Origin of the sequence: Streptomyces sp. NPDC004647, from assembly GCF_040609575.1 — a bacterium.
Lineage (GTDB): Bacteria > Actinomycetota > Actinomycetes > Streptomycetales > Streptomycetaceae > Streptomyces.
The window spans coordinates 1-57671 of the sequence record NZ_JBEXKU010000019.1 but is presented as its reverse complement, the minus strand read 5'-3'; the positions used below and the strand labels follow the sequence as shown (position 1 = coordinate 57671).

The 57671-nt window shown below is 69.4% G+C and carries 51 protein-coding genes and 3 pseudogenes (1 of these 54 running past the window's edge); 45 read left to right on the top strand and 9 right to left on the bottom strand.

The genetic code is table 11. The features are described from left to right. From ABZW18_RS11230 to ABZW18_RS11170, 13 genes are all read left to right on the top strand, one after another. Nucleotides 1-425, top strand: partial view of a UbiX family flavin prenyltransferase gene (locus ABZW18_RS11230; protein WP_356185285.1) — the 3' portion only. Its footprint begins 286 nt before the window's first position; 425 of the gene's 711 nt are visible here — the last part of the coding sequence; its start codon lies beyond the left edge, outside the window; its stop codon occupies nucleotides 423-425. Between the two features lie 123 nt (nucleotides 426-548). Continuing rightward, nucleotides 549-1004: an Lrp/AsnC family transcriptional regulator gene (locus ABZW18_RS11225; RefSeq protein WP_356185282.1), complete on the top strand. Its 456-nt coding sequence runs from the start codon at nucleotides 549-551 to the stop codon at nucleotides 1002-1004. Nucleotides 1005-1092: 88 nt separating this feature from the next. Next, a complete protein-coding gene (mqnE, locus tag ABZW18_RS11220) occupies nucleotides 1093-2256 on the top strand; it encodes an aminofutalosine synthase MqnE (RefSeq protein WP_356185400.1) in 1164 nt (387 codons plus the stop codon). Between the two features lie 225 nt (nucleotides 2257-2481). Further along, on the top strand, nucleotides 2482-3033 hold the full coding sequence (locus ABZW18_RS11215; protein WP_356185398.1) for a GNAT family N-acetyltransferase: 552 nt from the start codon (nucleotides 2482-2484) through the stop codon (nucleotides 3031-3033). 159 nt (nucleotides 3034-3192) lie between these two features. Then, nucleotides 3193-3477, top strand: coding sequence for a DUF4229 domain-containing protein (locus ABZW18_RS11210; protein WP_356185280.1), 285 nt, complete (start codon nucleotides 3193-3195; stop codon nucleotides 3475-3477). A 392-nt stretch (nucleotides 3478-3869) separates the two neighbouring features. Next, complete coding sequence (locus ABZW18_RS11205; protein ID WP_356185278.1) at nucleotides 3870-5198, top strand: dicarboxylate/amino acid:cation symporter; 1329 nt, start codon at nucleotides 3870-3872, stop codon at nucleotides 5196-5198. Between the two features lie 300 nt (nucleotides 5199-5498). Next, a complete protein-coding gene (locus tag ABZW18_RS11200) occupies nucleotides 5499-6035 on the top strand; it encodes a hypothetical protein (RefSeq protein WP_356185276.1) in 537 nt (178 codons plus the stop codon). Between the two features lie 112 nt (nucleotides 6036-6147). After that, nucleotides 6148-6645 (top strand): SRPBCC domain-containing protein, encoded by a 498-nt coding sequence (locus ABZW18_RS11195; protein ID WP_356185274.1) that lies wholly within the window; start codon nucleotides 6148-6150, stop codon nucleotides 6643-6645. A gap of 478 nt (nucleotides 6646-7123) precedes the next feature. Continuing rightward, the gene (locus ABZW18_RS11190) at nucleotides 7124-8059 is read left to right on the top strand and encodes a zinc ABC transporter substrate-binding protein (protein WP_356185271.1); all 936 of its coding nucleotides are present in this window, start codon (nucleotides 7124-7126) and stop codon (nucleotides 8057-8059) included. Further along, a complete protein-coding gene (locus tag ABZW18_RS11185) occupies nucleotides 8059-8940 on the top strand; it encodes a metal ABC transporter ATP-binding protein (RefSeq protein WP_356185269.1) in 882 nt (293 codons plus the stop codon). The genes ABZW18_RS11190 and ABZW18_RS11185 overlap by 1 nt, the downstream gene beginning before the upstream one ends. After that, nucleotides 8940-9860 (top strand): metal ABC transporter permease, encoded by a 921-nt coding sequence (locus ABZW18_RS11180; RefSeq protein WP_356185396.1) that lies wholly within the window; start codon nucleotides 8940-8942, stop codon nucleotides 9858-9860. Before ABZW18_RS11185 ends, ABZW18_RS11180 begins: the two co-directional genes overlap by 1 nt. Before the next feature lie 107 nt (nucleotides 9861-9967). Beyond that, nucleotides 9968-10276, top strand: coding sequence for a DUF1490 family protein (locus ABZW18_RS11175; RefSeq protein ID WP_356185266.1), 309 nt, complete (start codon nucleotides 9968-9970; stop codon nucleotides 10274-10276). A gap of 2 nt (nucleotides 10277-10278) precedes the next feature. Beyond that, entirely contained in the window at nucleotides 10279-12462 is a 2184-nt protein-coding gene (locus ABZW18_RS11170) for a cation-translocating P-type ATPase (protein ID WP_356185264.1), read from the top strand. Nucleotides 12463-12565: 103 nt separating this feature from the next. Here the strand turns inward: ABZW18_RS11170 and ABZW18_RS11165 are convergent. Then, a pseudogene (locus ABZW18_RS11165) lies at nucleotides 12566-12685 on the bottom strand (oxidoreductase); the annotation flags it as partial. A gap of 267 nt (nucleotides 12686-12952) precedes the next feature. On the opposite strand from ABZW18_RS11165, the gene ABZW18_RS11160 reads away from it, so the two are divergent. Continuing rightward, nucleotides 12953-13579 carry a TetR/AcrR family transcriptional regulator gene (locus tag ABZW18_RS11160; RefSeq protein ID WP_356185393.1) on the top strand — a complete coding sequence of 209 codons (627 nt, stop codon included), beginning with the start codon at nucleotides 12953-12955 and terminating at the stop codon, nucleotides 13577-13579. 334 nt (nucleotides 13580-13913) lie between these two features. On the opposite strand, the gene ABZW18_RS11155 is transcribed toward ABZW18_RS11160, so the two are convergent. Continuing rightward, nucleotides 13914-14117 carry a cold-shock protein gene (locus tag ABZW18_RS11155; protein WP_019707740.1) on the bottom strand — a complete coding sequence of 68 codons (204 nt, stop codon included), beginning with the start codon at nucleotides 14115-14117 and terminating at the stop codon, nucleotides 13914-13916. Nucleotides 14118-14587: 470 nt separating this feature from the next. On the opposite strand from ABZW18_RS11155, the gene ABZW18_RS11150 reads away from it, so the two are divergent. From ABZW18_RS11150 to ABZW18_RS11120, 7 genes are all read left to right on the top strand, one after another. Then, nucleotides 14588-15463, top strand: coding sequence for a menaquinone biosynthesis protein (locus ABZW18_RS11150; RefSeq protein ID WP_356185390.1), 876 nt, complete (start codon nucleotides 14588-14590; stop codon nucleotides 15461-15463). 114 nt (nucleotides 15464-15577) lie between these two features. Continuing rightward, entirely contained in the window at nucleotides 15578-15820 is a 243-nt protein-coding gene (locus tag ABZW18_RS11145; RefSeq protein WP_356185260.1) for a hypothetical protein, read from the top strand. Nucleotides 15821-16117: 297 nt separating this feature from the next. Continuing rightward, nucleotides 16118-17314, top strand: a complete 1197-nt coding sequence (mqnC, locus tag ABZW18_RS11140) for a cyclic dehypoxanthinyl futalosine synthase (RefSeq protein ID WP_356185256.1) — start codon at nucleotides 16118-16120, stop codon at nucleotides 17312-17314. 16 nt (nucleotides 17315-17330) lie between these two features. Further along, nucleotides 17331-17882 carry a hypothetical protein gene (locus ABZW18_RS11135; RefSeq protein ID WP_356185253.1) on the top strand — a complete coding sequence of 184 codons (552 nt, stop codon included), beginning with the start codon at nucleotides 17331-17333 and terminating at the stop codon, nucleotides 17880-17882. A gap of 186 nt (nucleotides 17883-18068) precedes the next feature. Then, nucleotides 18069-18593 carry a Uma2 family endonuclease gene (locus ABZW18_RS11130; RefSeq protein ID WP_356185250.1) on the top strand — a complete coding sequence of 175 codons (525 nt, stop codon included), beginning with the start codon at nucleotides 18069-18071 and terminating at the stop codon, nucleotides 18591-18593. Between the two features lie 27 nt (nucleotides 18594-18620). Then, nucleotides 18621-19313: a demethylmenaquinone methyltransferase gene (locus ABZW18_RS11125; RefSeq protein WP_356185247.1), complete on the top strand. Its 693-nt coding sequence runs from the start codon at nucleotides 18621-18623 to the stop codon at nucleotides 19311-19313. Further along, nucleotides 19310-20230, top strand: coding sequence for a glutaminase (locus ABZW18_RS11120; protein ID WP_356185244.1), 921 nt, complete (start codon nucleotides 19310-19312; stop codon nucleotides 20228-20230). Before ABZW18_RS11125 ends, ABZW18_RS11120 begins: the two co-directional genes overlap by 4 nt. Nucleotides 20231-20309: 79 nt before the next feature. Here ABZW18_RS11120 and ABZW18_RS11115 read toward each other — a convergent pair whose 3' ends face one another. Next, on the bottom strand, nucleotides 20310-20765 hold the full coding sequence (locus ABZW18_RS11115) for an Lrp/AsnC family transcriptional regulator (protein ID WP_356185241.1): 456 nt from the start codon (nucleotides 20763-20765) through the stop codon (nucleotides 20310-20312). Between the two features lie 227 nt (nucleotides 20766-20992). Here ABZW18_RS11115 and ABZW18_RS11110 point away from each other — a divergent pair, with 227 nt between their 5' ends. From ABZW18_RS11110 to ABZW18_RS11095, 4 genes are all read left to right on the top strand, one after another. Next, nucleotides 20993-21991: an asparaginase gene (locus ABZW18_RS11110; RefSeq protein ID WP_356185238.1), complete on the top strand. Its 999-nt coding sequence runs from the start codon at nucleotides 20993-20995 to the stop codon at nucleotides 21989-21991. A gap of 388 nt (nucleotides 21992-22379) precedes the next feature. Next, nucleotides 22380-23666, top strand: coding sequence for a geranylgeranyl reductase family protein (locus ABZW18_RS11105; protein ID WP_356185236.1), 1287 nt, complete (start codon nucleotides 22380-22382; stop codon nucleotides 23664-23666). Between the two features lie 404 nt (nucleotides 23667-24070). Continuing rightward, nucleotides 24071-24904 carry a helix-turn-helix transcriptional regulator gene (locus ABZW18_RS11100; protein WP_356185233.1) on the top strand — a complete coding sequence of 278 codons (834 nt, stop codon included), beginning with the start codon at nucleotides 24071-24073 and terminating at the stop codon, nucleotides 24902-24904. Then, complete coding sequence (locus ABZW18_RS11095; RefSeq protein ID WP_356185231.1) at nucleotides 24901-25116, top strand: DUF397 domain-containing protein; 216 nt, start codon at nucleotides 24901-24903, stop codon at nucleotides 25114-25116. The genes ABZW18_RS11100 and ABZW18_RS11095 overlap by 4 nt, the downstream gene beginning before the upstream one ends. Nucleotides 25117-25976: 860 nt before the next feature. On the opposite strand, the gene ABZW18_RS11090 is transcribed toward ABZW18_RS11095, so the two are convergent. Continuing rightward, nucleotides 25977-26771, bottom strand: a complete 795-nt coding sequence (locus ABZW18_RS11090) for a C40 family peptidase (RefSeq protein ID WP_356185228.1) — start codon at nucleotides 26769-26771, stop codon at nucleotides 25977-25979. A gap of 785 nt (nucleotides 26772-27556) precedes the next feature. Here ABZW18_RS11090 and ABZW18_RS11085 point away from each other — a divergent pair. The 15 genes from ABZW18_RS11085 to ABZW18_RS11015 all read left to right on the top strand — a co-directional run bounded on the left by ABZW18_RS11085 (nucleotide 27557) and on the right by ABZW18_RS11015 (nucleotide 45550). Beyond that, nucleotides 27557-27916, top strand: coding sequence for an NADH-quinone oxidoreductase subunit A (locus ABZW18_RS11085; protein WP_356185225.1), 360 nt, complete (start codon nucleotides 27557-27559; stop codon nucleotides 27914-27916). An 18-nt stretch (nucleotides 27917-27934) separates the two neighbouring features. Further along, on the top strand, nucleotides 27935-28489 hold the full coding sequence (locus ABZW18_RS11080; RefSeq protein ID WP_356185223.1) for an NADH-quinone oxidoreductase subunit B family protein: 555 nt from the start codon (nucleotides 27935-27937) through the stop codon (nucleotides 28487-28489). A 160-nt stretch (nucleotides 28490-28649) separates the two neighbouring features. Then, on the top strand, nucleotides 28650-29390 hold the full coding sequence (locus tag ABZW18_RS11075; protein ID WP_356185221.1) for an NADH-quinone oxidoreductase subunit C: 741 nt from the start codon (nucleotides 28650-28652) through the stop codon (nucleotides 29388-29390). After that, complete coding sequence (locus tag ABZW18_RS11070; protein WP_356185219.1) at nucleotides 29390-30739, top strand: NADH-quinone oxidoreductase subunit D; 1350 nt, start codon at nucleotides 29390-29392, stop codon at nucleotides 30737-30739. The genes ABZW18_RS11075 and ABZW18_RS11070 overlap by 1 nt, the downstream gene beginning before the upstream one ends. Before the next feature lie 35 nt (nucleotides 30740-30774). Further along, complete coding sequence (gene nuoE / locus ABZW18_RS11065; protein WP_356185387.1) at nucleotides 30775-31608, top strand: NADH-quinone oxidoreductase subunit NuoE; 834 nt, start codon at nucleotides 30775-30777, stop codon at nucleotides 31606-31608. Further along, nucleotides 31608-33014 (top strand): NADH-quinone oxidoreductase subunit NuoF, encoded by a 1407-nt coding sequence (gene nuoF, locus ABZW18_RS11060; protein ID WP_356185216.1) that lies wholly within the window; start codon nucleotides 31608-31610, stop codon nucleotides 33012-33014. Before nuoE ends, nuoF begins: the two co-directional genes overlap by 1 nt. Before the next feature lie 91 nt (nucleotides 33015-33105). Next, entirely contained in the window at nucleotides 33106-35772 is a 2667-nt protein-coding gene (locus ABZW18_RS11055; protein ID WP_356185214.1) for an NADH-quinone oxidoreductase subunit G, read from the top strand. Between the two features lie 5 nt (nucleotides 35773-35777). Then, nucleotides 35778-37166 (top strand): NADH-quinone oxidoreductase subunit NuoH, encoded by a 1389-nt coding sequence (nuoH, locus tag ABZW18_RS11050; RefSeq protein ID WP_356185385.1) that lies wholly within the window; start codon nucleotides 35778-35780, stop codon nucleotides 37164-37166. Continuing rightward, nucleotides 37159-37851 (top strand): NADH-quinone oxidoreductase subunit NuoI, encoded by a 693-nt coding sequence (gene nuoI, locus ABZW18_RS11045; RefSeq protein ID WP_356185212.1) that lies wholly within the window; start codon nucleotides 37159-37161, stop codon nucleotides 37849-37851. Before nuoH ends, nuoI begins: the two co-directional genes overlap by 8 nt. Then, nucleotides 37848-38663 carry an NADH-quinone oxidoreductase subunit J gene (locus ABZW18_RS11040; RefSeq protein WP_356185209.1) on the top strand — a complete coding sequence of 272 codons (816 nt, stop codon included), beginning with the start codon at nucleotides 37848-37850 and terminating at the stop codon, nucleotides 38661-38663. The genes nuoI and ABZW18_RS11040 overlap by 4 nt, the downstream gene beginning before the upstream one ends. Nucleotides 38664-38742: 79 nt before the next feature. After that, complete coding sequence (nuoK, locus tag ABZW18_RS11035; protein WP_356185206.1) at nucleotides 38743-39042, top strand: NADH-quinone oxidoreductase subunit NuoK; 300 nt, start codon at nucleotides 38743-38745, stop codon at nucleotides 39040-39042. 12 nt (nucleotides 39043-39054) lie between these two features. After that, the gene (gene nuoL, locus ABZW18_RS11030) at nucleotides 39055-40995 is read left to right on the top strand and encodes an NADH-quinone oxidoreductase subunit L (RefSeq protein ID WP_356185203.1); all 1941 of its coding nucleotides are present in this window, start codon (nucleotides 39055-39057) and stop codon (nucleotides 40993-40995) included. A gap of 1 nt (nucleotide 40996) precedes the next feature. Beyond that, nucleotides 40997-42631, top strand: coding sequence for an NADH-quinone oxidoreductase subunit M (locus ABZW18_RS11025; RefSeq protein WP_356185200.1), 1635 nt, complete (start codon nucleotides 40997-40999; stop codon nucleotides 42629-42631). Between the two features lie 5 nt (nucleotides 42632-42636). Beyond that, entirely contained in the window at nucleotides 42637-44289 is a 1653-nt protein-coding gene (nuoN, locus tag ABZW18_RS11020) for an NADH-quinone oxidoreductase subunit NuoN (protein WP_356185197.1), read from the top strand. Between the two features lie 424 nt (nucleotides 44290-44713). Beyond that, a complete protein-coding gene (locus ABZW18_RS11015; protein WP_356185194.1) occupies nucleotides 44714-45550 on the top strand; it encodes a glycerophosphodiester phosphodiesterase in 837 nt (278 codons plus the stop codon). 131 nt (nucleotides 45551-45681) lie between these two features. On the opposite strand, the gene ABZW18_RS11010 is transcribed toward ABZW18_RS11015, so the two are convergent. The 3 genes and pseudogenes from ABZW18_RS11010 to fahA form a co-directional block, all read right to left on the bottom strand. Next, the gene (locus ABZW18_RS11010) at nucleotides 45682-46302 is read right to left on the bottom strand and encodes a Uma2 family endonuclease (RefSeq protein WP_356185383.1); all 621 of its coding nucleotides are present in this window, start codon (nucleotides 46300-46302) and stop codon (nucleotides 45682-45684) included. A gap of 289 nt (nucleotides 46303-46591) precedes the next feature. Beyond that, nucleotides 46592-47209 (bottom strand): annotated as a pseudogene (locus ABZW18_RS11005) (GntR family transcriptional regulator); the annotation flags it as partial. Between the two features lie 555 nt (nucleotides 47210-47764). Further along, entirely contained in the window at nucleotides 47765-48979 is a 1215-nt protein-coding gene (fahA, locus tag ABZW18_RS11000; protein WP_356185192.1) for a fumarylacetoacetase, read from the bottom strand. Between the two features lie 249 nt (nucleotides 48980-49228). Between fahA and ABZW18_RS10995 the strand changes: the two genes are divergently transcribed. From ABZW18_RS10995 to ABZW18_RS10980, 4 genes are all read left to right on the top strand, one after another. After that, nucleotides 49229-50476, top strand: coding sequence for an ATP-grasp domain-containing protein (locus ABZW18_RS10995; protein ID WP_356185190.1), 1248 nt, complete (start codon nucleotides 49229-49231; stop codon nucleotides 50474-50476). A 15-nt stretch (nucleotides 50477-50491) separates the two neighbouring features. After that, nucleotides 50492-51784 carry an FAD-dependent oxidoreductase gene (locus ABZW18_RS10990; protein WP_356185187.1) on the top strand — a complete coding sequence of 431 codons (1293 nt, stop codon included), beginning with the start codon at nucleotides 50492-50494 and terminating at the stop codon, nucleotides 51782-51784. Between the two features lie 535 nt (nucleotides 51785-52319). Then, nucleotides 52320-53330 carry a polyprenyl synthetase family protein gene (locus ABZW18_RS10985; RefSeq protein WP_356185185.1) on the top strand — a complete coding sequence of 337 codons (1011 nt, stop codon included), beginning with the start codon at nucleotides 52320-52322 and terminating at the stop codon, nucleotides 53328-53330. A 497-nt stretch (nucleotides 53331-53827) separates the two neighbouring features. Beyond that, entirely contained in the window at nucleotides 53828-55108 is a 1281-nt protein-coding gene (locus ABZW18_RS10980) for a DUF2092 domain-containing protein (protein WP_356185182.1), read from the top strand. A gap of 86 nt (nucleotides 55109-55194) precedes the next feature. On the opposite strand, the gene ABZW18_RS10975 is transcribed toward ABZW18_RS10980, so the two are convergent. Further along, a complete protein-coding gene (locus ABZW18_RS10975; RefSeq protein WP_356185179.1) occupies nucleotides 55195-56574 on the bottom strand; it encodes a M28 family metallopeptidase in 1380 nt (459 codons plus the stop codon). Between the two features lie 624 nt (nucleotides 56575-57198). Beyond that, nucleotides 57199-57375, bottom strand: coding sequence for a hypothetical protein (locus ABZW18_RS10970; RefSeq protein ID WP_356185176.1), 177 nt, complete (start codon nucleotides 57373-57375; stop codon nucleotides 57199-57201). Nucleotides 57376-57454: 79 nt separating this feature from the next. Here ABZW18_RS10970 and ABZW18_RS10965 point away from each other — a divergent pair. Next, nucleotides 57455-57562 (top strand): annotated as a pseudogene (locus tag ABZW18_RS10965) (transcriptional regulator); the annotation flags it as partial. Nucleotides 57563-57671: the final 109 nt, after the last annotated feature.

The following is a 57671-nucleotide window of genomic DNA, read 5'->3' as shown; positions in this document are numbered from 1 at the left end:
CCGACCTGTCGGACGTACGGCACTGGGCGGCCGGGGACCTGGCGGCGGGCCCGTCCTCCGGCTCGTACCCGGTGAAGGGCATGCTGATCGTCCCCGCCAGCACGGCGTGCGTGGCCGGGGTGGCGCTGGGTCTGTCGAAGGACCTGCTGCAGCGGACGGCGAGCGTCACGCTCAAGGAACGGCGCAGGCTGGTGGTCGTGGTGCGGGAGACTCCGCTGAACGGGCAGACGCTGAAGCATTTGGTGGCACTGGACGAGGCGGGCGCGGTGGTGCTGCCCGCCTCACCGGCGTTCTACGCGGGTGCGACGCACATCCAGGACCTGGTGGACTTCGTCGCGGGGCGGGTGCTGGACGCCGCGGAGGTGCCGCACAAGCTGTACCAGCGGTGGGAGGGAGCGGTCGGAGGCTCCCGGCGGGAGAGATAGCTGTGCGTGCGGGGCCGCTGGGGGCTTGTGATCACATGGAAGATTGCAGGCGAGCGCCCTCTGCGTGCCTTAGATTCTTTATGAAGATCCTCGATTGGCTGAATAATGGAAGGCTCCAGGTACATGGACGCGGTGGACAGGCAGCTCATCCAGGCTCTCCGTGAAAACGGCAGGGCCTCGTACGCGGAGCTCGGGCGGCTCGTCGGGCTCTCCGGTCCCAGCGTCACCGACCGGATCAACCGTCTGGAGGCCGCCGGTGTGATCACCGGCTACCGCGCGACCGTCGACTCCGCCTCGCTCGGCCTGGGTGTCACGGCTCTCATCGGGATCTCGCTTTCCGACGCGACCGACCACGAGGACGTGGCGCGCCGGCTGCGCGACCTGGCCGAGATCGAGGACTGCTGGTTCATCGCGGGCGACGACTCGTACATGCTCAAGGTGCGGGTCGGCAACGTGGACGGCCTGGAGCGCACCATCCGGCGGCTGTCCAGCACCAAGGGCGTCTCCCGGACCCGTACCACGGTCGTGCTCTCCACCAAGTGGGAGAACCGGGTCGGCGAGCTGCCGGAAGAGGCCTGATGGGGGCGGATCGGGGCGGAAGACCGGGGGAGTACGCTCAACGGGCCCGATTGGTAGACGTATGGGAGGCGGCCGCATGACTGCATCTATGGATGTGGGCCTCAAGCGCGAGCTGGAGGAGAAGGTCCACGCCGGGGAGCGGCTGACCCGTGAGGACGGCATCGCGCTCTACGAGACCGATGACCTCGCCTGGTTGGGCGGTCTCGCCCACGAGGTGCGGACGCGGAAGAACGGCGACCTCGTCCACTTCAACGTCAACCGTCACCTCAACATGACGAACGTGTGCACCGCGTCCTGTGCCTACTGCTCCTTCCAGCGCAAGCCCGGCGAGAAGGACGCGTACACGATGCGCATCGAGGAGGCCGTCCGCCTCGCCTCGGAGATGGAGAACGAGAACCTCACCGAGCTGCACATCGTCAACGGCCTTCACCCGACGCTGCCCTGGCGCTACTACCCGCGCTCGCTCAAAGCCCTCAAGGAAGCCCTCCCGCAGGTCTCCCTCAAGGCCTTCACCGCCACCGAGATCCACCACTTCGAGACCATCTCCAAGCTGTCCGCCTCCGAGATCCTCGACGAGCTGATCGACGCCGGTCTGGAGTCGCTGACCGGCGGCGGAGCCGAGATCTTCGACTGGGAGGTCCGGCAGCACATCGTCGACCATCGCACCCACTGGGAGGACTGGTCGCGGATCCACCGCCTCGCGCACGAGAAGGGCCTCAAGACCCCGTCCACGATGCTGTACGGGCACATCGAGGAGCCGCGCCACCGGGTGGACCACGTGCTGCGGCTGCGCGAACTCCAGGACGAGACCGGGGGCTTCCAGGTCTTCATCCCGCTGCGCTACCAGCACGACTTCGTGGACATGAAGGACGGCAAGGTCCGCAACCGGCTCCAGGCGCGTACGACCATGGCGACCGGAGCGGAGGCGCTGAAGACCTTCGCGGTCTCCCGGCTGCTCTTCGACAACGTCCCGCACGTCAAGGTCTTCTGGGTGATGCACGGCGTGCAGACCGCGCAGCTCGCGCTCCAGCACGGTGCGGACGACATGGACGGCTCGGTCGTCGAGTACAAGATCACGCATGACGCGGACAACTTCGGTACGCCGGACAAGCTCAACCGCGAGGACATTCTCGATCTGATCCGCGACGCCGGGTTCCGGCCGGTCGAGCGCAACACCCGCTACGAGATCATCCGGGAGTACCCGGGCCCGGACCCGGACCGCCGGGAGTCGCCGCAGCCGATGCGGGTCTGAGCCCAGAGCTGACGCCTCGGGGTCCAGACGCTTCGGGGTCCGGACGCTTCGGCGCCCGGGGCCCGGGGGCTTGATGGCCCGACGCCCTGGTCCCGACGCCCGGGCCGGTCCGAGCGGCCCCGCGGCGCGGTATCCCGAGCGGCTCCGAGGCGGTGAACAGCCGCTTGTACGCTTGTTCGCATGTCGCAGATGTCGCCGACGCAGCCTCCGCAGCCGATGCCGCCGATGCAGCCCACGCAGCCGGAGCAGTCCCCGCAGCTGACCTTTGAACTGGACCCTGCGATCACCCCGGAGCTTCGGGACGGCATCTCCGCCCTCTGGGCGGATGTCTCGAACGCGGGTGGCGCCGTCGGATTCGTACCACCGGTCACCGTGGACGACGTCCGGACCGAGCTGGTCAAGCACCTTGCGGCGATGGCCGACGGCAGGACCAGGCTCCTTGTCGGCCGGGAACGGGACGGTACGGTCGCGGCGACCGCGTTCTTCACCTTCAACACCCACCGGCTGATGCGCCATTGGTGCTGGGTCTACACGGTGATGGTCCACCCCTCGCACCAGGGCAACGGGCACGGCCGGGATCTGATGGCCGCCGTCGAGGAGGCGGCCCGCGGGATGGACGGCATCGACGGGCTCCGCCTCACCTGCCGCGGCGGGCTGGGCCTGGATCGCTTCTACGGCTCGTGCGGCTACCAGGAGGTCGGCCGTGTACCCGGCGCGATCAAAGTCGCGGACGGTGATTTCCGTGACGACATCACCATGTGGCTCCCGCTCATTTGATCCAAAACGGGACGTGCTTCACTTGATGCGGCCCGGACTTGATGCGCCCGGTCTCGGCGCCATACAGGAAACCGTAGAAAAGCCGCAGAAGCAGCGAAAGCCGCAAACACCGTGAAAGCTGTAGAAGTCGTAGAAGCCGCAGAGAAGAAGGACCCGTCCGTGAGCAGCAAGCAGCACGCAACTCTCCGCTACACCGCGATGCGCCTCGGCATCTTCGCCGGCTGCCTCCTCCTCGTATGGGGCCTCACCTACCTGGGCGTCCTCCCGGCCGGGCTCGGCGCCTCCAACCTCATGTGGGTGCTGCTGCTCGCACTGGTCCTGTCCGCGCCGCTCAGCTTCATCCTGCTGCGCAGGCAGCGCGACGCGATGTCCGAGCAGATCGCTCCGCGCCTGGAGCGCGCCAAGGGCCGGCTGTCGGCCAACCAGGCTCAGGAAGACGCGTAACGCTGGTCACACCGCCGTGATGCCCTCGCGGCACCGGCACCGACACCCCGCCATGGAGCAGCCCCTCCACGGCGGGGTGTTGCCGTTCCAGGGCTCGACGGCGGGGCGGCCGGGCCTCCGTACCTCAAAGCAGACCTTTGATGTTGTCAAAGTTTAAGTGTTAACGTGTCCGACATGACGACAGCAGCTGCGCACCGCTACGCCACGGGCATTCCGCTCGTGGCGCGCCTGCACGTCGATCTCTGCCGCTGTATGTCCGCGGCCTGTTGCCGCAGCTGAGCGACAAGCATCGGCGCTGCCCCCGGTACCAGCATCCCGGCACACTTCCCCCGGAGCTTCGGACCCCGTAGGGCCGCCGCACCCCGTCCCCCGTTGTTCTTCACTGCCGGAGTGTGTCCGTGTCAACCCAAACCCCTGCGAAGAAGTCATCCGGCTTCGCGATACCGAAGGTGCCGTTCTGGGCCCAGATCCTTCTGGGCCTCGTTCTTGGCGTGCTGCTCGGCTGGGCCGCCCGCAGCGGTGACATCGGCTGGCTCGTCACCACGCTCGACAAGATCGGCTCGATCTTCGTCCAGCTGCTGAAGCTGGCCGTCGCCCCGCTGGTCTTCTTCGCGATCCTGGTGTCGATCACCAACCTGCGGAAGGTCAACAACGCCGCCCGGCTGGCCACCCGCACCCTGCTGTGGTTCATGATCACATCACTGATCGCGGTCGCCATCGGCCTCGCGATCGGCCTGCTCACCAACCCCGGTGCGGGCACCGGTCTCAGCCCGAAGGACGGCGCGAAGCCCGAAGAAGCGGGCTCCTGGCTGGACTTCCTGACCGGGATCGTCCCGACCGACATCATCACGCCGTTCACCGAACTCAACGTTCTGCAGATCGTCTTCATGGCCGCCGTGGCGGGTATCGCAGCCCTCCAGCTCGGCGAGAAGGCCCAGCCGATCCTGACGCTCAGTCAGTCCGTACTGGAACTGCTGCAGAAGGCCCTGTGGTGGGTCATCCGGCTCGCCCCGCTCGGCACCCTCGGCCTGATCGGCTACGCCATCGCCACGTACGGCTGGGAGCTCATCGGCAAGTACGCGACCTTCACCGCGGACGTCTACATCGGCTGCGCACTGGTGATGTTCGGTGTCTACCCGCTGCTGCTCTCGACGGTCGCCAAGGTCAACCCGCTGCAGTTCTTCCGCGGCGCCTGGCCCGCCATCCAGCTGGCCTTCGTCTCCCGCTCCTCGGTCGGCACGATGCCGGTGACCCAGAAGGTGACCGAGCGCCTCGGAGTGCCCAAGGAGTACGCCTCCTTCGCGGTGCCGTTCGGCGCCACGACCAAGATGGACGGCTGCGCGGCGATCTACCCGGCACTTGCCGCGATCTTCATCGCCGAGATCTTCGGCGTGAGCCTCGGCATCGGCGACTACCTCCTGATCGCCTTCGTCTCGGTCATCGGCTCGGCGGCCACCGCGGGCCTGACCGGCGCGACGGTGATGCTCACGCTCACGCTGTCCACCCTGGGTCTCCCGCTGGAGGGCGTCGGCCTGCTGCTGGCGATCGACCCGGTCCTGGACATGATGCGCACCGCGACAAATGTTGCCGGACAGGCTCTGATCCCGGTACTGGTCTCCGCCAAGGAGCAGATCCTCGACCGCGATGCGTACGACAGCGCCGACACCGCGGGCCTGGACAGGGCGGACCGCGAACCGCAGCCGGTCCCGGCCACCGCGTAGCTCCGGAGCCACCAGGCGCAGAGTCCCCGATCACCACTGGTGTCGGGGACTCTGCGCTGTCGTGGGTAGATCGGTGAGACCTGTGCCGTGACCCAACGGTGTCGCGGACGCCTCCGCTCGGGCGGCCTTACCCCTCGCTGCGAACTATTGGCGGGGCGGCCCGTGGGTGGTTCACTGCCCGCAGCCCTCGCTATCTCAGGGTCGGCCACTTGGCCTGCTTGGCCGGTACGAATTGTTCCGCATGGCGAAGGGTATGGACCCGTCTATCCGGGGCGAGGGGGCGCGGTGGATGGAGCAGTCTTGACCGCCGCTGTGGGGGGCGGGGCAGGCGTCTTGGGGGCATTCATAGGTTTCGTCTCGACGAGGCACGTCGAAGCTTTCAGGATCCGCGCGGCCTTGATGGAGAAGGCGGAGGAAAGAAGACTTGCCGCCATCGAAAGATTCCTCATCGCAGTCCACTTTTGGATGGACGGCTTGCTTCATGCCGAGGAACGAGGCTGGGACAACCGGCCCGACGACTTCCACGCGCGCGTATTGGCCAGGGACGAGGCGTGCCGTCGGCTCATGCTGCTGGCCTCTGAGGAGATGTACCAGTGGATTTCCGAGGAATACTGCTCGCGTGAATATGAGCTCAAGAAGATCTATGTGTATCAAGTCAGAGGAGGAATGGAGATCACCGAGGAAGCGCGCCAAGCAAGGCGCGAGTTCTCCAGGATGCTTCGGGAGGAGCTCATTCCTATCCTGAGACCGGAGGTGGCCGCGCTTCGTGATCCAATGGGCGGGGCTAGCGGATCTTGGAATAGTCGCTCAGTACAACCTCGCAAGGGCGCGGGCTGACGTTCCCCGAGCAAGACCCTGCCGGCGGGATGCTGCGCAGGTACGTCGACGACCAACCCTGTGACCTGCGACCCGGCGGTCAAATGATGTCCGGAGCACTAGGATGGGTGCGGTGGTCAACCTCGACGCCTTCGGTCGGAGGGAGGTCGTGATGGCGCACGATGGCGGGCTGAGGCTGCGTATGCAGCGTGTCCTCCGCGCACCGCGCTCGGTCGTATTCCGAGCCTTGACCGAACCGCAGAAACTGGCCAAGTGGTGGGGCCCTGATGGCTTCACCATCCCGAGTGTGGAAAGCGACCTTCGGCCAGGAGGTGGTTACCGGATCGCGATGCAGCCTCCGGAAGGCGATCTGTTCTATCTGGTGGGGGAATTCCTTGAGGTCGACCCTCCGGAACGCCTCTCCTACACCTTCCGGTGGGAGGATCCCGATCCCGAGGACCGGGAGACGGTGGTGGCGCTGTCGCTTCGTGATATCGGCGAGACGTCGGCCGAACTGGTCTTCACCCAGGGAGACTTCGCCACTGAGCGCCGCCGCGCTCTTCACGACGAAGGCTGGACTCAGGGTCTCAACAAGCTGGAAGAGCTGATGTCGTCGGCTGCTTCGGCCTGAGACCCTTGCCGCGGGACGCGGCCCTGCCGATGGCGACACCTGTCTTCGAACCACCCCTGACCAGCGAGATCACGGTTTGCGGCTGGAGTACCTCCCATCGCCACGGCTCCTGGGTCTCCTTGCTCTTCCTCAAGGGACGGCACTTCACCCGTCGCCTGCACCGGGGTCAAGCAGCGACCTGCACGGGGTCAAGCAGCGAACAGCATCACTGATTCGTAAGCCGGCGGATGCTCGCTGTGCCGCTCGTCCTGGTCATCACCCAGCACCGGTGCACGATGCGAGCGGCGTACCCACTCCGTCGTCTCCCGGCTCAGTTCAGGTCGTGGGTGTGCCAGGGACCCCTGTGGAACCCGCCCCGTGGGCGCCTTCGTGGCAACAGGTGGCCGGGCATTGGCCGGCTCCAGTGGATGGCGGGAAGAGACGGGCTCATAATGAAGTGATAACCGTTTCGGTTTCCGCTGTGATCGGGAGGCCCGCGATGCAGGTGCCCACAGCCCGCGGCCCGATGGTGCTTGTCGCTACGGCACTGGCCTTGGTCTGCGGCTGCGGCGGCTCCTCGGACACGGAGTCCCGCGACGGCTCTGGGACGAATGAGCCTGCGCCCGTCATTCCAGTGGTTGCCTCGACAAACGTCTACGGGGACATCGTCGAGCAGATCGGCGGCGGCAAGGTCGAGGTCGTCTCGATCATCAGCGACCCGGCGCAGGACCCCCACTCATTCGAGGCCAGCACGCAGAACCGGCTCGCCTTGGCCAAGGCGAAGGTCGTCGTCGAGAACGGCGGCGGCTATGACGACTTCGTCGGCAGGATGCTTCGCAGCGCGAAGAATTCCTCGCCTGCCGTCATCGACGCCGTGCAGGTCTCGGGAATTGCACCGAAGACGGGCGCCGAGCTCAACGAGCACGTCTGGTACGACTTCCCCGCGATGGGGAAGCTGGCCGACCGGGTCGCAGACGCGCTGGCAAGGAGCACCCCGGCCGGCACCGACGTCTTCCGGAACAACGCGGAGACGTTCAAAGAGAAGCTGACGGTGCTCGAGAGCAAGGAAAAACGGATCAAGGCGGACCACCCGGACGCCGCCGTGGCGGTCACCGAGCCGGTGCCGCTGTATCTGACCGAGGCGAGCGGACTGCGGAACATGACGCCTGCCGACTTCAGCGAAGCCGTCGAGGAGGGTGACGACGTCGCTGCGAGGAGCCTGCAGCAGACGGTCGCGCTGTTCACCGATAAGCAGGTCAAGGCGCTGGTCTACAACGAGCAGACCTCCGGCCCCCAGACGGAGAAGGTCAAGCGGGCAGCCGAGGACAACGGGATCCCGGTGGTCCCGGTGACCGAAACCCTTCCCCGGGGCGAGGACTACATCGGCTGGATGACGGCCAACGTCGACGCACTCAAGAGCGCATTGGACAGGTAATGGACCGCACGGAGGCCATCACACCGCTGTCGGAGCCGGAGCGAACCGCAGGCGGCAGCGCCGACCCGGCGCCGGTGATCAGTCTGCGGGACGCCGCACTCGCGTACGGCGACCGTGTGCTGTGGCGCGACCTGGACCTCGATATCCGGCCCGGGGAATTCCTCGCCGTGCTGGGCCCGAACGGGTCGGGCAAGACCAGCCTGCTGCGCGTACTCCTGGGCCGACAGCAGCTCACCGCGGGGTCGCTCGCCGTCCTCGGCCGGGCTCCACGACGCGGCGGTCGGCACATCGGATACGTCCCGCAGCAGACGTCCCAGCCCGCACAAACCATGCTGCGCGCCCGTGACCTGGTGCGACTCGGTTTGGACGGGCATCGCTGGGGACTGCCGCTCGCGCGGCCGGCGATCCGCCGCCGCGTGGACGACATCCTGGCTTCGGTCGGAGCGACGCCGTACGCGGACGTTCCCGTCGGACGGCTTTCCGGTGGTGAGCAGCAGCGGGTGCGCATCGCACAAGCGCTCGCCACCGAGCCGCGGATCCTGCTTTGCGATGAACCCCTGCTCTCCCTCGACCCGCAGCACCAGCGCACCGTCACCAGCCTGGTGGAACAGCGGCGCCGCTCCGCCGACACCGCCGTCGTCTTCGTCACGCACGAGATCAACCCCGTCCTCGGCCTGGTGGACCGCGTCCTGTATCTGGCCCGGGGCGGGTACCGGATCGGGCCACCGGACGACGTGATGACTTCCACCACCCTGTCGGAGCTGTACGGCACCCAGGTCGACGTGGTCCGCGTCAGGGGCCGCATCGTCGTGGCCGGTGCACCCGATGGCGCCCCCGCCCACGGTCACGCAGACAGGCCGAACGGGGGCCGACGGTCGTGATGGGGCTCGGGCTGCACGCCGCCGGCGGGGAAGACACCAGCGTCTGGCACCAGATCTTCAACTTCGACAACTACGGCGAACTGCTCGGACTGGTCCAGAACTCGCTCCTGGCCGGGGCGCTCCTCGGCCTGGTCGGCGGGCTGGCCGGGGTATTCGTGATCATGCGCGACCTGCCGTTCGCGGTGCACGGGATCAGTGAACTCTCGTTCGCCGGTGCCTCGGCGGCGCTGCTGCTCGAACTGAACATCGTGGCCGGGTCCATCGCCGGTTCGCTGCTGGCAGCCGGAGCCATCGGCGTCCTGGGCGTCCGCGCCCGCGACCGCAATTCGGTCATCGGCATCATCATGCCGTTCGGGCTCGGCCTCGGCGTGCTGTTCCTGTCCCTCTACAAGGGACGAGCGGCGAACAAGTTCGGCATCCTGACCGGTCAGATCATCGCCGTCGACACCCCGCAGATGGCGTGGCTGCTCGGCACGTCCGTCGTGGTGCTCATCGCTCTCGCCATCATCTGGAAACCGCTGACCTTCGCCAGCGTCGACCCGGAAGTGGCCGAAGCACGCGGGATTCCCGTACGTGCGCTGTCCCTCGCCTTCATGCTGGTCCTCGGCCTCGCGGTCGCGCTGTGCGTACAGATCGTCGGAGCGCTGCTGGTGCTCGCGCTCCTTGTCACGCCGGCGGCCGCCGCTGCGCGGATCACAGCGTCTCCCGTGTGGCTACCCGTGCTGAGCGTCGTCTTCGCCCTGGTCGCGATGGAAGGGGGGATTCTCCTCGCCCTCGGAAGCACCATCCCCATCAGCCCCTACGTCACGACCATCTCGTTCGTGATCTACCTCCTGTGCCGGCTGGCGACGATGAGGCGGACCGACCGGACTCCCCGAAGCACGCTCGCCGCACAACCCGAGGCCGAGGCGCGGACATGACCGGCCGCCTCCCCGCCCTCTGTTCGCCCCGCGGCGCTGTCCGGGCGCACACTGGAAGAGAGGTCCGTCGCGTCGCGCCTGCTCGGTAGAGACGGAAGGAGAACCTCATGCATCCCGTCGCAATAGCTGGTGCCGCGGCTGGACGCCTCGCTCACTACGCAGTCTCCGGAGTGGTGGGCGGTCTGATCATCCGAGGCGCCGCCAGGCGGCTGCCTGAGGTGAAGCCGGTCGCCCGCAAGGCGCTTGTCGGGGGTCTCGCGAACGGAATCGTCGCCGGCCGGTGGCTGGCCTCGGCAGCCGAAGAGGCCCGGCTGAAAGCCGGAGACGTAGTCGCCGAGGCCAGGACCTCTCTCGGCGAGGAGGCACCCCCGCCCTCCGCGGTCACCATCGAAGGCAACCACGGACACGAGCACTGATCATGTCCGATGTCGCCGTCTGCTCCGTGGCCACAGGCCGGGCCCGTCTGATGGTTCCCTGGGTACGCGCGCGTCCCGGCAGTGCCGGACTGGTCGACGAGCGCCTGACCGGCATGAGCGGTTTCCGTGCGCTGCGGATCTTCCCCCGCACCGGCAGCGTGGTGATCTGGATGGCGCCGGACCGTCTGGACATCGACCGTCTGATCGCCGCACTCGAAGAGGCTCCACCGGCCTCCGCGCCCGCCAAGGCCACCCGCTCCACACCGGATTCCTCCACCGGCGAGGTTGCGCGGCTGGTCGTCGGAGGCGCGGTGCTCGCGCTCGTCGCCCTGCGCCGTCTGCTGGGCCGCCCCCGGATCACCGTCGGCTCCTCGGGCCTGCTGGGTGCGATCACGCTCTTCACCGGTCTGCCGTTCTTCCGGGGTGCGCTGCGCTCGCTGCGTGGTCGCAGCAGCCCTGGTACGGACACCCTGGTCACGGCGGCGACGGTCATCTCGCTGGTGCTGCGCGAGAACATCGTGGCCCTTACGGTCCTGTGGCTGCTGAACATCGGCGAGTTCCTCCAGACCCTGACCCTGCGCCGTACCCGGCGCGCCATCGAGGAACTGCTCACCATCGGTGAGCAGCGCGTCTGGGTGGTCCGAGAGGGCGTCGAGGTCGAGGTGGCCCTTGAAGATGTCGAGCCGGCGGACGTGGTCGCCGTGTACGAGCACCACAGAATTCCCGTCGATGGACAGGTCGTCTCCGGCGAGGGCTTGGTGGACCAGGCCGCGATCACCGGTGAGGCCCTGCCGGTCTACGCACGGGCGGGGACACATGTCTACGCCGGGACCATCGTCACCTCCGGCTCGCTCACCGTCCTTGCCACCTCGGTCGGCGCGGAGACCACCGTGGGCCGGATCATCAGCCGGGTCGAAGAGGCCCAGGCGGACCGGGCACCGATCCAGACCGTGGCCACCCGCTTCACCCAGCGATTCGTCCCCGTCTCCTTCGCGCTGGCCGCCCTGACCTACGTCGTGACACGCGACGCGCGCCGTGCGATGACGATGCTGCTGATCGCCTGCCCATGCGCGGCCGGCCTGGCCACACCCACCGCCATCAGCGCCGCCATCGGCAACGGAGCACGCCGCGGCACCCTCATCAAAGGCGGCACCCACCTGGAGGGCATCGGCCGGGTCACGGCCGTCGTCTTCGACAAGACCGGCACCCTCACCTTCGGCAGGCCACTGGTCACCAGCGTGGTCACCCTCAGCGACAACTTCACCGCCGACGATGTGCTGAGTCTGGCCGCTTCCGGGGAACTGCATGCCCGCCACCCGCTCGCTCAGGCAATCGTCGCCCGCACCGAGGAACAGCACCTTCACGTGCCCATCCATCAAGCCTGCGAGGTCGTTCTCGGCATGGGCATGCGCGCAGAACTGGACGGCACCCGCCTGTTGGTCGGCAGCCCCGCCCTGCTGCGCCGGCACGGCGTCGAGCTCACCGAGGAGGCCCAGGGCTGGACGGAACGGCTGCGAAGCGGCGGTGAGACCGTCATCTGCCTGGCGCACGATGAAGACTTGATCGGCATGCTCGGCGTCTCCGACGCCCTGCGTGCCGAGGCCGAGACCGTCATCCGGCAGCTCAGAGAGCTTGGCGTTTCCCGCCTGGTGCTGCTCACCGGTGACGCGCCCGAGACCGCGCAGGTTGTCGCCGACGCCCTCGGCATCGCCGAGGTGCATTCACATGCCCTGCCAGAGGGCAAACTCCAGCTGATCCGGGACCTGCAGGCCGAGGGACATACGGTCGCGATGGTGGGCGACGGCACCAATGACGCGCCGGCCCTGGCCCTCGCCGACGTCGGCATCAGCATGGGCGAGCGCTCCTCTCACGTGGCTCTGGAGACCGCCGACATCGCCTTGCCGGGTGACGACTTGCGACAGGTCGCCGCCGTCGTCGAACTCAGCCGTCACACCCTGCGCGTCGTCCGGCAGAACTACGGCCTCGCCATCGGCGTGAACTTGCTGGGCCTGGTCGCCGGCGCAGGGGGGTCCATGAACCCGGTTCTTGCCGCCCTGCTGCACAACACCAGCAGCATCGCGGTCGTCGCCAACTCGGCCCGACTGGTCAACCACACGCCGCATCTGCCCAAAACAGCGGACGACGTACTGAAGGCCGCCCCGCTGGAGGACCGCCGGGTGCGCTGACGCCCGGCTGAGGTCCGCTGAAGCTCACGTTCAGCGGTTGGTCTCAGCGGACCGCCCCCAGGCCGATTTCAGGTGCGCCTGCCCACGTGAAGGTCTCGGAACGTCACTGCGCGGTGGAGCGCGTGACGACATCGATGGTGAACGTGTGAGTGCCGAGGGCGCCGGCCACGCCGAGGAAGAGCAGGGCGAAGTGCTCCTGCCCGCGGGCGGTCTCAATACCGCCGCCTCGTCCAGGCCCGCGACGGGAAGGCCGGTTTGCGGTCGTCCACCGAGCCGGGCGGCAAGCCCAGCCGACCAGGGCGTACGGCGGTACACGTGCCGTCAGGGGGAGTCCTCCGCCGCACCATCGGACGTAGACGGCCGACCGCCCGCGGACCCCGCCGCGGAACGGCGATCGGCGGCGCCCGTCCGCCCGCGACGTTAAACTTACTGGCGAGTAGGGGAGACTCGGGCGGGAGGGGCGACGGTCGTGTGTGCCAAGAGCAAGCGAATGCCGCGGGCGGTGCGGGAGCAGCAGATGCTCGACGCGGCGGTGGAGACATTCGCGCAGCGCGGGTACGGGGCCGCGTCGATGGATGAGATAGCGGTTGTGGCGGGGGTGTCGAAACCGCTGGTCTATCTGTATCTCAACTCCAAGGAGGAGCTGTTCAGCGCCTGCATTCGGCGGGAGGCGGAGGCGCTGGTGGCCGCGGTGCGGGGCGCGGTCGAGCCGGGCGCCCGGTCCGCAGCCCAGCAACTGTGGTGCGGGCTGCGGGGCTTCTTCGCACACACCGCCGCGAACCCCGACGGCTGGGCGGTACTCAACAACCAGGCCCGTACGCAGGGCGAGCCCTTCGCCCGCGAGATCGCCGTCATGCGGGAGGAGATCATCGAGTTGGTGACCAGGCTCATCGCGGCGGCGTCGCGCGAGGCGGGGTACGACCCCGAACTGGCCGGGCGGGAGGTCGCTGGGCTGGCGCACGCGCTGGTGGGCGCAGCCGAGTCACTGGCGGGTTGGGCCAATGCCCCCGGCGGCGACAGCCCCACGTCCAAGGAGGCCGCGGCCACCCTGATGAACTTCGCGTGGGCCGGTCTGGAGAACCTCATGAACGGCCGGCACTGGTCACCGGCACTCTGACTGCCGATTTCGTCGGTCGGTACGGCCGAAGTAGTGACTGCGGCGGGGCTGCGGCTGGGCTGTTGGCCGGCTGGGGCTCCAGCTGTGACGGTGGTTGCGGGCGGCCGCTTGGGCCGTACGGGTGGGAGCCTCCGGCGGGTGACGCCGCGGCCGGCCGCCGCCAGGCCGCTCGAGGTCGGCCGTCGCCTGCGCGCCTGCCCTTGATCCACAGGCTCTCGTACCCGACGAGACGGGCGGGACAGGCAGGAGCCCCGCTCCCCGCCGAGGCGGGGAGCGGGGCTCCTTGGGCACTACGCTTCGACCGCGATCGGTCGAACCCTGAAGATCCGGAGGATCAGACCGGGGTGACGTTCTCCGCCTGCGGACCCTTCGGGCCCTGGGTGACGTCGAAGTTCACGGTCTGGTTCTCCTCGAGAGAGCGGAAGCCAGACGCGTTGATCGCGGAATAGTGGACGAAGACATCGGGGCCGCCGCCGTCCTGGGCGATGAAACCAAAGCCCTTTTCGGCGTTGAACCACTTGACGGTTCCGGTAGCCATAAAGCCCTCCTTGGGCCAAAGGGTTGCCCTGCTCCAGAACCTGCAAGAAGTCTGAAAACTACAAAAGCCTGCGGCGTCACATGCTCCGCAGGCTCTGTACTGCAAGGGAAACCAAACTGCAACTTGCGGCGAGCCTAGCACGCAGTCTTCGGCTCGTGGAAGAGGTGAAGATCACCCGGGTGAGTGGTTTCGCCCGTTCGGCGCAACGCGGCGCGGAGCGCCCGCAAACGGGCCCCGGGGCCGGTCACAGCTGTCCCCAGGGCTAGCCTCACGATGTGGACAATTCTGACCGCACCGCCGCCGGCCCAGTCAGCACCGAAAGCACCCTCAGTGCCTCCGGTCCCGTCAGCACCGGAAGCGCTGACAGCGCTGCCGGTACCGGCAGAATCCCCAGCGCCGCCGGTCCCCCCAGTTCCTCCAGGAACTCCAGTACTTCGAGTGACGCCGACCACCTGGGCACCGCTCGCCCCCTGGGCGCCACCGCCACTGCGGAGGGCCACCGCCGTCGCACCCGGCCCCGGGTCGGCCACATCCAGTTCCTGAACTGCCTGCCCCTCTACTGGGGCCTCGCCCGCACGGGCGCCCTGCTGGATCTGGAGCTGAGCAAGGACACCCCCGAGAAGCTCAGCGAGCAGCTGGTCCGCGGCGATCTCGACATCGCCCCGATCACCCTCGTGGAGTTCCTCCGCAACGCCGACGAGCTCGTGGCCTTCCCCGATCTCGCCGTCGGCTGCGACGGCCCCGTCATGTCCTGCGTGATCGTGTCGCAGGTCCCGCTCGACCAGCTGCACCGGGCACGGGTGGCGCTGGGCTCCACATCCCGTACGTCCGTACGGCTCGCGCAGCTGCTCCTCGCCGAGCAGCACGGCATCGAGCCCGACTACTACACCTGCCCGCCGGACCTCGGCCTGATGATGCAGGAGGCGCAGGCCGCCGTGCTGATCGGGGACGCCGCGCTGCGGGCCTCGCTGCACGACGCGCCCCGTCTCGGCCTCCAGGTCCATGACCTCGGGCAGATGTGGAAGGACTGGACAGGGCTGCCGTTCGTCTTCGCCGTCTGGGCCGCCCGCCGCGACTACCTCGCGCGCGAACCGCGGATCGTACGGAAGGTGCACGAGGCCTTCCTCACCTCCCGTGACGTGTCGCTGGAGGAGGTCGGCAAGGTCGCCGAGCAGGCCGCCCGCTGGGAGGCCTTCGACGCGGAGCTGCTGGAGCGCTACTTCACCACCCTCGACTTCCGGCTGGGTACGGAACAGCTGTCGGGCATCGCCGAGTTCGCCCGCCGCACCGGCCCGACGACCGGCTTCGCGCCGGACGTACGCGTTCAGTTGCTGTCCGGCGAGTAACTCTGCTGCAGTCCGGCGAGTACCTCTGCCGGTGCGCGCACCCGAGTACGCGTATGTACGCGTGCCCGCGCGCGTGCGTACGTGCCGTGAGGGTCGGGCACCAAGGGCAGCCAGGTGGCCCGTACCTCGTACGACGCCCTGGGGCTGGGGTGCCGCGCCAAGGGAGAGCTGGTGACCGCGACGGAGAAGAAGCTGACGCTGCGGGAGACCAGCGACAACTCCGGGGCAGCACCGCTGTGTACGGGCGCACCGGCGACCCTGACTCTCACGTTCGAGGAGATGGGCGTGCTCGCCTACAAGTCGGACGACGAGGCGGGCGGAAGTCCGAGCGCCCGGCTGACGAAGTCAGGTGGCTGACGGGCGGTCGGGTATCCAACCATCCGACCCGTCTGCCGCCCGGTCGCCCCGGTCGCCCGGTCGACCGGACGAACAGATGCCGCACTGGACGGAAGCGTTCACCGGTCAGGCCGGTTCCGGGAACAGACGTGTGTACCGGTCAGGCCCGCTCCGTGAACGGACCCGTACCGAAGAGGCCCGTTCCGCGAACAGGCCCGTTCACCGGACAGGTGTGCTCACGGCCGCCACCGGGCCCATCGGACGCCTGGCGTACGCTGGATCGGTCCGCAAAACGACCCTTCCGGAAGGGACGCCCCGGTGAGCGAGAGCGCCGACCTTCAGTCCGTCCTCGACCGCGCCGCCGACGGTGGCCGTATCACTCCGGAGGAGGCGCTCGGCCTGTACCGGTCGGCCCCGCTGCACGCGCTCGGCGCGGCCGCGGATGCCGTACGGCGCCGCCGCTACGCCGGGACCGAGCACATCGCGACGTACATCATCGAGCGGAACATCAACTACACGAACGTTTGCGTGACGGCGTGCAAGTTCTGCGCCTTCTACGCCCCGCCGAAGAGCGGTGACGGCTGGACCCGCGACCTCGACGACATCCTGCGCCGCTGCGCGGAGACCGTCGAACTCGGTGGCACACAGATCATGTTCCAGGGCGGGCACCACCCGGACTTCGGCGTCGAGTACTACGAGGAGCACTTCGCCGCGATCAAGAAGGCGTACCCGCAGCTGGTGATCCACTCGCTGGGCGCCTCCGAGGTCGAGCACATGGCCCGGATCTCCGGAGTGAGTGTCGAGGACGCCATCCGCCGTATCCACGCCGCGGGGCTCGACTCCTTCGCGGGAGCCGGAGCCGAGCTGCTGCCCGCGCGCCCCCGCAAGGCCATCGCGCCGCTCAAGGAGTCCGGTGAACGCTGGCTGGAGATCATGGAGGCGGCGCACGAGCTGGGTGTCGAGTCCACCTCCACGATGCTCATGGGCACCGGCGAGACGAACGCCGAACGCATCGAGCACCTGCGGATGATCCGCGATGTCCAGGACCGTACGGGCGGTTTCCGCGCCTTCATCCCGTACACCTACCAGCCGGAGAACAACCACCTGAAGGGCCAGACGCAGGCGACGCTCTTCGAGTACCTGCGGATGATCGCCATCGCGCGGCTCTTCTTCGACAACATCGCCCACATCCAGGGCTCCTGGCTCACCACGGGCAAGGAGGTCGGCCAGCTGTCGCTGCACTACGGCGCGGACGACCTCGGCTCGATCATGCTCGAGGAGAACGTGGTGTCCTCGGCCGGTGCCAAGCACCGCTCCAACCGCATGGAGATCATCGACCTGATCCGCGCGGCGGGCCGCGTCCCGGCGCAGCGCGCGACGACGTACGAGCACCTGCTCGTGCATGACGACCCGGCCACCGACCCGGTCGACGACAAGGTCGTCTCGCACCTGTCCTCGACCGCGATCGCCGGCGGCACCGCCCACCCCGAGCTCAAGCTCATCGACGCGAGCTGAGTGCGTCGAGGTTGTTGTGCTGACCATCCACCGGGTTCACGCCGTTCTCCTCACGGAGGACGGCGTGCCGTGCGCCGGGCAGGCGGTTGTCGTCTCCGGTGACCGTTTCGCCGCCATCGGTCCCGCCGAGGAGCTGCTCGCCGAGTACGGGGAGCGGGCCCGGGTCCGCACCTGGGGCGGCGTGCTCACACCGGGACGGTACGAGCCGGACGCCGCCGCTCTGCTGGAGGCCGCGTACTGGCCCGACCCGCGAGAGGCCGACGTACTCGGGACGGAGCCGCTCACCGGGACGGCACTCGATGCCCTGGAGATGACCGACGCCCGTTGGGGTGCGAGCGCCCGGCGCGGGCTGCAACGTCTGCTGACGGCCGGGACCACGGCGATCTCCGGGCCGTTCACCCGGCCCACGGTCCGTACCGCCGTGGAGCGGTCGGGCATCCGGGTGCTGTCCGCCCCGCGTCCGCAGGCGCTGGTCCCCTCCGGGCTCGCCGACTTCGCGGTGTTCGACGAGGAGGGGGTCTGCCTCGTCACGGCCCTGGGCGGCAGACTGCTCCACCGGCGACGCTGACCGCGCGCGGCGCCCCGAGTCAACGGCGTGGCAAGCGTCCACCACATTCGGGTGACGGTACGCGGGACCGCGATCCGTACCCGCGTCCAGACTCGCGTCCATGGGAGCAGTGATGACCGCTGAACGGCCGGTGAAGGCCACCCCGGACACCTGGATGTACCCCCCCAGGGCTGGACGTACGAGCAGGTGAAGGACCTGGAGCTGCCCTTCGAGTGGGAGCTGGTGGACGGAGCGATCGTGGTTCGTGGGATGACGCCGCTCTGGCACAACCTGGTGCGGGACAGGATGTACCACCGACTGGAGAGCGCCAAGCGGGAGCCGTATTCCGTCGCCTCCAAGCAATGCGTGCTCGTGGACGAGAACAACCCCCCGAAGCCGGATGTCATCGTCTACGACAAGCGTGACCTGGACGTCTTCAGCCTCGAGTGCATCCCCGTCGAGAAGGTTGCCCTTGTCATCGAGGTGGTCTCGTCCGGTTCCCGGCAGGACGACCGCATCCGCAAGCCGGGCATGTTCGCCGAGGCCAAGGTGCCGTACTTCTGGCGCGTCGAGCGGGGGCAGGACGATCTTCCCGAGGTGCACGAGCTCTGGTTCCACCACGATCTGGCGATGTACGTCCCGGCGCCCTCGCACCCGATCCCCTCCGGGAAGCTGAAGACGGACGTCCCGTTCCCGTTCGAAGTCGATCTGGCGGGCCTCGTCGAACCCTGAGCACCCCGGTACGGAACAATGGGTCGCGTGACCCGAGCCTCCCTGGACAAGCAGCCGCACGAAGTCGCCGCGATGTTCGACGACGTGGCGGCGAACTACGACCTCACGAACGACGTGCTGTCGCTGGGCCAGGCCCGGCTCTGGCGCAAGGCGGTCGCCCGGGCCGTCGCCGCCCGCCCCGCCGAGCGGATCCTCGACCTCGCCGCCGGTACGGCCACCTCCTCGCAGCCCTTCGTCGCCGCCGGAGCGTACGTCGTCCCCTGCGACTTCTCGCTCGGCATGCTCCGCGAGGGCAAGCGGCGCCACCCCCACATGCCCTTCACCGCGGGCGACGCGACGAAGCTCCCCTTCGCCGACGCGTCCTTCGACGCGGTCACCATCTCCTTCGGGCTGCGCAATGTGCAGGACACGGATCAGGCCCTCGGTGAGCTGCTGCGGGTCACCAAGCCCGGCGGGCGGGTGGTGATCTGCGAGTTCAGCCACCCCACCTGGGCACCGTTCCGCACGCTCTACACCGAGTACCTGATGCGTGCGCTGCCGCCGGTCGCGACCGCGGTCAGCAGCAGCCCGGACGCGTACGTGTACCTCGCCGAGTCGATCCGCGCCTGGCCGGACCAGCCCGCGCTGGCCGCCCGGCTGCAGAAGGCCGGCTGGTCGAAGGTCGCCTGGCGCAATCTGACCGGTGGCGTCGTGGCGCTGCACCGCGCCGTACGGCCGTGACGGACACGGACTACCAGGCCGTACTGGAGGAGGTCGCGGCGGACATCGCACCGCGGATCGGCCAGGGCCGGCCTGCCGGGTACATCCCGGCCCTGGCCGACGTGGACCCGCGGCGCTTCGGGATGGCACTGGCCGATGTGGACGGGCAGGTGTACGGCGTCGGGGACTGGGGAGAGCCGTTCTCCACGCAGAGCATCACCAAGGTCTTCACCCTTGCACTCGCGCTGGCCCACGGCGGCCACAACCTCTGGCAGCACGTGGGACGGGAGCCGTCGGGCAACCCGTTCAACTCGCTGGTGCAGCTGGAGTACGAGAACGGCATTCCGCGCAATCCCTTCATCAACGCGGGCGCCCTGGTCGTCACGGACCGGTTGCTCGGTATGACCGGCGACGCCCGCGGCGCACTGCTGGAATTCCTGCGGGCGGAGAGCGGCAACGAGGCAGTCGACTTCGCCCCGCATGTCGCCGAGTCCGAGGCCGCTCACGGTGAACGCAATGCGGCACTGGCCTACTTCATGGCCAGCTGCGGCAACATGCTCAATCCGGTGCCCGCCGTTCTCGATCACTACTTCTGGCAGTGCTCGATCGAGATGAGCTGCGGCGACCTGGCGCTCGCCGGGCGATTCCTGGCCCGGCACGGGCTGCGCGCGGACGGCTCGCGACTGCTGTCGTCCAGCGAGGCCAAGCAGGTCAACGCGATCATGCTGACCTGCGGTACGTACGACGCGGCGGGCAACTTCGCCTACCGGGTCGGGCTGCCGGGCAAGAGCGGGATCGGCGGCGGGATCATCGCGGTGCTGCCGGGGTACGCCACGCTGTGCGTCTGGAGCCCGGGCCTGGACGAGCACGGCAACTCCGTCGCCGGGGTCGCGGCTCTGGACCGCTTCACCACACTGACCGGCCTGTCCGTCTTCTGAGCGCGGAGCGGCTGCTGAGCCGCGCCGGCCTGCTGGTCTTCTGAACGCGGAGCGGCCGCTGAGTAGCGCCCTGGGCGGGTCATCCGACGACCGGCAGTCCCCGTGCCTCCTTGATCCGCTTCATCACGATCTGCGAGTTCACCTCGGTCACCCCCGGCAGCGCGGTGATCCGCTCGATCCACAGCCGCTCGTACGAGTCGATGTCGGCGACCGCGATCCGCAGCAGGCAGCCGGGGCTGCCGAAGAGCCGGTACGCCTCCACGACGTCCGGCAGCTCCTGGAGCGCCGCCTCGAACGCCTCCACCGTCTCGCGGTCCCGCTGCACCTCCACCGAGACCAGCACCTCGAACCCGCGCCCGACCGATGCCGGATCGACGACGGCCCGATAGCCGTGGATCACCCCGTCCTGCTCCAGATGCCGCACCCGCCGCAGGCATGGCGAGGGTGTCAGCCCGACACGATGGGCGAGCTCCTGGTTCGTCAGCCGGCCGTCCTGCTGCAGCTCACGCAAGATGTCACGATCGATTCGGTCCATACTTGCAATTATCTGCCACAGATAGCAACGAGCATGTGAATATTCGCCATCGGATTGCAGGCATAATTGCCTATTCTTGTTCGTTAGCCCTGCGAGAGCCTACGGAGTCCGCGGCGGTGTGCGGCGGTCGGCGGAGGACCAGCGGAAGCGGCAGCAGCAGAAGAAGCAGCAGCAGTAGCGGAAGCAGAAGCAGTAGCGGATGACCAGGGGAAGAGGGTGAGCAGGACATGCGACGAGTCGTCGTGGTGACCACCGGCGGGACGATAGCCAGCCGCTGGCAGGGCAATGGGTATGCCGCCGACGCGGCCGGACAGGACGTGCTCGCCACGGCTGTCCTGCCCGAGGGCGTCCAGACCCGGGTCGTGGACCTGTTCACCGTCAACAGCCCCCGGCTGACCACCGCCCACCAGCTCGCCCTGCTGCGCGCGGTCCACGAGGTCCTGGAGGACCCGGCGGTCGACGGCGTGGTCGTCACCCATGGCACCGACACCCTCGAGGAGTCGGCCTTCCTGCTGGACCTGCACCACGGTGACCGCCGCCCGGTCGTCCTCACCGGCGCCCAGCGCCCGTTGGAGTCCGTCGACGGCGACGCCTCCAGTAACCTCTACGACGCGCTGCTCACGGCCTCGAGCGTCCAGGACCTCGGCGCCCTCGCCGTGTTCGCGGGCCGGGTGCACGCCGCCCGCGGCACGGTGAAGACCCAGACCGTCGCCATCGACGCCTTCGCCGACCCCTCGAACGACCCGGTCGGCAAAGTCGGCTTCGGCCGCGTCCAGGTGCTGCGGCGCCCCGAGCGTCCCGAGCCCCTCGCTCTTCCGCCCGTGGGCACCCGGCTGCCGCGCGTCGACATGGTCATGCACCACAGCGACGCCGATCCGCTGCTCTTCGAGACGGCGGTGGAGGCGGGGGCGCAGGGGATCGTGCTCGTGGCGACCGGCGCGGGCAACGCAACGCCCGAATTCACCGAGGCGGTGACACGGGCCGTCTCCCGCGGCGTGCTCGTCGCGCTGACGACCCGGGTCCCGGCCGGCCCCATCACCCCCATCTACACGGGTGGCGGCGCCGTGGACCTGATCGAGGCCGGCGCCGTACCGACCGGCACGCTGCGGGCGGGACAGGCCCGGATCGCCGTCCTCTCCGCGCTGATGTCCTCCCCGTACCGGGCGGAGCGCAGCGCCACCCTCCACCGCATCGCGGCACCCGGCACGGTGGCCGTCCCGGTCTGAGGCCGGGGTCCGCGGCCTGCCGTCCGGGCGCTTGCCGTCCGGCGCTTGCCGTCTCGCGCCCGGAGTCAGCCGTCGGGCGCCCGCCGTTTCGCGTCCGGAGTCCGCCGTCCGGCGCCCGATGCCCGGCGTCCGGCGTCTGATGTCGACCCCCGGTGGGGACTTCTTCTGCCAGGCAGCCGTGCTCGGCAGCGCACGGCGCCTGTTGCGTTCCCACGCTCTCGGCACGGCGGGGACCTCGGTGTTGACGTACCCGGTGCTGTCCCCGCCGGGATACGACCGGCCCGGAGAGGCCTCCTGCTGTGCGGTCGCGCCAAGTGCTCGTTCTAGACTGCGGACGTCCCCGCCGTCCCCGCAGAGAGCACCAGCCGAGAGCACCAGGAGTGCCGACGTGACCGACACCGCCCTCAGCGAGCACAGCGCCGACGTGATCGTCGTCGGAGCCGGGCCCGCCGGATCCACCACCGCGTACTACCTCGCGAAGGCCGGTCTCGACGTCCTCCTGCTGGAGAAGACCGCGTTCCCCCGCGAGAAAGTCTGCGGCGACGGCCTCACCCCGCGCGCCACCAAGCAGCTCGTCTCGATGGGCATCGACATCTCCGAAGAGGCCGGCTGGTTGCGGAACAAGGGCCTGCGGATCATCGGTGGCGGTGTCCGCCTCCAGCTCGACTGGCCCGAGCTCGCCTCGTACCCGAACTACGGACTCGTGCGGAAGCGGGACGACTTCGACGAGCAGTTGGCCGGGCAGGCGCAGAAGGCGGGCGCGCGGCTGTACGAGCGCTGCAACGTCGGCGCTCCGGTGCTCGACACCCGTACGGGCCGGATCACGGGCGTTCAGGCCAAGCTCGGTGAGGAGAAGACCCCGGTCACCTTCCACGCGCCCCTCGTGGTCGCGGCGGACGGCAACTCCACCCGTCTGTCGCTGGCGATGGGCCTGCACCGGCGCGAGGACCGTCCGATGGGTGTGGCCGTACGGACGTACTTCACCTCACCCCGGCACGACGACGACTACCTGGAGTCCTGGCTGGAGCTGTGGGACCGGCGCGGCGGGCAGGAACGGCTACTGCCCGGCTACGGCTGGATCTTCGGCATGGGCGACGGCACGTCCAACGTCGGCCTCGGAGTGCTCAACACCTCCGACTCCTTCAAGGAGCTGGACTGGCGCGAGGTCCTCAAGGCCTGGTGCGCGTCGATGCCGGAGGACTGGGGCTACACCCCCGAGAACATGACCGGCCCCATCCGCGGCGCCGCGCTTCCGATGGCGCTCAACCGGCAGCCGCACTACACCAAGGGCCTGCTTCTGGTGGGCGATGCGGGCGGGCTGGTCAATCCGTTCAATGGCGAAGGCATCGCGTATGCGATGGAATCGGGCCAGACTGCCGCGGACGTCATCGTCCAGGCGCATGCCCGCTCGACTCCGGCGCAACGCGAACTGGCCCTCCAGAACTACCCGAAGATCCTCAAGGACACCTACGGCGGGTATTACAACCTCGGCCGCGCCTTCGTGAAGCTGATCGGCAATCCGAAGGTCATGAAGGTCGCGACGCAGCGCGGTCTGACGCATCCGCTGCTGATGAAATTCACGCTGAAGATGCTCGCCAACCTCACGGAGCCGACGGGCGGCGACGCGATGGACCGGATCATCAACGGCCTGAGCAAGGTGGCCCCCAAGGCGTAGCCGCGATTACGCGGACCCGAACCCTCGTTGAGTCAGCCGAAACAACGGATTCGGCTGACTCAACGAGGGTTCGGCGCTCTGGCTTTGCATAAAGAAATGCGGGGCAGGGGACGCCGGTAGCGCCGATTCACCGGCTCGGGTCCCGCTTGCATCGGCGCGATGGCGTCCTGCGCAAGCCTCTCACCGGCCGTTTTCGCTGTTCCCGCCGCTTGCTCCGATTTCGTCGATTTGGGCGTTCTGGGCGCACTAGTGGCTGTCATACGCTTCGTACGCTTTTCGCTGCGTAATTCTCGTCACACGTGGCGCTCAATCAGCCCCCTGGTTACGCCCCGTGTTTCAAGGGTCGCCCTGCGAAGCTACGCTAGGCCGCTGGCTGATTTCGACAAGGGCATTGCCAGGAAGGGGTGTTGAGTGTGACGAATCCCAAGAATCACGATCCGTCGTTACCCAGGGCGTTCTATGGAGCAGAGTTACGGCGCCTCCGTGAGGCTGCCGGAATGTCACAGGACAAGCTCGGCGAGCAGCTGTTCTGTTCGGGCGCCTACATCGGCCAGATCGAAGCGGCTGCCCAGAAGCCGCAACTGGAAGTGGCCGAGCGACTGGACCGAGTGCTGAACACGGACGGTTCTCTCGCCCGGATGTGCCGGGTGGTCAACAGATCACGGCACCCCGAGTACTTCGCGGAAGCCGCCGACCTCGAGTCCGGGGCGGAGACCATCAGCGAGTACGGCCCGATGGTGGTGCCCGGTCTCCTCCAGACGGAGGCGTACGCCCGGGCCCTGACCCGCGCCGCCCATCCGTTCGCACCGCAGGAGGAAGTGGAGGGGCACGTGGCGGCCCGCCTCGACCGGGCCCGCATCCTCGACGACCCAACAGGCCCGGAACTATGGGTGATCCTTCATGAGGCGGCGCTCCAAGTGCAGGTGGGCGGCTGCGCGGCCATCCGGGAACAGCTTGCTCACATCGTGGACTCGGCGTGCTCGAACCGCGCGCTGGTGCAGGTGCTTCCCGACTCGGCGGGGGCACACGCGTTTGTGAACGGGATGGTGTCCCTCATGACGTTCACCGACTCCCCGCCTGTGGCGTACGTCGAGGGTGCCCACATCGGCCAACTGGTGGACGATGCGGAAGTGGTCGCCCGATACCAGAGGTCTTTCGATCTCGTCAGGGCAGCCGCACTGTCGCCGGAGGCATCTCTCACCTTGATCGAAATGGCGGCGGAGGAGCACGCGAGATGAGTAACGCGCACGATGTGAGCACAGCTGTCTGGCGCAAGTCCTCGTACAGCAACGGCGAGGGAGGCAGCTGCGTCGAGGTCGCCGACGGCTTCCCCGGCGTCAGGCCCGTACGGGACAGCAAGGACCCGTACGGGCCGGCACTTGTCTTCGACGAGGGCGCGTGGACCGCATTCGTCTCCGGCGTGAAGGCGGGAGAGTTCCCCACGCTCTGAAGTGATCCCCGTCCGTGGCCGCTCTCCGGGTGTTCGGCGGGTGGTGGGCAGTGGGCGGTGGGCGGTGGGAGCGGGGCGGCGATGGACCGGATCACAACGGGCTGAGCACGGAGGCCGTGTCGGGTCCGTGTTCATGACGATGCGCCGCGGCTGCGCAGGGCGGCGTAGCGCGGGGGCGTGACGCCCAGATGGCGTGTGAAGTGCCGGTTCAGGTGGGGCTGGTCATGGAACCCCACGGCCGTGGCGACGGCGGCCGGGGCAGGCCGGCGAGCAGCAGCCGACGCGCCCGGTCGATGCGCTTGCCCGTCAGGTAGGTATGCGGTGGAAGGCCGTAGGTCTGCTTGAAGCAAGGGATGAGGTGGGTGGGGTGGGCGTGAAGTATCGCGGTCGCCTCCTGGAGAGTGATCCCGGTAGGTACCCGTGAGTCCAGTAGCTCGCGCAGCGACCCGGCAAGTCGACTGGCCTCGCAGCCCGGTGACGTGGGGCCGGAACGCGGTGAGACACGCCGCCGTCGGTCATGCGGGATCCGGACGTCGGACTGAGCTGTTGGCCGTACGGACCGCAGAGGATCCGACCCCTGCGCCTCGGGGCAAGCGGCGTACAGCACACTCCGCATGTCGCCCTGCCGCCGCTGCCCGCACCCGGTGTGGCGCCTCCCTGTACCTCCCGCCGCCTCCCGGCTCCTCTCCTCCTCGGACATGGCGAAGGGCCCGACCAGTCCGGAAAAGTCCGGAAACTGGTCGGGCCCTTCGCCCTATCTGACGACAATCCTGCCAACGGCTGAGCCTCGGGAGGCCGGGCTCTCAGGAACCGCGCCGCCTCGTGCAGGCGTACCTGTCTTGGATCGTGCAGCAGTCGGCTCAGAGAACGCGCGTCGCCGAGGTCGGCGGGTAGTCGCTGAGGTTCTGCTTCACAACGCCCTTGCTGGGATTCGCGGCATCGATGTACTGACCGTCCCCTGTGTAGACAGCCACGTGGTACGCGCTGCCCACGCCGCCCCAGAACAGCAGGTCTCCCGGCTTCAGCGCGTCCAGCGACACCGGAGTTCCGGTGGTCGACTGGTCCTGCGAGACGCGCGGCAGGTCGACGCCCGCGGTCCGGAACGCAGCCTGCGTCAGGCCCGAGCAGTCGTACGCCGAGGGGCCCGTCGCGCCCATGACGTACGCCTTGCCCAGCTGCGCCTCGAGGAAGGACATGACGGCGGCGGCACTGCCCGTGGCAGAGGAGGAGGCGGTGCTCAGTGTGGTGCGCTCCGCGGAGCGGGAAGCGCGCTCCTCCGCCTTCTTGGCCTTGGCCGCCTCCGCCTTGCGCTCGGCCTCGGCCTTGCGCTCAGCCTCCTGCTTGGCCTTCTTCGCCGCCTTGCGGGCGGTGTCGGCGGCCCGGTCCTGCTGTTCCTTGAGCTCGGACCGCTGCTCGTAGTCGAGCGCGGCCTGCTGGGTGGCTGCGGTGGACTTCGCGGCGGCACCGGCGAGCTCCGCGGTCACCGTGGGCAGTTCCACGGTGTCGGAGACGGGCTCGGCGGCGTTTGCGGAGCCGGTGGCCGCGCCGACCACCAGGGTGCTGAGGACGCCGCCGGCAACGCCCGTGCGCAGCATCCAGGTGCTGGCGGTGCGACGGGGTTTCCGGCGGCTGGGTATGTGAGCGGTGTGGGACATGGCTCCACGGGTACCAGGGGGTCGCGGTTGTCTTCAAGAAACGTGTGTTGCGCCACATTTGGCGCGTACGCGTCGAGAATTCCCCTCATCGATCTTGGATAAGGCAATTCCGCGCGGAGGGCTCGGCTCCGGTCATATGCATGGTCAAGGCGTTTCATCGATTCGCCCGAATTGCTCGTTGCCTACCACCACCTACGGTCAGTGGCCAAGGACGGCATTCTCCGGCGGGGAAGCGGCGTGGGATACCTAACAGATTGCCGAGGGTTTGAACGTGGGACGCCGTACGTGAACGAATGCACGTACTTGCGATCTTGAAGGCTTGAATCCGCCCTTTCGGCGCTCTTGTCCGGACCCCTCGCCCGCATCCCTCGCACCCGTGGATCCCGACTGGATCGTCCCCGGATCATGCGTGCACCCCCGCTGATCACCGGCCGGTCACGCGTATCTATCAGTTGTCGACGTCCATCGCGAACTTGCTTCCAGCCCCTCGATTTGCTAGTTCCGCACCTCGCTGACCAGCGGTAACCGCGGAATGCGTCACACTTCGTAACCACTCGAACGCTTCGCGTATGAAGATCGCCGGCCCTCCGCCTACATGATCATTCGTCAGGTGGTGAAGATCACAAACTCGTTGACCGACCCCGTGTCGCAGATCACAGACCAGGAGGCATAGGATGCAGACGACTCGGGCTTGTGAACTGCCTCACATACGCACGATCTTCATGGAGGCAGGGTGCACGTCCAGTCGCGGTCCGCAGTCATCGTCGACTGGAAGGAGCGAGGGCGTGAACGCCTATGCGCCAATCCTCGTGCTGGGCGCCCTCGGGGCAGGCTTCGCGATCTTCTCCGTGGTCATGGCCACCCTCATCGGCCCCAAGCGGTACAACCGGGCCAAGCTCGAGGCGTACGAGTGCGGCATCGAGCCGACCCCGCAGCCGGCCGGCGGCGGGCGCTTCCCGATCAAGTACTACCTGACGGCGATGCTCTTCATCGTCTTCGACATCGAGATCGTCTTCCTCTATCCCTGGGCCGTCACCTTCGACGCACTGGGGCTGTTCGGGCTCGTCGAGATGCTCCTCTTCGTGCTCACCGTCTTCGTCGCCTACGCCTATGTCTGGCGCCGCGGCGGCCTGGATTGGGATTAGGGGGCCAGGAGCCAACTCATGGGAATCGAAGAGAAACTGCCGAGCGGCTTTCTGCTGACGACCGTGGAGCAGGCGGCGGGATGGGTGCGCAAGTCATCCGTCTTCCCGGCCACTTTCGGTCTCGCCTGCTGCGCCATCGAAATGATGACGACCGGGGCAGGACGCTACGACCTGGCCCGCTTCGGCATGGAGGTCTTCCGCGGCTCCCCGCGGCAGGCGGACCTCATGATCGTGGCCGGGCGGGTCAGCCAGAAGATGGCGCCGGTGCTGCGGCAGGTCTACGACCAGATGCCGAACCCGAAGTGGGTCATCTCGATGGGCGTCTGCGCCTCTTCCGGCGGGATGTTCAACAACTACGCGATCGTGCAGGGCGTCGACCACATCGTCCCCGTCGACATCTATCTGCCCGGCTGCCCGCCCCGCCCCGAGATGCTGCTGGACGCCATCCTCAAGCTCCACCAGAAGATCCAGGGCGAGAAGCTCGGGGTCAACCGCGAAGAGGCGGCCCGCGAGGCCGAGGAAGCTGCGCTCAAGGCTCAGCCCCTCATCGAGATGAAGGGGCTGCTGCGGTGAGCGAGGCACTCCGGACGGCCGGATCCCGGACGGCGCCGACGCCCGTATGCGCGCGCCGGGCGGGCGGCGTTGCCCGCGACGGAGCAGCCCGCGACGGAGCGGTCCGCGCCGACGTCGTCAGCAGCCGCAGGCGCGGCGAAGCGAAGGAAGGGGGCGCGCGATGAGCGAGCCGGACGCCAACGGCGTCAACCCCGACAAGGACCTCAACGCCCAGAACCTGCCGGGCCAGCGCGGTGACCACGGTGAGGTCATCGGCACGCGCCGCGGCATGTTCGGTGCGAGCAACGGCGGCGACACCTCCGGTTACGGCGGACTCGTACGGTCCGTACGGCTGCCCGGTGCGGCCACGCGCCCGTACGGCGGGTGGTTCGACGAGGTGGCGGACGAGCTGGAGGGCGCCCTCGAGGAGCAGGGCCTGGCCCCCGGGAACGCCATCGAGAAGACGGTCGTCGACCGTGACGAGCTGACCTTCCACATCGCCCGCGAGCATCTTCCGCGCGTCGCCAAGACGCTGCGCGACGACCCCGCCCTGCGATTCGAGCTCTGCACGGGCGTCAGCGGCGTCCATCTCCTCGGTGACACCGGGCGCGAGCTGCACGCCGTCTACCACCTGCGCTCGATCACCCACAACCGGCTGATCCGCCTCGAAGTGAGCGCCCCGGACGCCGACCCGCACATCCCGTCGATCGTCGAGGTCTACCCGACCAACGACTGGCACGAGCGTGAGACCTACGACTTCTTCGGCATCGTCTTCGACGGCCACCCGGCGCTGACGCGGATCATGATGCCTGACGACTGGCAGGGCTTCCCGCAGCGGAAGGACTACCCGCTCGGCGGTATCCCCGTCGAGTACAAGGGCGCCACCATCCCGGCTCCCGACCAGCGGAGGTCGTACACCTGATGGCTACTCCCCACGCGCAGCGTTCCGAGGAAACGTCCCACGCCACCCCGCGCGAGACGACCGAAGGCACCGTCTACACCGTCACCGGTGGCGACTGGGACGAGGTCGTGGCCGCCGCCTCCAAGGCCGACGACGAGCGGATCGTCGTCAACATGGGCCCGCAGCACCCCTCCACACACGGCGTGCTCCGGCTCATCCTGGAGATCGACGGCGAGACGGTCACCGAGGCCCGCTGCGGTATCGGCTATCTCCACACCGGCATCGAGAAGAACCTCGAGTACCGGACGTGGACGCAGGGCACCACCTTCGTCACGCGCATGGACTACCTGACGTCGTTCTACAACGAGACGGCGTACTGCCTGGCCGTGGAGAAGCTGCTCGGCATCGAGGACCAGATTCCCGACCGGGCGACGATCATCCGCGTGCTGCTGATGGAGCTGAACCGTCTCTCCTCCCACCTGGTGTGCATCGCCACCGGCGGTATGGAGCTCGGCGCCACCACGATCATGATCTACGGCTTCCGGGACCGCGAAATGGTCCTGGACCTCTACGAGCTGATCACCGGCCTGCGGATGAACCACGCGTACATCCGGCCCGGCGGCCTCGCCCAGGATCTGCCCCCGGGCGCGGTGGACGCGGTGCGCGAGTTCATCAAGAAGATGCGCAAGAACCTGCCGGAGTACGACAAGCTCGCCACCGGCAACCCGGTCTTCAAGGGCCGGATGCAGGACGTCGGTTACCTCGATCTGGCCGGCTGCATGGCCCTCGGCGCGACAGGCCCGATCCTGCGCTCCGCCGGACTGCCGCACGACCTCCGCAAGACCCAGCCGTACTGCGGTTACGAGACCTACGACTTCGACGTCCCGACCGCCGACAGCTGTGACTCCTACGGGCGCTTTCTGATCCGTCTGGAGGAGATGCGGCAGTCGCTGCGGATCGTCGAGCAGTGCCTGGACCGGCTGGAGCCGGGACCCGTGATGGTCGGCGACAAGAAGATCGCCTGGCCCGCGCAGCTCGCGCTCGGACCGGACGGGCTGGGCAACTCGCTCGACCACATCAAGAAGATCATGGGCACCTCGATGGAAGCCCTGATCCACCACTTCAAGCTGGTCACCGAGGGCTTCCGGGTCCCGCCCGGCCAGGTGTACGCGGCCGTGGAGTCACCCAAGGGCGAGCTGGGCGTGCATGTGGTCAGCGACGGCGGCACGCGCCCGTTCCGGGTCCACTTCCGCGATCCGTCCTTCACCAACCTGCAGGCCATGGCGGCGATGTGCGAAGGCGGCCAGGTCGCCGACGTCATCGTCGCAGTGGCGTCCATCGACCCCGTGATGGGAGGCGTCGACCGGTGACCGCCACTCCAGCCAGTGAAAACGTGCGGTTGGGTATGCCGCAGATGCCCGCGCCCGACTACCCGGCCGAAGTACGGGCCCGGCTCGAGGCGGACGCGCGCGAGGTGATCGCCCGCTACCCCGACAGCCGCTCCGCGCTGCTGCCGCTGCTGCACCTCACACAGTCCGAGGACGGGTACGTCACCCGTACCGGAGTCCGGTTCTGCGCCGAGATGCTCGGCCTCACCACCGCCGAGGTCACCGCGGTCTCCACCTTCTACTCGATGTACCGGCGCAAGCCGTCCGGCGACTACCAGGTCGGCGTCTGCACGAACACGCTGTGCGCGGTGATGGGCGGCGACGCCATCTTCGAGGAGCTGGGGGAGCACCTGGGCGTCGGAAACGGTGAGACCACCGAGGACGGAAAGGTCACCCTCGAGCACATCGAGTGCAACGCGGCCTGCGACTTCGCGCCCGTGGTGATGGTCAACTGGGAGTTCTTCGACAACCAGACGCCGGAGTCCGCCAAGCAGCTGGTGGACGATCTCCGGGCCGGCCGGGAGGTCGCGCCGACCCGCGGCGCGCCGCTGTGCACCTACCGGGACACCGCGCGCATCCTCGCCGGCTTCCCGGACGCCCGGCCCGGCGCGGTCGAGGCCACCGGCGGCGCCGGTCACGCCTCGCTCGTCGGCCTGCGGCTGGCCAAGGGCGAGGACGCCCCCGGCCGCATTGTCTCGCCCCGCTCCGCGCCCGCCGAACGGACCGAGGACGTGCCGGCCGGCGGGAAAGAGGCCCCCGGGACGCACCCGAGCTCGCACGACGCCCCGCAGGAGACGTCCGCGTCAGACCCCGAGCACCCGGCCGGACCGGTGTCCGAGGAGGGTGAGTGATGACCGTGTCAACCGAACATGGGGGCACCTCCCAGCCGGAGGCCGGGGGAGAGACCAGCGCCGAGAAACTGCTCTCGCCCGTGCTCTCGGCCTTCTGGGACCAGCCTCAGTCCTGGACGCTGCAGACCTATCTCCGGCACGACGGCTACGAGGGACTGCGCAAAGCCCTGGCGATGCCGCCGGACGACGTCATCGCCCTGGTCAAGGACGCCGGTCTGCGGGGCCGCGGCGGCGCGGGCTTCCCCACCGGCATGAAGTGGCAGTTCATTCCGCAGGGCGACGGAAAACCGCACTACCTCGTGGTCAACGCCGATGAATCCGAGCCCGGCACCTGCAAGGACATCCCGCTCCTCTTCGCCAACCCGCACTCGCTCATCGAGGGCATGGTGATCGCCTGCCACGCCATCCGCTCGAACCACGCGTTCATCTATCTGCGGGGCGAGACCGTGCCCGTACTGCGCCGGCTGCACCACGCGGTCGCCGAGGCGTACGAGGCCGGCTATCTCGGCAAGGCCGCGCACCGGCGTAAGAAGCTCGGTCTGGACAGCCTCCCCGACCTCGACATCACCGTGCACGCGGGCGCCGGGGCGTACATCTGCGGTGAGGAGACCGCCCTGCTCGACTCGCTAGAGGGCCGTCGCGGACAGCCGCGGCTGCGGCCCCCGTTCCCCGCGGTCGCCGGTCTCTACGCCTGCCCCACCGTGGTGAACAACGTCGAGTCCATCGCCTCGGTTCCCTCGATCCTGCACAGGGGCAAGGACTGGTTCCGCTCGATGGGCAGCGAGAAGTCCCCCGGCTTCACGCTCTACTCGCTCTCCGGCCACGTCACGACCCCGGGCCAGTACGAGGCCCCGCTCGGCATCACGCTGCGGCAGCTCCTCGACATGAGCGGCGGCATCCGCAAGGGCCACCGGCTGAAGTTCTGGACGCCCGGCGGGTCCTCCACCCCGCTGCTCACCGATGAGCATCTGGACGTCCCGCTCGACTACGAGGGCGTGGGCGCGGCCGGTTCGATGCTCGGCACCAAGGCCCTGCAGTGCTTCGACGAGACGACCTGTGCCGTACGGGCCGTGACCCGCTGGACCGAGTTCTACGCCCATGAGTCCTGTGGCAAGTGCACGCCCTGCCGCGAAGGCACGTACTGGCTGGTCCAGTTGCTGCGCGACATCGAGGCGGGCAAGGGCCGGGCCGAGGACCTCGACAAGCTGAACGACATCGCCGACAACATCAACGGCAAGTCCTTCTGCGCCCTCGGCGACGGCGCCGCGAGCCCGATCTTCTCCTCGCTCAAGTATTTCCGCGCGGAGTACGAGCAGCACGTCACCGGCCGGGGCTGCCCCTTCGACCCGGCGAAATCCACTGTGTGGGCAGACGAGAAGAACCCCCACCGGGAGGTGCACGCATGACTGAGCTGCTCGGGCCGGACGGCGGCTCCGCCGCGGGGCGCCCCACCGCGGGCGTGCCGCAGGCCGACGACTTCCACCTGGAGGTGCACGCATGACCGTCACCACGTCTGCCCCCTCCGGGGGAGGGCACGCGGCCGTGCCGCCGGAGGACCTCGTATCCGTCACCATCGACGGCATCGAGATCTCCGTCCCCAAGGGGACCCTGGTGATCCGCGCGGCCGAGCTGCTCGGCATCGAGATCCCGCGCTTCTGCGACCACCCGCTGCTCGACCCCGCGGGCGCCTGCCGCCAGTGCATCGTCGAGGTCGAGGGCCAGCGCAAGCCCATGGCATCCTGCACGATCACCTGTACGGACGGGATGGTGGTGAGGACTCAACTCACCTCGCCCGTGGCCGAGAAGGCCCAGCGCGGGGTGATGGAGCTGCTGCTCATCAACCACCCGCTCGACTGTCCCGTCTGCGACAAGGGCGGCGAGTGCCCGCTGCAGAACCAGGCGATGAGCGCCGGGCAGTCCGACACCCGCTTCGAGGGCAGGAAGCGGACGTTCGAGAAGCCGGTTCCGATCTCGACGCAGGTGCTGCTGGACCGCGAGCGCTGCATCCTGTGCGCCCGCTGCACCCGCTTCTCCAACCAGATCGCGGGCGACCCGATGATCGAGATGCTGGACCGCGGTGCCCTGCAGCAGGTCGGCACCGGCGAGGGCGACCCCTTCGAGTCGTACTTCTCCGGCAACACCATCCAGATCTGCCCCGTGGGTGCCCTCACCTCGAAGGCCTACCGGTTCCGCTCCCGCCCGTTCGACCTGGTCTCCTCGCCGAGCGTGTGCGAGCACTGCTCGGGCGGATGCGCGACCCGTACGGACCACCGGCGCGGCAAGGTCATGCGCCGCCTCGCCGCCGACGACCCCGAGGTCAATGAGGAGTGGCTGTGCGACAAGGGCCGCTTCGCGTTCCGCTACGCGCAGAGCCGGGACCGGCTGTCCACCCCGCTGCTGCGGAACGCGGCGACCGGTGAACTGGAGCCCGCCGGCTGGCCGGAGGCCCTGGACGCCGCGGCCAGGGGGCTGGCGGCGGCGCAGGGCCGTGCCGGCGTCCTGACCGGCGGCCGGCTCACCGTCGAGGACGCGTACGCCTACGCCAAGTTCGCCCGCGTCGCGCTCGACACCAATGACATCGACTTCCGGGCCCGCGTCCACAGCGGCGAGGAGGCGGACTTCCTCGCCTCGCGCGTCGCCGGGCGCGGCCGGGACCTCGACGGCACCGGGCTGACGTACACCGCGCTGGAGAAGGCCCCGGTGGTGCTGCTCGTCGGATTCGAGTCCGAGGAGGAGGCGCCCGGCGTCTTCCTGCGGCTCCGCAAGGCGAACCGCAAGCACGGCCAGCGAACCTTCGCCCTCGCCACACACGCCACCCGCGGCCTGACCAAGGCGGGCGGCGTCCTGCTTCCCGCCGCGCCGGGCACCGAGACCGAATGGCTGACCGCGCTGGCCCAGGCACCCGACGGGAGCCCGGGAAAGAAGACGGGACAGAGCGCGGGACCGTCGATTCTGCTGGGCTACGGGCAGGAAGCCGCCGAGGCCCTGCGCACCGAAGGCGCGGTGATCATCGTCGGCGAGCGGCTCGCGGCCGTGCCCGGCGCGCTGACCGCCGCCGTACGGGCCGCCACCGCGACCGGCGCCACGCTCGTATGGATCCCGCGCCGGGCAGGCGAGCGCGGCGCTATCGAGGCGGGCGCGCTTCCCGGGCTGCTGCCCGGCGGTCGCCCGGCCACCGACCCGCGCGCCCGCGAGCAGGTCGCCGCCGCCTGGGGCGTCGCCGGACTCCCGCACCGGCACGGCCGCGACACCGGCCAGATCATCGATGCCGCGGCCACCGGGGAGCTGGCCGCCCTACTGGTCGCGGGCGTCGAGGTCGCCGATCTGCCGGACCCGGACCGCACGCTCCGGGCGCTGGACGAGGTCGGCTTCCTGGTCAGCCTGGAGCAGCGGCCGAGCGAGGTCACCGACCGTGCGGACGTGGTCCTTCCGGTCGCCGCCGTCGCCGAGAAGGCGGGCACCTTCCTCAACTGGGAGGGCAGGGCCCGCCCGTTCGAGGCGGCACTCAAGCCGGAACAGTCGACCCGCGGACACCTCATCCCGGACGCGCGCGTGCTGCACATGCTGGCCGACGCACTCTCCGGCACCGCGGGTGCCGGAGGGCGGGGCCGCCTCGGGCTGCCGGACGTACAGGCGATCCGCAGAGAACTGGACCGGCTCGGAGGGTGGGACGGCCCGCCCGCCGTCGAGCCCATGGGGCACCCGCGGCCGGTGCCGCGCCCCGGCGCGGGGGAGGCGGTCCTCGCGGGCCACCGGCTCCTGCTCGACCAGGGCCGTCTCCAGGAGGGCGACGAGGCGCTCGCCGGAACCCGGCACGAGGCCGTGGCCCGCCTCTCCCCGGACACCGCCGCTCAGACGGGAGTCGGCGAGGGCGGAATGCTCGCTGTGACCGGCCCGGCCGGAACCGTAGAACTGCCGCTCCGGATCACGCAGATGCCGGACCGGGTGGTGTGGCTGCCGCTGAACTCCGTCGGACGTGGTGTCGCGGCGGACACCGGGGCGCGCCCCGGTGAACTCGTCCGGATCGGTGCGGGAACCGCCCCGGCGAGCCCGGATACCGTCACGGACCCCGGACCGGGCACGGATCCCGTCACAGATGCCGGACCGGGCACGGACGCCGGGCAGCGGGCGGCGGACACCGACTCACCGGAGGTGCGATCGTGAGCGCAATGACGGCGTGGGAGTCCGGCTCCCTGAGCCGACTCGCGGCCGAGGACCTGTCCATGTTCGGGCGGGACCCCTGGTGGCTGATCGCGCTGAAGGCTGTGTTCTGCTTCGCCTTCCTGATGGTGACGGTGCTCTTCTCGATTGTCTGGGAGCGCAAGGTCGTCGCCTGGATGCAACTGCGCATCGGCCCCAACCGGCATGGCCCCTGGGGCCTCCTGCAGTCCCTCGCGGACGGCATCAAGCTGATGCTCAAGGAGGATGTGGTCGTCAAGCGCGCCGACAAGGCGGTCTACATCCTGGCGCCGATCGTGGCCGCCATCCCCGCCTTCATGGCCATCGCGGTGATCCCCTTCGGCCCGGCCGGGAACGAGATCTCGATCTTCGGCCATCGCACCACGATGCAGCTCACCGACCTCCCGATCGCCATCCTCTACATCCTGGCGATCGCCTCGGTCGGCATCTACGGCATCGTGCTGGCGGGCTGGTCGTCCGGCTCGACGTACCCGCTGCTGGGCGGACTGCGCTCCTGCGCCCAGATGATCTCCTACGAGATCGCGATGGGTCTGTCCTTCGCGGCCGTCTTCCTCTACTCGGGCTCCATGTCCACCTCGACGATCGTCGAGGCCCAGCAGGGCCGCTGGTTCGCGATCCTGCTCCCGGTGTCGTTCCTGATCTACATCGTGGCGATGGTCGGTGAGACCAACCGCGCCCCGTTCGACATGCCGGAGTCCGAGGGCGACCTGGTCGGCGGCTTCAACACCGAGTACTCGTCCATCAAGTTCGCGATGTTCATGCTCGCCGAGTACATCAACATGGTCACCGTCTCGGCCGTCGCGATCACCCTCTTCCTGGGCGGCTGGATGGCGCCGTACCCGATCAGCGCCATCTGGGAGGGGGCGAACCACGGCTGGTGGCCGATGCTCTGGTTCGTCATCAAGGTCCAGCTGCTGCTGTTCTTCTTCATCTGGCTGCGCGGCACGCTCCCACGGGTGCGCTACGACCAGTTCATGAAGCTGGGCTGGAAGGTGCTCATCCCGGTCTCGCTGGTCTGGCTGATGCTGGTCGCGACCGTGCGGGCGCTGCGCAACGAGAACTACGACTTCCAGGAGATCGTGCTGTACGTCGGAGGCGCGGTCGTCACGATTCTGCTGCTCTCCTTCGTCTTCGACATCTTCCGGGACCGGGAGGCGCAGAGGGCGGAGGCCGAGGCAGCGGCGGAGGACGGCCCGCCGCCCGCGTTCGACCCGATGGCGGGCGGCTTCCCCGTACCGCCGCTGCCCGGACAGACGCTGCCGCCCGTACCCCGCCGACGCCCGCGCCATGAGCGGACGCTGGTGGGTCACGGCCCGGCGGAGACCCCCGCGGATGGCAAGGAGGCCGACGGTGCCTGACCGTGATCCCCGACGGACGGAGCCCTCTGGCGGCTCCGCCGCGGGCCCCCGTACCCCCTGGCAGAATCCCGTAGCCGGCTTCGGCGTGACCTTCAAGGCCATGTTCAAGAAGCGGCTCACGGAGCAGTACCCGGAGGAGAAGAAGCCCACCGCGCCGCGTTTCCACGGCCGGCACCAGCTCAACCGGCATCCGGACGGGCTGGAGAAGTGCATCGGCTGCGAGCTGTGCGCATGGGCCTGCCCCGCCGATGCCATCTACGTGGAAGGCGCGGACAACACGGAGGAGGAGCGCTACTCCCCGGGAGAGCGCTACGGCCGCGTCTACCAGATCAACTATCTGCGCTGCATCCTGTGCGGCCTGTGCGTCGAGGCGTGCCCCACCCGGGCACTGACCATGACCAATGAGTACGAACTCGCCGACGCGTCCCGCGAATCGCTCATCTACACCAAGGAGCAGCTGCTCGCGGGCCTGGAGGAGGGCATGGTCGACACACCGCACTCGATCTTCCCCGGCACGGATGAGCAGGACTACTACCGGGGCCTGGTCACCGAGGCCGCGCCCGGTACGGAGCGCCAGGTCGCCGTCTCCCAGGGCGAACGGGCTGAATCCGAACGAGCCGAATCCGGCCGGCCCGAGTCACCGGGTCCGACGGCCGGTTCGCAGGACAAGGGGGTGCAGGCGTGAACCTCGCCGCGTACGCCACCTCCACCGGCGAAGCCGTCCAGTTCTGGGTGCTCGGCATCGTCGCCGTCGTCGGCGCACTGAGCACCGTGCTGATGAAGAAGGCCGTCCATTCGGCGCTGAGCCTCGCCGGGACCATGATCGTCCTGGCGATCTTCTATCTCGCCAACGGCGCCTACTTCCTCGGCGTCGTCCAGATCGTCGTCTACACCGGCGCGGTCATGATGCTCTTCCTCTTCGTCGTCATGCTGGTCGGCGTCACCGCGGCCGACTCGCTCAAGGAGACGCTGAAGGGCCAGCGATGGCTGGCGGCGGGCTGCGGAATCGGCTTCGGCATCCTGCTGATCGCCGGTATCGGGAACGCCTCGGTCACGTCCTTCAACGGCCTCGGACAGGCCAACGCGGGGGGCAACGTCCAGGGCCTGGCCGCGCTGATCTTCACCAAGTACGTCTTCGCCTTCGAGATCACCGGCGCGCTGCTGATCACGGCGGCCGTGGGCGCGATGGTGCTCACCCACCGGGAGCGCACCGAGCGCCCCCCGAGCCAGCGCGAGCAGGCCGAGGCACGTGTACGCACCGGCAAGCAGGTCCCGCCGCTGCCCGCACCCGGGGTGTACGCCCGGCACAACGCAGTGGACATCCCCGGCCTGCTGCCGGACGGCTCGCCGTCGGAGCTCACCGTCAGCCCGACGCTGCGGGCCCGCGGACAGATCCGCGATGTGTCCGGGGAAGCGCTCGCCGACCTGGCCGCTCTGGAGCAGCGCGCCGAGGAGCGGCTCGGCAGGATCGAGCGGGCCGAGGAGGCGAACAAGTGAATCCGGACAGTCATCTCCGTGTGGTCGCCCTGATGTTCAGCGGGTTCAGCCGGTTCGGACGGACCGAGGAGGCGAACAAGTGAATCCGGTCTACTACCTCTATCTGGCCGCTCTGCTGTTCAGCATCGGCGCAGCCGGAGTGCTGATCCGGCGGAACGCGATCGTCGTCTTCATGTGCGTCGAGCTGATGCTGAACGCCTGCAATCTGGCCTTCGTCACCTTCTCGCGGATGCACGGCAACCTCGACGGCCAGATCATCGCCTTCTTCACGATGGTCGTCGCCGCCGCCGAGGTCGTGGTCGGCCTCGCGATCATCGTGACGATCTTCCGTTCCCGCCATTCGGCCTCGGTCGACGACGCCAGCCTGATGAAGCTGTAAGGGGTCGCAACAGTGGAGAACCTCATCGGATTGCTCGTCGCGGCCCCGCTGCTCGGCGCGGCCGTCCTCTTGTGCGGAGGGCGGCGGCTGGACCGTAGCGGCCACTGGGTCGGTACGGGGCTCGCGGCGGTGTCCTTCGTGATGGGCGTGGTGCTCTTCGCCGACATGCTGGGCCGGAGCGGCGAGGAACGCACCATCCATCAGTACCTGTTCAGCTGGATTCCGGTCGAAGGCTTCCAGGCCGATGTGGCCTTCCAGCTCGACCAGCTGTCGATGACCTTCGTGCTGCTGATCACCGGGGTGGGGTCGCTGATCCACCTCTACTCGGTCGGCTACATGGAGCACGACGAGCGTCGCCGCCGCTTCTTCGGCTATCTCAATCTCTTCCTCGCGGCGATGCTGCTCCTGGTCATCGCCGACAACTACCTGCTGCTGTACGTCGGGTGGGAGGGCGTCGGCCTCGCCTCGTACCTGCTCATCGGCTTCTGGCAGTACAAGCCCTCGGCGGCCACGGCGGCGAAGAAGGCGTTCATCGTCAACCGCGTCGGTGACGTCGGTCTGTCCATCGCCATCATGCTGATGTTCACCACGTTCGGGACCTTCGCCTTCGAGCCGGTGTTCGCAAGCGCCCAGGGCGCCTCCGAGGGCACGCTGACGGCCATCGGCCTGATGCTGCTGCTCGCCGCCTGCGGCAAGTCGGCCCAGGTGCCGCTGCAGTCCTGGCTCGGGGACGCGATGGAGGGCCCGACCCCGGTCTCCGCCCTGATCCACGCCGCGACGATGGTGACCGCGGGCGTCTACCTCATCACCCGGTCCGGAGCGATCTTCAACGGTGCGCCGGATGCCCAGTTGGCGGTGGTGACCGTCGGTGCGGTGACGCTCCTCTTCGGTGCGATCGTCGGTTGCGCGAAGGACGACATCAAGAAGGCCCTGGCAGGCTCGACGATGTCGCAGATCGGCTACATGATCCTCGCCGCCGGCCTCGGTCCGATCGGCTATGTCTTCGCGATCATGCACCTCGTCACCCACGGATTCTTCAAGGCCGGGCTCTTCCTCGGCGCCGGATCCGTCATGCACGGCATGAACGACGAGGTGGACATGAGGAAGTACGGGGGGCTGCGGAAGTACATGCCGATCACCTTCGTCACCTTCGGCCTCGGCTATCTGGCGATCATCGGCTTCCCCGGTCTGTCCGGTTTCTTCTCCAAGGACAAGATCATCGAGGCGGCCTTCGCCAAGGGCGGTACGGAGGGCTGGATCCTCGGCGGCGCGGCCCTGCTCGGCGCGGCCATCACCGCGTACTACATGACGCGGGTGATGCTGCTGACCTTCTTCGGCGAGAAGAGGTGGCAGCCGGCTCCCGACCCGGACAAGGCGCCGAGCGTCGAGCCCGGAATGGACGTGCGCCCCGGGGAGATGCCGCACCCGCACGAGTCCCCGAAGTCGATGACCATCCCGATGATCGTGCTCGCCTTCGGATCGGTCTTCGCCGGTGGCCTGTTCAGCATCAACGAGGCCTTTGTGAAGTGGCTGGAGCCGGTCACCGGGCATACACACGGGCATCCGCCGGTCAGCGCGCTGACCGTCACCCTGGCCACGATGGTCGTGCTCGTCGTCGGTGTGGCGCTGGCGTGGGCGCAGTACGGACGGGGGCCCGTACCGGTCACCGCTCCTCGCGGCAGCCTTCTCACCCGGGCCGCCCGCCGGGACCTGCTCCAGGACGACTTCAACCATGTCGCTCTGGTCAAGCCGGGCGAGTACCTCACCCGCGGTCTGGTCTACCTCGACCACACCGTGGTCGACGGTGTGGTGAACGGCACCGCGGCCTCGGTCGGCGGTCTGTCCGGCCGGATGCGCAAGCTGCAGAACGGCTTTGCCCGCTCCTACGCGGTTTCGATGTTCGGCGGTGTGGCGGTCCTGATCGCCGCGACCCTGCTGATGAGGGCGGTCTGACATGTCCTTTCCCCTGCTGACGGTCGCGGCGCTGGTACCGGCGGTCGGTGCGGTCGCCACGGCTGCCGTGCCTGCCGCGCGACGCACCGCCGCCAAGTGGCTGGCGCTGGCCTTCTCGCTGGCCACGCTCGCCCTGGCGGCGGCCGTGTTCGTACGGTTCGAGCCCGGCGGCGCCCGCTACCAGCTCACCGAGTCGCACGCCTGGATCGCGGACTTCGGAGTCCGTTACGAGTTGGGCGTGGACGGCATCGCGGTCGCCCTGATCGGCCTCACCGCGCTGTTGATCCCCTTCATCATCCTCGCGGGCTGGCACGACGCAGACCCCCTGGAGGAGAAGTCCGCATCCGAGGGCGGCCCCGCCGCGGACCGGCGCAAGTGGCGGCCGACGCAGGGTTTCTTCGCGCTGATCCTGCTGGTCGAGGCGATGGTGATCATCTCCTTCGAGGCCACCGACGTCTTCCTCTTCTACATCTTCTTCGAAGCCATGCTGATCCCGATGTACTTCCTCATCGGCGGCTTCGGGGACCGGGCGCACGAGCACGGTGACGAGGCAGCGGCGACACAGCGCTCGTATGCCGCGGTGAAGTTCCTGCTCTACAACCTCGCCGGCGGCCTGATCATGCTCGCCGCCGTCATCGGGCTGTTCGCCGTGACCGCCGACGACCTCGGCAGCGGGACCTTTTCCCTCCAGGAGATCGTCAAGGCGCACGCGACCGGCGAGCTCGACATGGCGACGAACACCGAACGCGCCCTGTTCCTGGGCTTCTTCTTCGCCTTCGCCGTCAAGGCACCGCTCTGGCCGCTGCACACCTGGCTGCCGAACGCGATGGGCGAGTCGACGGCGCCGGTGGCCGTACTGATCACCGCGGTCGTCGACAAGGTCGGCACCTTCGCGATGCTCCGCTTCTGCCTCCAGCTCTTCCCGGAGGCCTCGAAGTGGGCCACCCCGGTGATCCTGGTACTCGCCGTCATCAGCATCATCTACGGCGCACTGCTCGCGGTCGGCCAGCGGGACATCAAGCGGCTGATCGCCTACGCCTCGATCTCGCACTTCGGCTTCATCGTCCTGGGTGTCTTCGCGATGACCAGCCAGGGCCAGAGCGGCGCCACCCTCTACATGGTCAACCACGGGATCTCGACCGCAGCCCTGATGCTGGTCGCGGGCTTCCTGATCTCGCGGCGCGGCTCCCGTCTGATCGCCGACTACGGCGGGGTGCAGAAGGTCGCCCCGATCCTCGCGGGCACCTTCCTCGTCGGCGGTCTGGCCACCCTCTCGCTGCCGGGCCTCGCGCCCTTCATCAGCGAATTCCTGGTCCTGGTGGGCACGTTCAGCCGCTATCCGGCGCTCGGCGTCATCGCGACGGCGGGCATCGTGCTGGCCGCGCTGTACGTCCTGGTGCTCTACCAGCGCACGATGACCGGCCCGGTCAAGGCCGCGGTGCAGGGCATGGCCGATCTCCGGGTGCGCGAGCTGGTGGTCATCGGTCCGCTGATCGCCCTGCTGATCCTCCTCGGTGTCTACCCGCAGCCGTTGACGAAGGTTGTGAATCCGGCGGTGCAGCACACCCTCTCGGATGTCCAGAAGACCGATCCGAAGCCTGATGTTCCGGTACGAGACGTGGAGGCCGCGAAGTGAGCGCCGTGGCAGACGCAGTAACTGTCCACAGCCTGTGGACAACGGCGGCCGAGGCTCCCGCGAAGATCCCCTCGCCGCATATCGAGTACGGGCAGCTGACCCCGACGTTGATCGTGCTCGGCGCCGCGATCGTCGGCGTACTGCTCGAGGGGTTCCTGCCGCGCCGCAGTCGCTACTACGCGCAGCTGCTGCTCTCGGTGGTCAGCCTCGCAGCGGCTTTCGCGGCCGTCGTCGGACTGGCCGCGGGCGGCTACGGAGGCGGCAAGTCGCAGATCGCGGCGATGGGCGCGATCGCCGTCGACGGCCCGGCGCTCTTCCTCCAGGGCACGATCCTGCTGGTCTCGCTGGTCGCCGTGTTCACCTTCGCCGAGCGCCGGCTCGACCCGAAGGCGCACGGCAAGCGGGTCGACTCCTTCGTCGCGCAGGCCGGTGCGGTGCCGGGCGGTACGGCCGAACAGACCGCCGTGAAGGCCGGCTTCACCACCACCGAGGTCTTCCCGATCCTGCTCTTCGCGGTCGGCGGCATGCTCATCTTCCCCGCCGCCAACGACCTGCTGACCCTCTTCATCGCCCTCGAGGTCTTCTCGCTCCCGCTGTATGTGCTGTGCGCCCTGGCCCGCCGCCAGCGCCTGCTTTCGCAGGAGTCCGCGGTGAAGTACTTCCTGCTCGGCGCCTTCTCCTCGGCCTTCCTGCTCTTCGGCATCGCGCTGCTGTACGGCTACGCGGGCACGGTGACGTACTCCGGGATCGCCGATGTCGTCGACGGCAGCGTCCGGCAGGTCGACCCGGCGCTGGCCGGCACGATGGGCAATGACGCGCTGCTGCTGATCGGTGGCGCGATGGTGCTGATGGGCCTGCTCTTCAAGGTCGGCGCAGTCCCCTTCCACATGTGGACACCGGACGTCTACCAGGGCGCTCCGACGCCGGTCACCGGCTTCATGGCGGCGGCCACCAAGGTCGCGGCGTTCGGCGCGCTGCTGCGGCTGCTGTACGTCGTGCTGCCGGGGCTGCGCTGGGACTGGCGGCCGGTGCTGTGGGGGGTCGCGATCCTCACCATGCTGATCGGCGCGATCGTCGCGGTCACCCAGACCGATGTGAAGCGGCTGCTCGCCTACTCCTCGATCGCGCACGCGGGCTTCATCCTCGCGGGCGTCATCGCCGCCACCCCGGACGGCATCTCGTCGGTGCTCTTCTACCTGGCCGCGTACTCCTTCGTCACGATCGGTGCCTTCGCCGTGGTGACGCTGGTGCGCGACGCGGGCGGCGAGGCGACCCACCTGTCCAAGTGGGCGGGTCTCGGCCGCCGTTCACCTCTGGTCGCGGCCGTCTTCGCGATCTTCCTGCTGGCCTTCGCGGGCATTCCGCTGACCTCCGGCTTCTCCGGCAAGTTCGCGGTCTTCAAGGCGGCGGCGGAGGGCGGCGCGGGCGCGCTGGTGATCGTGGGCGTGATCTCCTCGGCGATCGCCGCGTTCTTCTACATCCGGGTGATCGTCCTGATGTTCTTCAGCGAACCGAAGCCGGAGGGCCCGACGGTCGCCGTGCCGAGCCCGCTGACGATCACGGCGATCGGGGTCGGTGTCGCGGTCACCGTGGTGCTGGGTGTCGCGCCGCAGTACTTCCTGGACCTGGCCGGTCAGGCGGGGGTATTCGTGCGGTAGCCCCGTCGACGCCCGTATGACAGCCCCGTACGACACGGTGCCCCGGAGCCGAACAGGCCCCGGGGCACCGTTGGTTATCGCCCTCCTGGCGTGCGGAGGGAGGCATGTGCGCCCTGGACCGACCATCGAGCACGTGGTCACGTTGGGGAACCGCTCGTTACCCCACGAAGTCCGTGCCCGGAGACGGGCGGCGGGGCAAGGGGAGTAAGGGCCTGCCGGTCGGCGAATCGCTTCGCGGCATCGCTGTGTTTGCGCGGGGCCTCGGCCGGGTCTGTGGGCGGTTGGGCGCCGGTGCCTGGTCCCGCCGTCTGACCTGCTGCGGCGCAGCCGGGGGCCGGCCTGCGGTGCGATGTGTCATAAAGGGCATTTCTCCGCACTACGGCCCGTTGGGTAGCCGTTCACCGCCGGGTGGAACGATCTCCGTGTGAATCTTGATCAGCTCCGGCGCCGACGCGGTGCGGCGGCCGCCTCGACCGGCCGGGTCACCCAGGTCGTCGCACACCGCGGCGCGTCCCACGATCACCCCGAGCACACCCTCGCCGCGTACGAGCAGGCCATCGCGGAGGGCGCCGACGCGCTGGAGTGCGATGTGCGGCTGACCGCCGACGAGCGGCTGGTGTGCGTCCATGACCGGCGCGTGGACCGTACGTCCGACGGGCGCGGCGCGGTCTCCGCGATGTCCCTGGACGAGCTTGACCGGCTCGACTTCGGCTCGTGGAAGGGCGGTCACGCGGCACCGGCCCAGGTGCTCGCGTTCGACGAACTGCTCGCCCTGGCCACCTCCGCGCACCGGCCCGTCGGGCTGGCCGTCGAGACCAAGCACCCCACCCGCTGGGCGGGCCGGGTCGAGCGCGAACTGGTCCGCCAGCTGCGGCTGTTCGGTCTTCACCGGGCCGAGGCGGGAGAGCCGCCGCGGGTGCAGTTGATGAGCTTCTCGCGCCTCGCGCTGCGCCGGATGCGAGCTCTCGCGCCCGAGCTGCCGCGCGTGCTGCTCACCGAGAGGCCGCCGCTGCTGGGCCGGGGAAGGCCGCTACCGGGGCGGGCCACAGTGCTGCCGACCGGGGCACGGATCGCCGGGCCCGGCATCGACCTCGTACGCGCCCGGCCGCAGCTGGTGCCCCGGCTGCGGGCCGCGGGACACCAGGTGCACGTGTGGACCGTGGACGAACCGGAGGACGTGGAGCTGTGCCTCGGCCTCGGCGTCGAGGCCGTGATCACCAACCGCCCGCGGCAGGTCCTGGAGCAGATCGGCGCCCGCTGACGAGCGGGCGAGCAGCAGGCAGGCGGGGCGGCCGGACCCTGGCGATGATCGCGTCTTCGTAGTCCCCGGCCCGCGGGTCTGACGCACATCGGTGCGGTCGAGAGCGGTTGGACTTGCCCCCGCGGGTCTACCTACTGCTCAGCGTTCGTCCGGCGGCGAGGAGTGATCGCAGTGAGATCGAGGTCGAGGGTGTAGGGGACGGAGACTTTGAGCCGGTCGCGGAAGATGCCGGTCGCGGTGTACGCGCCGGTCGCGGGCTCCAGCTCGAAGACGTAGACGACGGCACGGCCGCTGTCGTTCTCCACCCGCCAGTAGTGCGGGATCCCGGCCCTCGCGTACTTGAGGGGCTTGGACTCGCGGTCCCTGGACCGCGAGTCGGGGGAGACGACCTCGAGGGCCAGGACGACCGACTCGGCGGGGAGCCGGGTCTGTTCGTCGTCGAGGATGACCTCTCCTGGTACCACGACCACATTGGGTTCCGGCCGGTTCTGCCGGTCGACGTCGATGGTGAATTCCCGGATGACCTCCAGGTCCGCGGGCACTGCCGATTCCAGCTGCTGACTGAAGAAGTCGACAGCGCGGACGTGGAAGATGGTCTGCGGACTCACGAAGACGAGGCTCCCGTCGATCAGCTCCGTGTGCGGAGGCAGATTGGGAAGCCGGTCCAGGTCGTCGGCGGTCCAGCCGCCCTTGGGCGGGACCGGCCACCTGGGCCCGGATGCCTCGGGCCCGGGCTCGACGCTCACGCTCATCGGTGCTCCCATGGGCGGAGTCTCACAGCTTCATCCGGTGATCCGGAGGGAAGCGGGCGATACCCCCACGTACGTGTGAAGGGGCCGCGCGCCGTTGACGGGTACCGTCGCCCGTGAGACGTGGGCCCGTACCTCCGTATCGGGTGGGCCACCTCCGCTCAGGCCCCCCGGGAGGCGAAGGCCCGTACGTCGGCGTCGGGGTCGGTGGCTGCCGTGGCCAGGGCGGCGCGGGCGTCCTCGCGGTCGCCCAGGCGGAGGAGGGCGAGGACAGCCGCCTTGCGTACGTCGGCGTGATCTCGGCGGTGCCGAGCGGCTGCCCGGTGATCTTCTCGATCAGCCGGAAGACATCGGTGTTCTCCAGGTCGGCGCCGAGGAGTTCGACGCCGACGTCCATCGGGACGTAGGTGAGGTCGAGGGAGAGCGGCAGTCCGCCCAGCCGCCGCAGCCGCTCGATGTAGAGGACATCGGTGTACGGCGGAAGACGGAGCCGCTCGGCGACGGGCGGGGACGCCGGGACCGGGCCCACGGTGCGTACTTCATTGCTGACCGGACCGTGCTCGTGCAGGGTCTCCGCGAGCCCCATCAGCCGGTCGAGGCCGTGTGGGTACTTCTCCGCCACCACCACCGTGCCGACTCCGGGCTGGCGTTCCACCAGCTACTCGGCGCGCAGCAGGTCGAGCGCCTGGCGGACGGTGTTGCGGGAGGTCCGGTGGTCGGCCGCGATGGCGTCCTCGAGGGGGAGTACGCCGCCGGGGAAGCCGCCGGTGAGCACCTGGTGGCGCAGCAGGTCCGCGAGCTGCCGCGCCCGGTCGGCGCGCAGCCGGCGGCGGCGTGCCGCGGCGAGCGGCGGGGTCAGCTCGCGGATGGGGGCGCCTCCCAGCGGTAGCTGGGGGAGATCGGCAGGCATCGGCCGGCTCCGTGGATGGGTGGTGGTCGGGTGGTGGCTCGGACCATACCCACGGATGGGGGTGGGTGGTGTTGCCGGAGTGTTGCGCCACCAATCGCCTTCGCGGCGGACTGGCTGACCTGCGGCTTCGCTGTTGTCGGCGGAAGATCTGCCACTGCCGTGAAGGGCCCGCGGGGGTCCGCGGGCCCTCTTGCCGGCCGGTCGGCGGCCGGCCTACGGGGGGCCTTTCGGCGTCCCGGCCGACGGGTTGTTACGGGTGCGCGCCGGCGGCTGTCGTTCCGGAGGAGCCTGTCCGGGGTCCGGTCGGCGGCTGTTCCGCGGAAGCGGCCGGCGTGCCGGGCCCTGGCTGTTCCGCCGCATCGCCGCCCGGGCCGGTAGTCGTTCCGCGCAAACCGTCGCCGCCCCGGCCGGTAGCTGTTCCGCGCAAACCGTCGCCGCCCCGGCCGGTAGCTGTTCCGCGCAAACCGTCGCCGCCCCGACCGCTGGCCGTTTCGCGCAAGCCCTACCGCCCCCGGAAGGGCGCCCCGTACCGGGCAGCCCCTCGCCGCCCCCGGTTCAGCGCCCGTTCGGCACGATCCTGCCGGTGACCTCGCCCAGGCCGATGCGTACGCCCCCAGGCCCCGGGGCCCACGCCGTGAGGGTGACCTCGTCGTCGTCCTCCAGGAAGGTGCGGTTGCCGCCGGGGAGTTCCAGCGCGTCGCGGCCCGCCCAGGTCAGCTCCAGCAGACAGCCGCGCTCCTCGGGCCTCGGCCCGCTGACCGTGCCCGATGCGAACAGATCGCCGGTCCGCAGCGAGGCCCCGTTGACCGTCATATGGGCCAGCTGCTGGGCCGCGGTCCAGTACATCGTGGAGAACGGCGGCTCGGAGACCGTGTGGCCGTTGATGGCGACCGTGATCCGGATGTCCAGTCCACCGGGTTCCAGCCCGGAGTCGTCCAGATACGGCAGCAGTTCGTGGTCCCGCGCCGGAGGTGCGGTACGGGCCTCGTCGAGAGCCTCGAGCGGAGTGATCCACGCCGATACCGAGGTGGCGAAGGACTTGCCGAGGAACGGGCCCAGCGGGACGTACTCCCAGGCCTGGATGTCCCGCGCCGACCAGTCGTTGAGCAGACAGACCCCGAAGACATGGTCGCGGAAGGCGCTCTGGGGCACCTGCTCGCCGAGCGCGGAGGGGGACCCGACGACGAAGCCGACCTCGGCCTCGATGTCGAGCCGCTGCGTGGGCCCGAAGCCCGGCGCCGGGTCCGCGGGCGCCTTGCGCTGGCCGCTGGGCCGCCGGACGGGGGTGCCGGAGACCACCACGGTGCCGGAGCGGCCGTGGTAGCCGATGGGCAGATGCTTCCAGTTCGGGGTGAGCGGCTCGCCGTCCGGCCGGAAGATCCGGCCGACGTTGGTGGCGTGGTGCTCGCTCGCGTAGAAGTCGACGTAGTCGGCGACCTCGAAGGGGAGGCGCAGGGTGACGTCGGTGAGCGGGTGCAGGAACGGCTCTATCGCCGGGTAGCCGAGCCAGGTCCTGATGTCCGCGCGGACGGCCTGCCAGACGGGCCGGCCCATGGCCATCAGGGCGTTCAGCGTGGGGCGGGCGAGCACGTCGGAGTGCGGGGAGCCGAGCGCGCTGGCCGCCGTATGGACGTCCAGGACGTGGTCGCCGTAGCGCACGCCGATGCGGCGGCGGTCGGGCTCGTCCGCGGTGCTGAAGACGCCATAGGGGAGGTTGTGCAGGCCGAAGGGGTCGTCTTCTGCCAGATCGAGCGGGCTCTGCTCGGGCATGGATCGCTGCCTCGCCTTCCTGTCCGCCGTGGGGGGCCGGGCCCGGCCGCCGTGTGGCCGGGCACACAGGTTACGGCCTGAGGGCGGGGCGTGGGCCGGGAGAGCAGGCAGTGGGTCGACGGGCGTCCGTTGCCAAAGAGATCGCAATTGCCCCGGAAAGACCTTCCTGGAGGGGGTAATTCCGAAGTACCGTCCTTATCGGGTCATGGGCAGTGGGGGGCCACTGGGCCGGATGGCCGAGGGGGGCTGGTGGCGAGCAGGAGCGCGCTGTTCGGAGCGGACCGGAACGTGCCCGGTCTGATAGTGAAAATCGGTGACTACCCGCTGCACCACGGAGGCGTCGGAGCCATCCGCAGCCTCGGCCGGCTCGGCGTGCCGATGTACGCCGTCACGGAGGACCGCTGGACGCCCGCCGCCCTCTCCCGCTATCTCCGCCATGCCTTCGTGTGGCCCACCACCGGCACAGAGAGCCCGGACCGGCTGGTCGACGGGCTGCTGCGGATCGGCCGCAGGATCGGCCGGCCCACCGTGCTGATCCCCACCGACGAGGAGGCCGCGGTACTGATCGCGGAGCAGGGCGACGCGCTGCGCGAGCGCTTCCTCTTCCCGCGCGTCGACCCGGCGTTACCGCGCCGGCTGGCGAGCAAGCAGGGACTGCACGAGCTCTGCGCCGAGCACGGCGTACCGTCCCCGGCCGCGGCGTTTCCCGCCTCGTACGCCGACATCGAGGCGTACGCGGCGCGGGCGCGCTTCCCGGTGGTCGCCAAGAACCGGGAGGCCTTCGAGCGGCGCCGGCAGCCGGCGGTGAACGGCACCACGCGTATCGGCGGACCGGCGCAGCTGCTGAGTCTGGCGCGGGGCTGGGGGCCGCGGCCCGGTGTGATCCTCCAGGAGTACCTGCCGCGGGAGGACGCCGAGGACTGGATCGTCCACGCCTACTTCGACGCGGACAGCGCGCCGCTGGCCATGTTCACCGGGGTCAAGGTGCGCTCCTGGCCACCGCACGCGGGCATGACCGCGCGCGCTTACGTCGTGGACAACCCCGAACTCGCCGCGATCGCCGCCCAGTTCGTGAAGGCGATCGGATTCGCCGGGACCATCGATCTGGACCTGCGCTTCGACCGCCGCGACGGGCAGTACAAGCTGCTCGACTTCAACCCCCGGATGGGCGCGCAGTTCCGGCTCTTCGAGAACACCGCGGGGGTCGATGTCGTCCGCGCCCAGCATCTGCACCTGACCGGGCGCACCGTCCCGGAGGCGGAGCAGCGCCCCGGGCGCGGCTTCGTCGTCGAGAACATCGATCTGCCCGCGCTGCTCGCCTACCGGCGCAGCGGCTACACGACACCGCACGCGCCCGTGCGGCCCACCGGCACCGAGCTGGCGTGGCTGGCGGGTGACGACCTCAAGCCCTTCTTCACGATGGCCGTCCGGTTCGTCCGGCCGGGGGCCAAGCACCTGTTCCAGATGTGGCGCGCGGCCCGTCGCGACACCGTCTGACCGTATGGGGGAAGCGTGAACAAGCCCGTCGTGGTGATCGGGGCCGGCCCTTACGGCCTGTCGACCGCCGCCCATCTGCGCGCACAGGGTGTCCCGGTGCGCGTCTTCGGTTCGCCGATGGCGAGCTGGCGGGAGCAGATGCCCGCCGGGATGCTGCTCAAGTCCACTCCGGCCGCCTCGAATATCGACGCCCCGCAGTCGGGGCACACGCTGGCCGACTTCTGCGACGCGGAGGGTACGGCGCGGCTGGTGACCGACGAGGACATCGTCCCGGTCGAGACGTTCGCGCGGTACGGGCTCTGGTTCCAGCAGCGGCTCGTGCCGGATCTGGAGCAGGTACGGGTGGTGTCGGTGGACCGGCGCGGCGGCGGCCGCGGTCACGGCACTGGTTCGGCATCCGGTTCCGGGTCCCGCTCCCGTTCCGCTTCCGCTTCCGCTTCCGGCTCCGGATCCGGCTCCGGTTTCGAGCTGAAGCTGGACTCGGGTGAGCAGTTCTCGGCGCGGGCCGTCGTCGTGGCGACGGGGCTGAGCGGCTTCGCGCATCTGCCCGCGGAGCTCGCGGGCGCCGTACCGGACGGGCCGTCGGCGAGCGGACCGGTCTCCCACAGTTCCCAGCACCACGACCTCGGCCGCTTCGCCGGGCGCGAGGTCGCCGTCGTGGGCGCCGGGCAGTCCGCGCTGGAGAGCGCGGTGTTGCTGCACGAGGCGGGCGCGTCCGCCGTACGGGTCGTGGCGCGCGGCCGGGACGCGGTGGGCTTCGGCGCTCCGCCGTGGCGGCAGCCGCGGCTGCGCCCCGAGTCGCCCTTCGGGCGGGCCTGGTCGCTCTACGCCCTGAGCTACCACGCCGGACCGTACCGCTTCCTGCCCCCGGCCGCCCGGCACCACCTGGTGCGGCGGGTGCTCGGACCGCTCGGGGCATGGTGGCTGCGCGAGCGCTTCGAGGGCCGCGTGCAGGTCACGGCGGGCCACCGGATCGCGGGGGCCCGGGTGGAGGACGGCCGACCGGTCCTGATCCTGACCGGCTCTGCCGGCCGCACGTCGGAACTCTCCGCCGACCACGTCCTGGCCGCCACCGGCTACCGCGTGGACACGGCGGCCCTGGACTTCCTCGGCGACGAGCTCCGCACCGAACTGACCACGAGCCGCGGCGCCCCGAGGCTGGGCGCGGGCTACCGCTCGTCGCTGCCGGGTCTGTACTTCACGGGCCTGCCGGCGGCGGCGTCGTACGGGCCGGTGATGCGCTTCGTCTGCGGAACGGAGTTCGCGTCGCGGCGGCTGGCCAAGGCGGTGGTGGCGGACTGCCGCTGAGCGTCTCCGGCACCGCGGCACTTCCCTCGTAGGCCTTTCCCTCGTCGCCGTTCCGCTCCCGCCTCGTCCCACGGGCCGACGGCGGGCGGAGCGGTGCCCTCTGCTGCGGCAGGCGGCTGCGGCGGCTGCGTTCCTCGGAGCGGTGGAGCGGTTCATGCCGCCGGGCAGAGACTGATGTCCGGCCCTCGCGGGCAGGAGGGTGGGTGGACCCGGTCGCACACGGTGCGTGTGTGCTCGGGCCTTCGTACCGGCCCCGCGCCGCGAGCCGGTCGGGCACGCCCCGTCCACCCGCCCTTCGCCCACGTCGCAGCCTCGCAGTGGATGAGAGAACGCCATGGTCGGCGATCTCGGACACCGAATCCTGATTGTCACGAACATGTCGTATATCTCCGGGGTTACGCCGGGGCGCCGGCCGGGCAGGCGCCCGCTGTGATCGACAGGCGACCGGATACTCTGCCGGTGGTGACAGCGACACATCGACATACAGCGACACATCGACATTCCGCGTAGTCGTCCGCAGACAGGAGAACCCCTCGTGACCGTCGTCGGGCCATTTGGGCTGAGCGTGCGGGACCAGGCTCTGGAAGCCGACGTCCAGGCCGGGTTGGCGGCTGTCGAGGAGGGCCTGCTGGAGGCCACCAAGAGCGACGTGCCGTTCATCACGGAGGCGGCGCAGCACCTCGTACGGGCCGGGGGGAAGCGGTTCCGGCCCCTGCTCGTGACGCTGGCCGCCCAGTTCGGCGACCCGCACGCACCGGGTGTGGTGCCCTCCGCCGTCGTCGTCGAGCTGACGCATCTGGCGACGCTCTACCACGACGACGTGATGGACGAGGCGGATGTGCGGCGCGGGGTACCCAGCGCCAATGCGAACTGGGACAATTCGGTCGCTGTGCTCACCGGCGACTTCCTCTTCGCCCGCGCCTCCCACATCCTGGCCGACCTCGGTCCCGAGGCCGTACGCATCCAGGCCGAGGCGTTCGAACGGCTGGTCACCGGCCAGATCCTGGAGACCGCGGGCCCGCGCGACGGCCGCGACCCCATCGACCACTATCTCGATGTCATCGCAGGCAAGACGGGCTCGCTGATCGCTGTCTCGGGGCGCTTCGGCGCGATGATGTCCGGCGCGGACGAGAGCGTCGTGGACATCCTCACCCAGTACGGCGAGCGGCTCGGCACCGCCTTCCAGCTCGCGGACGACGTGCTCGACATCGCCAGCGACAGCCACGAGTCGGGAAAGACGCCCGGCACGGATCTGCGCGAGGGCATTCCGACGCTGCCCGTCCTCCACCTGCGGGCGCAGGCGGAGGCCAGGGGCGAGGCGGGGGACCGCGAGTTGTGCGAGCTGCTCGACGGCGACCTCACGGACGACGCCCGGCACGCGGAGGCGCTGCGCCTGCTCCGCGCCCACCCCGCGCTGCAGCAGGCCCGACGGGACACGATCCGCTACGCGGAGGAGGCCCGTGCGGCCCTGGCACCGCTGAAGGCGTGCGCCGCGAAGGCCGCGCTCGAGGCGCTGTGCGACGCGGTGGTCCACCGCGCCGGCTGACCTGTCAGCGGCGGGTCCGGCGGGCTGTTCGTCACCGGGGGAAGCCCACTGCTCGTCACTGGCGGACGCCCGCTGTTCGTCACCGGGGGAGCCCACTGCTCGTCCTTGGCGGATGCCCGCTGCGGCGGTCCCGCCGCACGGTCCGCCCGCCGCGGAATCCGCCCCCGGTGCCGTGGGACCGGGGGCGGAACCGAGTAGCGCCGATGCCGGTTCCGTGGTGGCCGTCCGGCACGGCTCCGGAGACCGTGCGGCAGGTCGTCCCCGGCGTATCCGGCCCCTAAGGGCAGCTCCCCCCTCGGCGGTATCCGTTCCGCCGTCCGGACGGGTCGTCTCATCCCATAGGTGTACGTCGAGTTGATCCCGGCGGTTGACGCTTTGACATGGATGATTTGGTGGGATTAGTAGCACAAGCGCGGCGGGCTCGGGTGACAAGGTCCGCGAGAGTGCGTCCTGGGGTGCTCTGCGATCAACCGCCGCCGACCACGGAGGTACGGCAGATGCAACGGAAGCGACCGACACAGGTCACCGACGAATGGGAGGCGGAGGAGGAGGCCGCGGAACCGAAGCGCAGGACAGCGCGCATCACCGTCCCGGTCGCAGTGGCGGGGGTGGCCGCGGTGACGATCGGACTCGTCCCCGCGTTCGCCGGCTCCGGCGACCCGGATCTGCCGAAGATCTCGGCAGAAGAACTCATTACCAAGATCGCCACGTCGGATACGCAGCAGATGTCCGGCACGGTCAGGATCGACACGGACCTGGGACTCCCGTCGTTGCCGGGACTCGGTGGTGGCGGCGGCCTCCTCGGCGGCGCATCGAAGAGCGACGACGGCAAGGACGGCGGGGCGACCGCCGATCCGCAGGCCAAGCTGCTGGAACTGGCGGCCGGTTCACACACGCTGCGGGTATCCGCGGACGGCGAGGACAAGCACCGGCTCACCGTCGTCGACAAGTCCGCCGAGTACAGCCTGGTCCACAACGGCGCTGAGGTGTGGGCGTACGACTCCGCCACCAATTCCGCGTACCACGCGACCTCGCCGGAGGGGGACAGGCAGGCGAAGCCGACGCCGGACAGGGAGACGGGTCCGGAGGGCGCCACCCCGCAGGCGTTCGCGCAGCAGGTGCTGAAGGCCGTGGACGACACCACGTCCGTCAAGGTCGACGGCACGGCCAAGGTCGCCGGGCGGGATGCCTACAAGCTGCTGATCCAGCCGAAGCAGTCGGGATCCACGGTCGGCGCGATCCGTATCGCGGTGGACGCGGAGAACGGCGTGCCGCTGAAGGTCACGCTCTCGCCGAAGAGCGGCGGCAAGGCCGTGGTCGACGCCGGCTTCACCTCGGTGGACTTCGGCCGGCCGGATGCGAGCACCTTCGAGTTCACTCCGCCCAAGGGCGCCGAGGTGAAGGAACAGAAGGACCTGGGGAAGGAGCGGGGCAAGGCTGCCCCTGGCCTGGATGTCCCCGTCACCCCCTCGGCCGGCGACCTGGGCGGTCTGTCCGGGCTGAAGGCCATCGGCGAGGGCTGGGCGTCCGTCGTCCAGCTGAAGGCGCCGGACAGGGCGGGCGCGCCGTCCGGACGGTCCGGCGACGACAAGGGCGGGATGCCGCCCGAGGCGCAGAAGTTCATGGACAGCCTCGGCGACAAGGCCAGCGGGAAGTTCGGCTCGGGCACGGTGTTCAGCACCCGCCTGGTCAACGCCCTGCTGACGGACGACGGCGCTGTGTACGTCGGCGCCGTCGACAAGGCGACGCTGGTGAAGGCCGCCAACGAGGCGAAGTAGACGCCGTACGTACGGGCCCCACCGCGCACAGCCGTACTGCGGCGCGGGGTGGGGCCCGGGTGGGTCGGAGCGGTGGGGCGAGGGCCTCAGAAGGTGAGTTTCCAGCTGTCGATGTAGCCGGTGTCCTGGGCGGCCACATCCTGTACCCGCAGCTTCCAAGTGCCGTTCGCGGCCTCTCCGGAGGCGTTGACCGTGTACGTGGCGATGACGTTGTCCGCGGAGTCCGAGCCGCTGGAGCTCTTCAGCCGGTACGCGGTCCCGTCCGGTGCCAGCAGGTCGACGACCAGGTCGCCGCGCCAGCTGTGCTTGATGTCCACCGCGGCCTTCAGGGCGGAAGGTGCGTTGCCCGTGCGGCCGGTGACCTCGACCGGTGAGGTCACCGCGGCGCCGTTGTCCGGTACGGAGACATCGGCGGCGTTCTCGAAGACGGTGCCGGGCTGGGTCGAGCCGGTGGCGCTCAGGGCCCACACCGCGTGGGCGATGGCGTCGCTGTTGCGGTCCAGCGCGGTGTCGTTGATGTTCGAGGTCGTGTCGCAGGAGGAGTGGTAGCAGCGGTCGAAGGCCTGGCCCGCGGTGCCGCCCCACTTCTGGGCCTGGGCGGAGGACTTCGTACGGCTCGCGCCCGTGAACAGGCCGCCCACCCGGATGCCCGCGTTCTTGAAGGACGCGTGGTCCGAGCGGCCGTCGCCCTCGGTCTCGATCTCGGTGGCGACGCCGAGGCCGGTGAAATAGTCCTTGAAGACCGACTCGATCTGCGGGTCGTCGTCGTAGACGAAGTAGCCGGGGTTCGGTGAGCCGATCATGTCGAAGTTCAGATACCCGGAGATCTTCGACCGCTCCGCCGAGGGCAGGTTGTTGACGTAGTGCTTCGAGCCGATGAGGCCGAGTTCCTCCGCGCCCCACCAGCCGAAGCGCAGATGCTTGGCCGGCTGTAGGCCCGCGCGGGAGACGGCGAGCGCGGTCTCGAGGACGCCGGCCGAGCCGGAGCCGTTGTCGTTGATCCCGGCGCCGGAGGTGACGGAGTCGAGGTGGGCTCCGGCCATGACCACCTGGTCCGGGTCACCGCCGGGCCAGTCGGCTATCAGGTTGTAGCCGGTCGAGCCGCTGGAGGTGAACTGCTGTACGGAGGTGCTGAATCCGGCCGCGTCCAGCTTGGCCTTCACATAGTCGATCGAGGCCTTGTAGCCGGGGCGGCCGTGGGCGCGGTTGCCGCTGTTGGCGGTGGCGATGGACTGGAGCTGGGTCAGATGCGCCTTGACGTTGGCAATCGGGATGTCCGGCGCGTCTGCCGCGGCAACGGCGGGGGAAGTGACCGTGGCCGGAGGCGACGGTGGTGCGGCGGCGGCTCCCGGGGCGGAGGCGACCAGCCCGGCCGCGGCACCGGCCGCGGCAGCCGCGGTGGCGGCCCGGCGGATCCATGATCTTCGGGCGGTGGTTCGCTCGGTGCGGGGGGTGTTCGACGACATGGTGGGGGCTCCGTATTCCGAACGGCAACAGGACGGAACGAACAGGACGCCCCGCGGCTTGGGCGGCCGCAGGGCGCTGGAGCTGTCCAGCTTTTGAGACTCTTGGTGCGAGCCTGATGCTCAGGGGAACCTGACGTCACGTCAAGGGCGGAAATCGGACACGACCTGCCGGATATCGGTCCGTACCGCCGCCGTACGGGGCCGGAGGGCGGGGAAGGCGGGGCCGGGGCTGCGAGGGCATGACGCTATGACGTCGGGTCCCCGAGAAGGCTCAGGTATCAGGTATTGGGAGCGGATCCGGGTCAGCGGCAGTGCTCAGGTTTTGGAACAGGTCCGAGCCGTCGGCGCACGCTCGGCGTGGGTGCTCGTCAACGCACCCGTACCACCAGGGACGTAACACCTCCCTGGCTGGTAGATGCGACCCGTGGCCGTCCCGTCGTAGGGGACAGCCGGGAGCGCGACCCGGCTTGAAGCGCCCGAGCGGGCAAGCTCCTTCAGGGCCGAGAAGTTGACGCCCCAGATGTAGTTCGACCGACGACGGCCGCCGCGAGGGCTATCAGCCGAGCCGTTCGGCTGTCGCAGCAGTGGACCGATCCTGGCCCCAACGGCGCAGCGCCAGCAGGATCAGGCTGACCACGGCCAGCGAGCCAGGATCTCGACCGCACCGGAGGGCTCCAGCAGCGCCCAGTAGAGCGGGAGGAGGCCCCACATGCCGTAGGCGGCGAAGCCGTACGCGAGTCCGTTACGGATCGGGGAGGCGGGGGCAGTCCTCTCGGGGTGCGCGGCGTTGCTCTGCTGCAAGGGGTCCTCCCTGGTGCGTCGACGTTTCGACGGCAGCGCCGCGCGGGGCCGGCACTCGGGGGAGACGCTCAGGAAGGTGCTCGGCGAGGAGGCGGCCCGGCAGGTGTGGGAGCTGGCCCGCTGGTCCGAGAGCCGGGTGCCCGAGGTCGAGAAGGCCAGCGGGGGATACGACGCGGCCCGGGCCTGAACCGCGCCGGTGATCCCCGCGGGGCCTACGACGCGGCGTCCCGGGCCTGAACCGCGCCGGCGACCCTCGCGAGGGATACGACGCGGCCCGGGCCTGAACCGCGTCAGGC

What these genes read in the sequence shown, in the direction of transcription:
- ABZW18_RS11225 (WP_356185282.1), top strand. Translation starts at nt 549, where the DNA reads ATGGACGCGGTGGACAGGCAGCTCATCCAGGCTCTCCGTGAAAACGGC.
- mqnE (WP_356185400.1), top strand. Translation starts at nt 1,093, where the DNA reads ATGGATGTGGGCCTCAAGCGCGAGCTGGAGGAGAAGGTCCACGCCGGG.
- ABZW18_RS11215 (WP_356185398.1), top strand. Translation starts at nt 2,482, where the DNA reads ATGCAGCCCACGCAGCCGGAGCAGTCCCCGCAGCTGACCTTTGAACTG.
- ABZW18_RS11190 (WP_356185271.1), top strand. Translation starts at nt 7,124, where the DNA reads ATGCAGGTGCCCACAGCCCGCGGCCCGATGGTGCTTGTCGCTACGGCA.
- ABZW18_RS11185 (WP_356185269.1), top strand. Translation starts at nt 8,059, where the DNA reads ATGGACCGCACGGAGGCCATCACACCGCTGTCGGAGCCGGAGCGAACC.
- ABZW18_RS11180 (WP_356185396.1), top strand. Translation starts at nt 8,940, where the DNA reads ATGGGGCTCGGGCTGCACGCCGCCGGCGGGGAAGACACCAGCGTCTGG.
- ABZW18_RS11175 (WP_356185266.1), top strand. Translation starts at nt 9,968, where the DNA reads ATGCATCCCGTCGCAATAGCTGGTGCCGCGGCTGGACGCCTCGCTCAC.
- ABZW18_RS11170 (WP_356185264.1), top strand. Translation starts at nt 10,279, where the DNA reads ATGTCCGATGTCGCCGTCTGCTCCGTGGCCACAGGCCGGGCCCGTCTG.
- ABZW18_RS11160 (WP_356185393.1), top strand. Translation starts at nt 12,953, where the DNA reads ATGCCGCGGGCGGTGCGGGAGCAGCAGATGCTCGACGCGGCGGTGGAG.
- ABZW18_RS11155 (WP_019707740.1), bottom strand. Translation starts at nt 14,117, where the DNA reads ATGGCTACCGGAACCGTCAAGTGGTTCAACGCCGAAAAGGGCTTTGGT.
- ABZW18_RS11115 (WP_356185241.1), bottom strand. Translation starts at nt 20,765, where the DNA reads ATGGACCGAATCGATCGTGACATCTTGCGTGAGCTGCAGCAGGACGGC.
- ABZW18_RS11110 (WP_356185238.1), top strand. Translation starts at nt 20,993, where the DNA reads ATGCGACGAGTCGTCGTGGTGACCACCGGCGGGACGATAGCCAGCCGC.
- ABZW18_RS11095 (WP_356185231.1), top strand. Translation starts at nt 24,901, where the DNA reads ATGAGTAACGCGCACGATGTGAGCACAGCTGTCTGGCGCAAGTCCTCG.
- ABZW18_RS11090 (WP_356185228.1), bottom strand. Translation starts at nt 26,771, where the DNA reads ATGTCCCACACCGCTCACATACCCAGCCGCCGGAAACCCCGTCGCACC.
- ABZW18_RS11080 (WP_356185223.1), top strand. Translation starts at nt 27,935, where the DNA reads ATGGGAATCGAAGAGAAACTGCCGAGCGGCTTTCTGCTGACGACCGTG.
- ABZW18_RS11075 (WP_356185221.1), top strand. Translation starts at nt 28,650, where the DNA reads ATGAGCGAGCCGGACGCCAACGGCGTCAACCCCGACAAGGACCTCAAC.
- ABZW18_RS11070 (WP_356185219.1), top strand. Translation starts at nt 29,390, where the DNA reads ATGGCTACTCCCCACGCGCAGCGTTCCGAGGAAACGTCCCACGCCACC.
- nuoE (WP_356185387.1), top strand. Translation starts at nt 30,775, where the DNA reads ATGCCGCAGATGCCCGCGCCCGACTACCCGGCCGAAGTACGGGCCCGG.
- nuoF (WP_356185216.1), top strand. Translation starts at nt 31,608, where the DNA reads ATGACCGTGTCAACCGAACATGGGGGCACCTCCCAGCCGGAGGCCGGG.
- ABZW18_RS11055 (WP_356185214.1), top strand. Translation starts at nt 33,106, where the DNA reads ATGACCGTCACCACGTCTGCCCCCTCCGGGGGAGGGCACGCGGCCGTG.
- nuoH (WP_356185385.1), top strand. Translation starts at nt 35,778, where the DNA reads ATGACGGCGTGGGAGTCCGGCTCCCTGAGCCGACTCGCGGCCGAGGAC.
- ABZW18_RS11025 (WP_356185200.1), top strand. Translation starts at nt 40,997, where the DNA reads ATGTCCTTTCCCCTGCTGACGGTCGCGGCGCTGGTACCGGCGGTCGGT.
- ABZW18_RS11010 (WP_356185383.1), bottom strand. Translation starts at nt 46,302, where the DNA reads ATGAGCGTGAGCGTCGAGCCCGGGCCCGAGGCATCCGGGCCCAGGTGG.
- fahA (WP_356185192.1), bottom strand. Translation starts at nt 48,979, where the DNA reads ATGCCCGAGCAGAGCCCGCTCGATCTGGCAGAAGACGACCCCTTCGGC.
- ABZW18_RS10980 (WP_356185182.1), top strand. Translation starts at nt 53,828, where the DNA reads ATGCAACGGAAGCGACCGACACAGGTCACCGACGAATGGGAGGCGGAG.
- ABZW18_RS10975 (WP_356185179.1), bottom strand. Translation starts at nt 56,574, where the DNA reads ATGTCGTCGAACACCCCCCGCACCGAGCGAACCACCGCCCGAAGATCA.